Annotated in this window: 48 protein-coding genes, 1 tRNA gene and 1 pseudogene (1 of these 50 cut by a window edge); 35 read left to right on the forward strand and 15 right to left on the reverse strand. The window is 63.1% G+C overall.

Annotated elements, in window-relative coordinates; translation table 11 throughout:
- Window positions 1–1,204 carry the 5' portion of an acyltransferase gene (locus tag QX094_RS25950; protein WP_316188312.1) on the reverse strand. It extends 47 nt beyond the left edge of the window, so only the first 1,204 of its 1,251 coding nucleotides appear in the window; its start codon is at window positions 1,202–1,204; its stop codon lies beyond the left edge, outside the window.
- Window positions 1,205–1,381: 177 nt separating this feature from the next.
- Between QX094_RS25950 and QX094_RS25955 the strand changes: the two genes are divergently transcribed.
- From QX094_RS25955 to QX094_RS26070, 24 genes are all read left to right on the forward strand, one after another.
- On the forward strand, window positions 1,382–1,873 hold the full coding sequence (locus tag QX094_RS25955; protein WP_316188313.1) for a hypothetical protein: 492 nt from the start codon (window positions 1,382–1,384) through the stop codon (window positions 1,871–1,873).
- A gap of 466 nt (window positions 1,874–2,339) precedes the next feature.
- Window positions 2,340–4,055, forward strand: a complete 1,716-nt coding sequence (locus tag QX094_RS25960) for a terminase TerL endonuclease subunit (RefSeq protein WP_316188314.1) — start codon at window positions 2,340–2,342, stop codon at window positions 4,053–4,055.
- Window positions 4,055–5,377, forward strand: coding sequence for a phage portal protein (locus QX094_RS25965; RefSeq protein WP_316188315.1), 1,323 nt, complete (start codon window positions 4,055–4,057; stop codon window positions 5,375–5,377). Before QX094_RS25960 ends, QX094_RS25965 begins: the two co-directional genes overlap by 1 nt.
- Before the next feature lie 5 nt (window positions 5,378–5,382).
- Window positions 5,383–6,240 carry a S49 family peptidase gene (locus QX094_RS25970; RefSeq protein ID WP_316188316.1) on the forward strand — a complete coding sequence of 286 codons (858 nt, stop codon included), beginning with the start codon at window positions 5,383–5,385 and terminating at the stop codon, window positions 6,238–6,240.
- 122 nt (window positions 6,241–6,362) lie between these two features.
- Window positions 6,363–7,673 carry a phage major capsid protein gene (locus tag QX094_RS25975; protein WP_316188317.1) on the forward strand — a complete coding sequence of 437 codons (1,311 nt, stop codon included), beginning with the start codon at window positions 6,363–6,365 and terminating at the stop codon, window positions 7,671–7,673.
- Between the two features lie 81 nt (window positions 7,674–7,754).
- Complete coding sequence (locus QX094_RS25980; RefSeq protein ID WP_316188318.1) at window positions 7,755–8,204, forward strand: hypothetical protein; 450 nt, start codon at window positions 7,755–7,757, stop codon at window positions 8,202–8,204.
- Window positions 8,205–8,268: 64 nt separating this feature from the next.
- Window positions 8,269–8,844: a head-tail connector protein gene (locus QX094_RS25985; protein ID WP_316188319.1), complete on the forward strand. Its 576-nt coding sequence runs from the start codon at window positions 8,269–8,271 to the stop codon at window positions 8,842–8,844.
- 5 nt (window positions 8,845–8,849) lie between these two features.
- The gene (locus QX094_RS25990; RefSeq protein ID WP_316188320.1) at window positions 8,850–9,209 is read left to right on the forward strand and encodes a head-tail adaptor protein; all 360 of its coding nucleotides are present in this window, start codon (window positions 8,850–8,852) and stop codon (window positions 9,207–9,209) included.
- Window positions 9,206–9,610, forward strand: a complete 405-nt coding sequence (locus tag QX094_RS25995; RefSeq protein ID WP_316188321.1) for a DUF3168 domain-containing protein — start codon at window positions 9,206–9,208, stop codon at window positions 9,608–9,610. Before QX094_RS25990 ends, QX094_RS25995 begins: the two co-directional genes overlap by 4 nt.
- A gap of 24 nt (window positions 9,611–9,634) precedes the next feature.
- The gene (locus QX094_RS26000; RefSeq protein WP_316188322.1) at window positions 9,635–10,138 is read left to right on the forward strand and encodes a hypothetical protein; all 504 of its coding nucleotides are present in this window, start codon (window positions 9,635–9,637) and stop codon (window positions 10,136–10,138) included.
- Between the two features lie 52 nt (window positions 10,139–10,190).
- Complete coding sequence (locus tag QX094_RS26005; RefSeq protein ID WP_316188323.1) at window positions 10,191–10,619, forward strand: phage tail tube protein; 429 nt, start codon at window positions 10,191–10,193, stop codon at window positions 10,617–10,619.
- Window positions 10,620–10,724: 105 nt separating this feature from the next.
- On the forward strand, window positions 10,725–11,252 hold the full coding sequence (locus QX094_RS26010) for a hypothetical protein (protein ID WP_316188324.1): 528 nt from the start codon (window positions 10,725–10,727) through the stop codon (window positions 11,250–11,252).
- Window positions 11,249–11,719, forward strand: a complete 471-nt coding sequence (locus tag QX094_RS26015; protein WP_316188325.1) for a gene transfer agent family protein — start codon at window positions 11,249–11,251, stop codon at window positions 11,717–11,719. The genes QX094_RS26010 and QX094_RS26015 overlap by 4 nt, the downstream gene beginning before the upstream one ends.
- 139 nt (window positions 11,720–11,858) lie before the next feature.
- The gene (locus tag QX094_RS26020) at window positions 11,859–13,829 is read left to right on the forward strand and encodes a hypothetical protein (RefSeq protein ID WP_316188326.1); all 1,971 of its coding nucleotides are present in this window, start codon (window positions 11,859–11,861) and stop codon (window positions 13,827–13,829) included.
- On the forward strand, window positions 13,829–14,560 hold the full coding sequence (locus QX094_RS26025; protein WP_316188327.1) for a hypothetical protein: 732 nt from the start codon (window positions 13,829–13,831) through the stop codon (window positions 14,558–14,560). Before QX094_RS26020 ends, QX094_RS26025 begins: the two co-directional genes overlap by 1 nt.
- A complete protein-coding gene (locus tag QX094_RS26030; RefSeq protein WP_316188328.1) occupies window positions 14,544–15,164 on the forward strand; it encodes a hypothetical protein in 621 nt (206 codons plus the stop codon). The genes QX094_RS26025 and QX094_RS26030 overlap by 17 nt, the downstream gene beginning before the upstream one ends.
- The gene (locus tag QX094_RS26035; RefSeq protein ID WP_316188329.1) at window positions 15,161–15,592 is read left to right on the forward strand and encodes a DUF6950 family protein; all 432 of its coding nucleotides are present in this window, start codon (window positions 15,161–15,163) and stop codon (window positions 15,590–15,592) included. The genes QX094_RS26030 and QX094_RS26035 overlap by 4 nt, the downstream gene beginning before the upstream one ends.
- Window positions 15,585–17,216 (forward strand): phage tail protein, encoded by a 1,632-nt coding sequence (locus tag QX094_RS26040; protein ID WP_316188330.1) that lies wholly within the window; start codon window positions 15,585–15,587, stop codon window positions 17,214–17,216. Before QX094_RS26035 ends, QX094_RS26040 begins: the two co-directional genes overlap by 8 nt.
- Window positions 17,213–18,319, forward strand: coding sequence for a hypothetical protein (locus QX094_RS26045; RefSeq protein ID WP_316188331.1), 1,107 nt, complete (start codon window positions 17,213–17,215; stop codon window positions 18,317–18,319). Before QX094_RS26040 ends, QX094_RS26045 begins: the two co-directional genes overlap by 4 nt.
- A 48-nt stretch (window positions 18,320–18,367) precedes the next feature.
- A complete protein-coding gene (locus QX094_RS26050; protein ID WP_316188332.1) occupies window positions 18,368–20,419 on the forward strand; it encodes a hypothetical protein in 2,052 nt (683 codons plus the stop codon).
- A gap of 728 nt (window positions 20,420–21,147) precedes the next feature.
- Entirely contained in the window at window positions 21,148–22,290 is a 1,143-nt protein-coding gene (locus tag QX094_RS26055; RefSeq protein WP_316188333.1) for a TIGR02594 family protein, read from the forward strand.
- A 1-nt stretch (window position 22,291) separates the two neighbouring features.
- Complete coding sequence (locus QX094_RS26060; protein WP_316188334.1) at window positions 22,292–22,606, forward strand: hypothetical protein; 315 nt, start codon at window positions 22,292–22,294, stop codon at window positions 22,604–22,606.
- A gap of 1 nt (window position 22,607) precedes the next feature.
- Window positions 22,608–22,784 (forward strand): hypothetical protein, encoded by a 177-nt coding sequence (locus QX094_RS26065; protein WP_316188335.1) that lies wholly within the window; start codon window positions 22,608–22,610, stop codon window positions 22,782–22,784.
- 120 nt (window positions 22,785–22,904) lie between these two features.
- Window positions 22,905–23,222: a hypothetical protein gene (locus QX094_RS26070; RefSeq protein ID WP_316188336.1), complete on the forward strand. Its 318-nt coding sequence runs from the start codon at window positions 22,905–22,907 to the stop codon at window positions 23,220–23,222.
- Window positions 23,223–23,697: 475 nt separating this feature from the next.
- On the opposite strand, the gene QX094_RS26075 is transcribed toward QX094_RS26070, so the two are convergent.
- The 4 genes from QX094_RS26075 to QX094_RS26090 form a co-directional block, all read right to left on the reverse strand.
- Entirely contained in the window at window positions 23,698–24,804 is a 1,107-nt protein-coding gene (locus tag QX094_RS26075; RefSeq protein WP_316188337.1) for an acyltransferase, read from the reverse strand.
- 256 nt (window positions 24,805–25,060) lie between these two features.
- Window positions 25,061–26,250, reverse strand: a protein-coding gene (locus QX094_RS26080; protein WP_315826682.1) for an IS3 family transposase whose coding sequence is annotated in 2 segments (ribosomal slippage) — window positions 25,061–26,001 and window positions 26,001–26,250 — 1,191 coding nt in all. Because the reading frame shifts where the segments join, the coding sequence is not laid out codon by codon here.
- A gap of 351 nt (window positions 26,251–26,601) precedes the next feature.
- Window positions 26,602–27,726, reverse strand: coding sequence for a hypothetical protein (locus QX094_RS26085; protein ID WP_316188338.1), 1,125 nt, complete (start codon window positions 27,724–27,726; stop codon window positions 26,602–26,604).
- Between the two features lie 163 nt (window positions 27,727–27,889).
- Window positions 27,890–28,363: an acyltransferase family protein gene (locus tag QX094_RS26090; RefSeq protein WP_316188339.1), complete on the reverse strand. Its 474-nt coding sequence runs from the start codon at window positions 28,361–28,363 to the stop codon at window positions 27,890–27,892.
- A gap of 206 nt (window positions 28,364–28,569) precedes the next feature.
- On the opposite strand from QX094_RS26090, the gene QX094_RS26095 reads away from it, so the two are divergent.
- Complete coding sequence (locus QX094_RS26095; RefSeq protein WP_316188340.1) at window positions 28,570–30,345, forward strand: SPASM domain-containing protein; 1,776 nt, start codon at window positions 28,570–28,572, stop codon at window positions 30,343–30,345.
- 125 nt (window positions 30,346–30,470) lie between these two features.
- Here QX094_RS26095 and QX094_RS26100 read toward each other — a convergent pair whose 3' ends face one another.
- The 4 genes and pseudogenes from QX094_RS26100 to QX094_RS26115 form a co-directional block, all read right to left on the reverse strand.
- Complete coding sequence (locus tag QX094_RS26100; RefSeq protein WP_316188341.1) at window positions 30,471–32,294, reverse strand: hypothetical protein; 1,824 nt, start codon at window positions 32,292–32,294, stop codon at window positions 30,471–30,473.
- A 166-nt stretch (window positions 32,295–32,460) separates the two neighbouring features.
- Window positions 32,461–32,752: pseudogene (locus tag QX094_RS26105) on the reverse strand (SOS response-associated peptidase family protein); the annotation flags it as partial.
- A gap of 93 nt (window positions 32,753–32,845) precedes the next feature.
- The gene (locus QX094_RS26110) at window positions 32,846–33,109 is read right to left on the reverse strand and encodes a hypothetical protein (protein WP_316188342.1); all 264 of its coding nucleotides are present in this window, start codon (window positions 33,107–33,109) and stop codon (window positions 32,846–32,848) included.
- A gap of 184 nt (window positions 33,110–33,293) precedes the next feature.
- Window positions 33,294–33,370: transfer RNA gene (locus QX094_RS26115), tRNA-Arg, on the reverse strand.
- A gap of 474 nt (window positions 33,371–33,844) precedes the next feature.
- Between QX094_RS26115 and QX094_RS26120 the strand changes: the two genes are divergently transcribed.
- From QX094_RS26120 to QX094_RS26145, 6 genes are all read left to right on the forward strand, one after another.
- Entirely contained in the window at window positions 33,845–39,061 is a 5,217-nt protein-coding gene (locus QX094_RS26120; protein ID WP_316165426.1) for an alpha-2-macroglobulin, read from the forward strand.
- Window positions 39,058–41,286 carry a penicillin-binding protein 1C gene (gene pbpC, locus QX094_RS26125; RefSeq protein ID WP_316165427.1) on the forward strand — a complete coding sequence of 743 codons (2,229 nt, stop codon included), beginning with the start codon at window positions 39,058–39,060 and terminating at the stop codon, window positions 41,284–41,286. The genes QX094_RS26120 and pbpC overlap by 4 nt, the downstream gene beginning before the upstream one ends.
- Before the next feature lie 51 nt (window positions 41,287–41,337).
- A complete protein-coding gene (locus QX094_RS26130; protein WP_315711840.1) occupies window positions 41,338–43,080 on the forward strand; it encodes a glycosyltransferase family 39 protein in 1,743 nt (580 codons plus the stop codon).
- Window positions 43,081–43,872 carry a phosphatase PAP2 family protein gene (locus QX094_RS26135; protein ID WP_315711842.1) on the forward strand — a complete coding sequence of 264 codons (792 nt, stop codon included), beginning with the start codon at window positions 43,081–43,083 and terminating at the stop codon, window positions 43,870–43,872.
- Window positions 43,873–43,965: 93 nt separating this feature from the next.
- A complete protein-coding gene (locus QX094_RS26140; RefSeq protein ID WP_315711843.1) occupies window positions 43,966–44,703 on the forward strand; it encodes a glycosyltransferase family 2 protein in 738 nt (245 codons plus the stop codon).
- The gene (locus QX094_RS26145) at window positions 44,703–45,041 is read left to right on the forward strand and encodes a lipid-A-disaccharide synthase N-terminal domain-containing protein (protein ID WP_172109779.1); all 339 of its coding nucleotides are present in this window, start codon (window positions 44,703–44,705) and stop codon (window positions 45,039–45,041) included. The genes QX094_RS26140 and QX094_RS26145 overlap by 1 nt, the downstream gene beginning before the upstream one ends.
- Before the next feature lie 65 nt (window positions 45,042–45,106).
- Here the strand turns inward: QX094_RS26145 and QX094_RS26150 are convergent, their stop codons facing one another.
- Together QX094_RS26150 and metC are read right to left on the reverse strand one after the other, a co-directional pair.
- Window positions 45,107–46,810 (reverse strand): Na/Pi cotransporter family protein, encoded by a 1,704-nt coding sequence (locus QX094_RS26150; RefSeq protein ID WP_316165428.1) that lies wholly within the window; start codon window positions 46,808–46,810, stop codon window positions 45,107–45,109.
- Window positions 46,811–46,929: 119 nt separating this feature from the next.
- Window positions 46,930–48,123 (reverse strand): cystathionine beta-lyase, encoded by a 1,194-nt coding sequence (metC, locus tag QX094_RS26155; RefSeq protein WP_315711845.1) that lies wholly within the window; start codon window positions 48,121–48,123, stop codon window positions 46,930–46,932.
- 316 nt (window positions 48,124–48,439) lie between these two features.
- Here metC and QX094_RS26160 point away from each other — a divergent pair, with 316 nt between their 5' ends.
- Genes QX094_RS26160 through QX094_RS26175 form a run of 4 tightly spaced genes read left to right on the forward strand, consistent with a single transcriptional unit; the run spans window position 48,440 to window position 52,973 of the window.
- Entirely contained in the window at window positions 48,440–49,456 is a 1,017-nt protein-coding gene (locus QX094_RS26160; protein WP_315711846.1) for an amino acid ABC transporter substrate-binding protein, read from the forward strand.
- A gap of 28 nt (window positions 49,457–49,484) precedes the next feature.
- The gene (locus QX094_RS26165) at window positions 49,485–50,690 is read left to right on the forward strand and encodes an amino acid ABC transporter permease (protein ID WP_315711847.1); all 1,206 of its coding nucleotides are present in this window, start codon (window positions 49,485–49,487) and stop codon (window positions 50,688–50,690) included.
- Window positions 50,687–52,207, forward strand: a complete 1,521-nt coding sequence (locus QX094_RS26170) for an amino acid ABC transporter permease (RefSeq protein ID WP_315711848.1) — start codon at window positions 50,687–50,689, stop codon at window positions 52,205–52,207. Before QX094_RS26165 ends, QX094_RS26170 begins: the two co-directional genes overlap by 4 nt.
- 22 nt (window positions 52,208–52,229) lie before the next feature.
- On the forward strand, window positions 52,230–52,973 hold the full coding sequence (locus QX094_RS26175; RefSeq protein ID WP_315711850.1) for an amino acid ABC transporter ATP-binding protein: 744 nt from the start codon (window positions 52,230–52,232) through the stop codon (window positions 52,971–52,973).
- Window positions 52,974–53,037: 64 nt separating this feature from the next.
- Here the strand turns inward: QX094_RS26175 and QX094_RS26180 are convergent, their stop codons facing one another.
- The 4 genes from QX094_RS26180 to QX094_RS26195 form a co-directional block, all read right to left on the reverse strand.
- Window positions 53,038–54,072, reverse strand: coding sequence for a cysteine synthase A (locus QX094_RS26180; RefSeq protein WP_315711852.1), 1,035 nt, complete (start codon window positions 54,070–54,072; stop codon window positions 53,038–53,040).
- Window positions 54,073–54,153: 81 nt separating this feature from the next.
- A complete protein-coding gene (locus tag QX094_RS26185) occupies window positions 54,154–55,386 on the reverse strand; it encodes a cyclopropane-fatty-acyl-phospholipid synthase family protein (RefSeq protein ID WP_315712616.1) in 1,233 nt (410 codons plus the stop codon).
- A 108-nt stretch (window positions 55,387–55,494) separates the two neighbouring features.
- Window positions 55,495–56,340, reverse strand: coding sequence for a DUF1365 domain-containing protein (locus QX094_RS26190; RefSeq protein ID WP_315711854.1), 846 nt, complete (start codon window positions 56,338–56,340; stop codon window positions 55,495–55,497).
- A gap of 7 nt (window positions 56,341–56,347) precedes the next feature.
- On the reverse strand, window positions 56,348–57,661 hold the full coding sequence (locus tag QX094_RS26195) for an NAD(P)/FAD-dependent oxidoreductase (protein ID WP_316186149.1): 1,314 nt from the start codon (window positions 57,659–57,661) through the stop codon (window positions 56,348–56,350).
- Window positions 57,662–57,671: the final 10 nt, after the last annotated feature.

A 57,671-nucleotide genomic window follows, 5' to 3' on the forward strand; every position in this document is an offset into this window, starting at 1 on the left:
GTGCCACACGGCCGCGGGAGTTCGAAACGTGGTTCAGCCCGCGATCCCTACTACTCGCATTGTACGGATCATCAAGCATTCGCCTGATGATGCGCCGCGCGGGCATTTCAATCAACCGCCAAGACAGGAGCGAAACTCCCGCGATCGCAGCCAGACAGCCCAACATCTGGATCAGCTCGGCTGCACCATGCTTCTTGAGATGCGGCTGCACGACACCGACGATAATCGGGTGGGTAAGATACATCGAATAGCTCGCCTCTCCGAGCAGAACAATTGGCCGAACTGAAAGTAGCCGGGTAAGGGCGTTTTGATTTTTTGCACAGACGAATATCATAATGGCCACGAACGGCGCGAACCCGAAATTCAGATGAAGTACCAGCAGGGGCCATGGAGATCCGTGCACTTCAAACATCTCCCATTGGAGGGCGATGGTCCCCGCGATTGCAACTACGGACAAGTAAAGTGCTTGCATTTTGGTGATCGGCTTAGGTGTGCGCTGAACAAGAGCAGACACCAGCACGCCCAAGATGAACTCAAGAATGCGAGAGTAGGGTGAAAAGTAGAGGAGCCAGCGGTAGAACCCGGTGAGCCAGACCCCACCGAGATCGCCCCAGGTATCAAGCCCGAAGGTCTCGAGTTGAGCGCGATATAGTCCGGCGATGATCACTGCCGCTAATGCGAGCGCGCAGAACGAGATGATGCTGGGCACAAGTCGCCTTGGTAGGACGAGACACAGCGCCGGGAATGACAAGTAGAAAAACACTTCTGTGCTGATGGACCATGACACACTAGTCATGCTTCCAAACTGAGATGCTAGAGGCTTGCCGAGGATTGGCAAATAAAGCCAAGTCTGGGTCAAGGTCAGGTAGAAGGGAAGCGCAATCAGGTCATCGACTGGTGGGCGCCGAATGACCAACTCCGTAGCGAGTGCCAAAAAGTACAGCGGATAGAGCCTAGCAAAGCGCGCAACGAAGAACTTGCGTAGGCCGGACTTGGTGCCAACGATGTCGGAGTAATTGTGGTGGATCACGAAGCCACTTAGGACGAAGAACAGCGTCATGCCTAAAGCTGAGAGGCTCGAAAAAAACGAGAATATCGGCCCGTGATCATCCGACCGGAAAACCCACAGCAATGAATGGCTAATGATCACCGAGAACGCGGCGACAAACCGCAGTCCCGTCAACGCAGGCAAGAACGATTTCATGGTTCCCCCTTCAAACGAAGGCGAATTTAGTTTCTTAGAGACGGGGCCACAACCAGCTTCGGTGGATCGTAAGTCAGGACAAATGGTGGTTGTGGGATAGGGGTGGGGGGTGGGTCATTCCTCCGGACCCATCGCCGCGCCGACCGGCCGCTCTCTCACGCATAGGTTTTTTTCCTCGTGGCAGATAATTTCGACCTGTTTGGTGATCCCATCCCGGCCAATTATGGTGGCAAGGGGCGGCCGCCTCATATCCCGACGACGGAAAACCGGAATCGGGTCAACATGTTGCTCGCGTGCGGTTGGAGCAATGAACGGATTGCCGGCGCGATGCGCATCACCGAGCCGACGCTGCGGAAGCATTATTTTTCGGAGCTGAAGAGCCGCGATGTCGCGCGCGACCGGTTGAACGCCGCGTTGCTGATGAAGGGCTTCGAGGGTGTGCAGAAGGGCAACGCCACCGCAATCCGGCTCTTCCTGCACCTGGTCGAACGCAACGACCTGATGCAGTTCGGCCAGTCTCTGCGACCCGCGCGCATCGATAGGTCGGAGAAGGCGGCCAAACCAGCCAAACTCGGCAAGAAAGAGGAAGCTCTCTTGGCTGCGCGACAGCCCGACGTCGGCTCGCCCATGGGCGAGCTGATGGCCCGTCGCCAGCAAAGCATGAACTAACTTCGGGAGCGAGGCATGAGGCGCCACATCTCCGCGATGTTTGTCTCGATTGCGCGTTTCTGATCTCGCTCCCTCTCAAGTTTGTTCGTTTCGATAAAGATTGGCGTTACCCTGGTCCTAGCCGCGAGCCGATCTATCTCGCGACGGGTGGCGCCGCCCGGATGGCAAGCAACGATCATCACTCTGAGGCCTGAGTATTTCAGTAGGAAATCTCGGCCTTCTTTGATTTGGCCGGGCGTGTCGCCGCGACTGGACACGCCGACAGCATATTTGCGAATGGGCAAGCGAAAGATGCCCAATACATCCCGGGCCTCCGTCTCTCTTCGGTATTCGAGGTATCGAGCCGTAAACGCTCGGATCGAGCTGCTCTTGCCGGTATTTGCAGGCCCGCAAAGGCAAATGATCGTCATCGCCATGTCGTTTCAATCTCCCTTAATTTAAGCTGCCAGGGTAGCAGAACTCAGACATGTGGGACACCTCCTGCCCGGACTGGGAAGATCGCATCCGCGACGGGCGCTCGTTGGTGCCGGATCTGCCGCTGTTTGCCGACGAGGCGGATATGGGGCTGGCGTTCTTCGACGAGCTGCGGCTGCCGGACGTGAACGGCACGCCGCGGCTCGGAGATGCGGCGGGGCAGTGGTTCCGCGACCTGGTCCGGGCCGTGTTCGGCTCCTGGGACCCGGTCAACCGGGTCCGCATGATCCGCGATTTCTTCGCGCTCGTGCCCAAGGGCTCGTCGAAAACGACCTATTCAGCGGCGCTGATGATCGTCGCGATGCTCATGAACGGCCGGCCGCGCGGCACCGCGCTGTTTCTCGGCGAGACGCAGGCCGTCGCCGATCGCGCCTATGAGCAGGCGGTCGGCATGATCGAGGAGTCGCCGGACCTGCGGCGCCGCTTCAAGCCGCGGGACTACGACAAGACGATCGAGGATCTCGTGACGAAATCCGAGATCATGATCGCGAGCTTCGATCTCAAGATCCTGACCGGCGCGATGGCGCTGATCTTCGTGCTGCTCGACGAGCTGCATCTGCTCGGCAAGCGCGCCCATACCTCGCGCGTGCTGCGCCAGATACGGGGCGGCCTCGACAAGACAGAGGAAGGCGTGCTGGTCATCACCACGACTCAGAGCGACGAGGCGCCAGCCGGCGCGTTCAAGAGCGAGCTGAAATTCGTTCGGAACGTCCGCGACGGTCTTTATCGAGGCAAAATCATCCGTCCGACACTGCCGCTGCTCTACGAGCTGCCCCGCGACATCGCGACATTGACGCGCGAGGAGCGCAAGCACGGTGTCGTGCCGCGCTGGATGGACCCTGCCGTCTGGCCGATGGTCATGCCGAACATCAATCGCCCGATCACGGTCGCTTCGATGATGGCCGATTTCGCCAGCGAGCGCGAAAAGGGCCAGGATGCCGTCAGCGTCTGGGCGTCGCAGCATCTCAACATTGAGATCGGCACCGGCACGAATGACGACGGCTGGAGCGGCGCCGATCTCTGGGACGCGCAGGCTGACGAGACGCTCGACCTCGAGGCGCTGCTCGCCCGCTGCGAGGTGGTCACGATCGGTGTCGACGGCGGTGGCCGCGACGACCTGCTCGGCCTAGCCGTCATGGGCCGCGAGAAGATCACGCGCCGCTGGCTATCATGGTGCTGCGGCTGGGCGGACCCGATCGTGCTCGAGCGGCGCAAGGATATCGCGGCCTTCCTCGACGACTTCGTGAAGGAAGGATCATTCAAGATCCTGGAAGCCGCCGCCGCGCTGGCCGATCTGACCTCGATCGTCGCCCGCATCAATGCGTCGGGCCTGCTGCCGCAGAAGAACGCGGTTGGCATCGACCCGAACCGCGCCGCGGCGCTGTTCGAAGCACTGTTCGCTGGCAACGTCACCGACGACATGATCCGCCGGCTGCTGCAGGGCCCGGCGCTGGCGCCGGCGGTCTATGGCCTCGATCTGAAGCTCGCCGACGCGACCTATGTCCACGCCGACCAGGCGCTCATGACCTGGGTCGTCGGCAACGCCAAGGTCGAGCAGCGCGGCAACGCCGACATGATCACCAAGCAGGTCGCCGGCCGCGCCAAGATTGATCCGCTGATCGCGCTGCTGCAGGCCACGATCCTGATGAGCTGGAATCCTTCGGCTGGTCTGCTGGTGACCGGCTCCGACATCGCGGAGATGGTGTAGTGGGGATTTTGTCCGGACTCGGATGGGCGCTGCGCGGCATGGCCAATGCCGTCGATGGCGCGATGGACCATCGCGACGTCTGGGGTGAGAACGGGTGGGGCGGCGGCTACCCGTCGATTGCCGGTGTCATCGTCAATGACGAGCGCGTGTCGCAGCTCGCGGCCGTGCAATCCGTGAGGCAAGGATTGTCCTCGGCGATGTCATCGCTGCCAGTGTCGGTATTCCGCAAGGGCGCGAATGGCGCGCGCGAGGCACTTCCGCAACATCCGATCTCCAGGCTGCTCGGTTGCCGGCCGAATAGCCGGCAAACTCCGGCCGAATTCATCGGTGAGCTGGCCTGGCATGTGTCCTACTACCGCAACGGCTATTGCCGCATCATTCCCGGCGATCCCGGCGGCGACGACTATGCAGCCGGCGCGCTGGAGATCCTGCATCCGCGCCGTTTTGCCAAACTGGAACGCGGAGCCGATGGGCACCTCTACTACACGTTCAATCCGCCGCGCACCATCGTGCAGGGCGCCCAGCTTGCGACCGAGACCTATCGCGACGACGAGATCTGGCACATCAGAGGCAATCCGCTGCAGGAGGAAGGACTGCTCGGTGAACCGATCTGGGCAACGGCCAGGCAGGTGTTCGCTCGCGCCATCGCGGTGCACGAGTATGGCGACATCTGGTTCGCCAACAATGGTCAGTCGGGCGGGCTGATCAAGCACCCCGGCACCTTCAAGGACAAGGCCGACCGCGACCAGTTCCTCGACAACTGGCGCGCGATGGGCACCGGCCGTAACCGGCATCGCGACCGGCTGCTGACCCATGGCGTCGATTACACGCCGATCAAGGTCACCAATGCCGAGGCGCAGCTGCTCGAGACCGAGAAGGCCAGCGACATCGACGTGTTCGGGCTGTGGTCCTATCCGCCGCATCTTGCCGGCCGCCTCGATCGCGCGACCTTCTCGAACATTGAGCAGCAGTCGCTCAATTTTGTCGTCTATTGCCTGGCACCGCTCGCCATTGCGCTCGAACAGGGTGCCGAGCGCGATTTTCTCGGCGGGCAGGATGCCGAACTGTTCATCGAATTCAACTTCGCCGGACTGCTGCGCGGCGACCTGCTGAATCGCTATCGCGCCTATCTGATCGCCCGTCAGGGCGAATGGTTGTCGGCCAACGACATCAGGCGTTTCGAGAATATGTCGCCGCGTGCCGATGAAGGCGGTGACGACTACACCAATCCGCAGACCAAGAGCGGCGCGGCCGGCGGCAACGACGGGCTCGGCAGCGACGGCGATGGCTCCGACGGCGAGCAGCCCGGAAAGAAGGATTGACCATCATGGCCAAGGACAAGCACTTGCAGAAGGTCATTGCGCAGATCTCGGCGATCGACCCGGTCGTGGCGCTCGACCTGGAGGCGCTCACTGGCTGTCTCGCGCGGGCCATTGCCCGTGAGGAGCAGCGCGCGGCTGCCGCGGCGAGCGTACCGACACAGCCGAGCAAGATCGCGTTGATTTCCATCTCCGGTCCGCTGACCCCGCGCGGCAGCTGGTACGGCTCCTCGCTGGCGCAGATTGCGACGCAGGTCTCGCGCGCCGCCGCCGATTCCGACGTCGCGGGCATTATCCTCGACGTCGACAGCCCGGGCGGCACGGTCGCCGGTACGGCGGAGGCGGCCGCAGCGGTCGCCGAAGCCGCGCAGAAAAAGCCGTGCGTCGCCTGCGTCAACACGCTGGCGGCCTCGGCGGCCTATTGGATCGCCTCGCAAGCCTCCGAGATCGTGATGATGCCTTCGGCCGACGTCGGTTCGATCGGCGCAATGGTGATGCATGTTGACTACTCCAAGGCGCTGGAGGAGGCCGGCATCACGGTGACGATGATCCGGTCGGAGCAATCCCCGAAGAAAAACGAGGCTCATCCGTTCGGACCGTTGTCGGACGAGGCGCGGGCCAATCTGCAGTCACGCGTCAACGATGCCGGCGCCGAGTTTATCCGCGCGGTCGCATCGGGACGCCGGGTGACGCAGGCCAAGGTGAAGGAAGATTTCGGCCAGGGCCGCATGTTCGGCGCGCGCGATGCCGTGGCGCGGGGCATGGCCGATCGTGTCGCCACGCTCGACCAAGTCATCGGCGGCATGGTTGCGCGGATGCCGGCGCGGTCCGCGTCGCGGCGCCGGTCGGCGCTGGCGTTCGATTAGATCAGGTCAAACTTCGCAGATTGCGAACATTTGGTTGCTCCGCCCGCGTCCGCCCGGACAGCGGGACCATGAGCTCTGTCTCTGTCCGGGCGCTCTCACATCCCAACAGGAGTTGCGGTCCCATGAAGGATCTCAAGAAACTGCGCGCGTCGCGTGCCGAGAAGGCAAAGCTCGGTAAAGGCAAGCTCGATCGCCTCAATGTGCTGCTCGACAAGTCGGACCTGACCGAGGCCGAGCAGGCCGAATTGACCAGGCTCGAGGGCGAGGTGGACGCGCTCGAAACCGAGGTCAATCAGCTCGATGCCGAGATTGCGGCCGAGGAAAAGAAGGCGCAGCGCGCGCGCCTGTTCGGTGCCCAGGCGGCCGGCGGACCTGCGCTCGCGACCTTCGTCAACGACAGCGATCCGGCGCGAACCGGTGGGTTCAAGTGCGTGCAGGAGTTCGCCGTTGCCGTGCGTAATTGGCAGGTTTCCGGCATCGCAGATCCACGCCTCACCGGCGCGGCGTCCGGCTATCAGCAGAACCAGGGGTCGTCGGGCGAAGGCATTCTGGTCCCGACCGAATGGCGGGAGCAGATCTGGGCGCTGGTGTTTGCCGACAACGACCTGCTCGGTTTCTGCAATCCGGAGCCGACGCAGGGCAACACGGTCGGCATCGTCAAGGATGAGACCACGCCCTGGGGCGCGGCCGGTGTCCAGGCGGCCTGGCGCTCGGAAGGCACCCAGATGATCGCCAGCAAGGCAGCGCTGACGCCCACCATCCTGCAGCTGCACGAGCTGTATGCGTTCGTGCTCGCGACGAACGAGGTGCTCGACGATGCGCCGCGGTTGCAGAACCGCATCACCGTGCAGGCCGCGCGCGCGATCCGTTGGAAGCTGTTCGAAGCCGTGTGCTTTGGCGACGGCAACGGCAAGCCGCTCGGCTTCATGAAGTCTCCAGCGTTGGTAACGGTGGCTGCCGAGGGTGGGCAGACCGCCGGCACGATCGTGACCCTCAACATCCTCAAGATGATGGCGCGGCTGTTCGAAATGCCCGGCGGCAACCCGATGTGGCTCGCCAACCGCGACACCATTCCGCAGCTCGGCACCATGACGATCGGCAACAATGCGGCCTATCTGCCGATCAACCAGGCGCTGACTGGCTCGCCGTTCAAGAACATCCTGGCCGGCGATCCGCTGATGTTCAACGAGCACTGCCAGACCGTCGGCACGACCGGTGATATCGTGCTGGCTGATCTCTCAGGCTATGCGCTGGCGACCAAGCAGGGCGGCGGCATCGACTTCGCGGCCTCGATCCACCTGTTCTTCGACCAGAACCTGACCGCGTTCCGCTGGATCATCCGCGCCGGCGGCCAACCCTATCTGTCGGCTCCGGTCGGCCCTGCGAAGGGCGCCAATACCAAGTCACACTTTGTGGCACTCGCCAGCCGCTAATTCACGGCCGGCGCTCGGACTGCTGCCGCGCGCCGGCCATCGGCCGAAATTCCCTTTCATCAAAATCAGGAGCATCTCGCAATGTCCGGACCCGCATTGAAGCCGTCGCAGCGCGCCGGCATCGTCGGATTCATTAGCCCGGTGTCGCAAGCCGCGGGCACCGTCACCTCGGCGTGGATGGATGCCACGACCTTCCACAACTACATGGTCATTCTCAAATCCGGCGTGCTTGGTGCCTCGGCGACCGTCGACGCCAAGCTGCAGCAGGCAACCGACAATGCTGGTACCGGCGCCAAGGACATCACCGGCAAGGCGATCACGCAGCTGGTGAAGGCGTCGAACGACAACAATCAGCTGACGATCGACCTGAAGCAGGAAGACACCGACTTCAACAACGGCTTCAAGTGGTTTCGCGTGTCGGTGACGGTCGGCACCGCGGCCTCGCTGGTCGATGCGACCGTGCTCGGCTTCGATCCGCGGTACGGCTTCGGAACGGACAACGATCTGGCGACCGTGGTGCAGAACGTCTGAGATCTGACAGGCTAGCTCGGCGGGTCAGCCCGCCGAGCAAGAGGTTGAAGGGCGCAGAACGCTCATGCTCCGCACCATCGCAGCACCCCAATCCGATCCGGTCACGCTCGAGGAAGCGAAGGCGCATCTGCGCGTCGACTTCGAGGATGACAATGACCTGATCGAGGGCTTCATCGCAGCCGCGACCATGATGGCGCAAGCGGTGGTGCAGCGGCGCTTTGTGATGCAGACGCTGGAATGGCCAGTGCTGTCCTGGCGCCGCCTGGTCGACGGCCTGCCGATCGCGCCGGTTGCCAGGGGCGATGTCATCGGCATCACCTACACCGGCCTCGACAATGTCACGGCGACGCTCGCGACCGATCAGTACGTCGTGCAGACCAAGGGGCCGACGGTCCGGATCATTCCGCCGCTCGGCGTTCTCTGGCCGATTGTCAATCCGCGCGCGGCAGAGCCGATCGTCATCCAGTTCAAGGCCGGCGAGGCCGTCGACAGGGTCGCGGCCAACGTCAAGACCGCCATCAAGATGATCGTTGGCCATCTCTACGAAAACCGCGAAAGCGTCGTCGCCTCCGCCCGTGCAGCCGCAATCGAGCTGCCGCAAGGCGCGCAGGCGCTGCTGTTGAGCGAGACCTGGGAGTAGGGCGGATGTCCGGCGGTGCGCTGCGCTATCTCCTGGCTTTCGACCGCCGCCGCGCCGTCGACGATGGGGCCGGCGCGGTCGAAAGCGAGTTCGTCGAGCAATTCCGGATCCAGGCCGAGCTGCAGCCGCGCTTTGCCGGCGAGGCCGTGCAGCAGGCGCGGCTGCAGGGGCAGTCGACCTTCACCGTGGTGGTGCGCTCCTGCCGCGACACGCGCGCCGTCGGCACCGATTGGCGCGCCCGCGATGTCCGCAGCGCCGCCGATCCCGATGCGCAGACTGTGTTCGCGATCACGTCCGGCCCGATCGATGTCGAGGGCAAGAACCGCTATCTGGAATTCCTGATGCAGACCGGCAAGGCGCCATGACGACGATGGTCGATCCGACGCTCGCGGTCCAGGTGGCCGTCGTGCGTGTGCTGCGCAGCGCTGCGACCGCGGCCGGCAGCCGCATCTTCTGCCCGGTGCCGATGGGGGCGGAGTTTCCCTATGTCTCGATCGGGCAGATCCAGGTCATCAATGAGCGTTTCGAGGGCCTCGAGGGCGCACTGATCCATCTCACGCTGCACGCCTGGTCGCGCAGCGAAAGCCGCGTCGAGGCCCGGACCCTGGCGGCGCAGATCGTCGCCGCGCTCGACGGCGCCGAAGGTGTGCTGACGGGGCCGGATCTCCAGCTCAACAGCTGCATGTTCGAAAACGCGCTCCATCTCGACGATCCCGACGGCAAGACCGCTCATGCGGTCCTGACGTTTCAACTGCTCACCGACTGACTCCAACAGAAGGACTCCTCGATCATGGCGACGACCCAAACCTCCGTCATCAAGGCCTCGATCAGCGTCGTCGCCAAAAAGGCGCTCGACGGCCGCGACGTGGCCGATCGCATTCCGGACATGGCCGACATCGTGCTGTCCTACGGCGCCGGCTATGGCAAGGCGGACATCGCCTTCTCCGACGATCGCGCCCTGTCGGTCTCAACCTCGGAGAACCTCGATCTCTCCGGCGCCCTGGTCGATGCCTTCGGCCAGACGATCAACGCCGGCAAGATCAAGGCGATTATGATCGATAACCAGGAGGCCTCGGGTGGCACGCTGACGGTCGGTGCCGCGGCGTCGAACACCTTCAACGGTCCGTTTTCCGGCGCGACCATGTCGGTCGATATCAAACCCGGCGATCGCGCCGTGTTCGTAAGCCGCGCCGGCTGGCCTGTCACCGCGGCAACCGGCGATATCCTCAAGGTCGCCTGTGGCGCGCAGGGCTCGGCGGTCTACCGCATCACGATCGTCGCGTCGTCGTCCTGATCTGACGCGCCCGTCGTTCTGATCCTCCTTCCACTTTCGGAGTCGTCGTTCCATGGCCAAGGCCCAAACACTCCCATTCTCCAAGTTTCTGGTGTCCCTCGGCGATGGCAACTCGCCGGAGGTGTTCTCGGCGCCGTGCGGGCTGAACTCGCGCAGCTTCAACCGCACGGCTGCCACCAACGAGACCAATGTGCCCGATTGCGACGATCCGGACGCGCCGTCCTGGCTCGATCGCGACATCGTGTCGATGTCGGCTGCGATCTCCGGGGCCGGCGTCGTCGCCGACGAGGACTTCGATACGTGGGAGTCGTGGTTCGACTCGGGAGCGACCAGGAACATCAAGGTGAAGCTCGGCACCCGCGAGTCCATCGGCCCCTACAAGTGCACCAAGCTCAACGTCACCGGACAGCGCGGCAGCCGTGTGACCTTCGACGTCACGCTCGACAGCGACGGCGAGATCGCGCCGCTGGCAACGCCGTAAACGTCTGGCCGTCATGCCCGGGCTTGACCCGGGCATCCATCCTCTTTCGAGAACGATGGATCGCCGGGTCAGGCCCGGCGATGGCGATTTGGGAAAGACGACGTCATGGGCTCCAACAACGCATCGCTGCGTAACTTCAAGGCGGCGAATGCCGACCTGGTCAAGAACGTGCGCAAGAACTTCCATGAGCTGGCGCTCGCGCAGGGCGCGGAGCTCGTCGGCGACATGAAGCGCGCGATTGAGCACAACGTGTCCGGGACGCTGCAGGCCAGTGTCCGGTACGAGGATCGCACCAATGCAGATGGCAGCCGGGTGACGGTGCTGGTGATGGCCGGCGGCCCGACCACGATGAAGGACGGTTTCGACTACGCGCTGGCGGAAGAATTCGGCACTACCAAGCAGGCGCCGAAGCCGTTCTTCTATCACACTGCACGGTTCTATCGGATGGGCGGCCTGCCGCAATATCGCGAGATGCTCGACGAGACGATCAAGGAAAACGAGATCGTGCGGCGGACGATGCAGAACAACAACTATACAATGGCGCAGGGCGGGCATGGTGAGGTCGTCATCTCGGTCGGCCATCGCGGCGCCGCCAAGGTGCAGACGACCTACAAGGGCAAACAGGTCACATGAGCGCGGACGGCGGCATCAGCTTTTTCTGGGGCGACGACGAGCACCGCTTCCGGCTCGCGATCGGTCAGTTTCGCGAGTTGCAGGAATGCGTCAATTTGCGCCGGATCAAGCTCGGGGCCGGCATCGTCGGCCCGATGACGCTGCTCAACGCACTGCGCACCTCCGATGCCTGGCCGGACGATGTCCGCGATATCATCCGGCTCGGCCTGGTCGGCGGCGGCATGGAGCCGAAGGACACGCACCGGCTGCTGCGGACCTATTTCGACGACGTCGACCGCTACCCGCCACTGACGCATATGCGGCCGGCGTTCCTGATCCTCACGGCCGGGTTTACGGGGCCGATCGAGGCCAAGGATGAGACCAAAAGCGATGCCGACGCGCAAAAAAAAAGCGCGGAGGCGATGACGACGTTGACCCCGACGCCGCCATCGACTTCGGACGCATCTACGGCACCGGCGCCGCCCTAGGCTTCGCGCCCGACCAGGTCGACCGCTGCTCGTTCTGGCAGCTCGGCGTCTGTGTCGACGGCTTCAACAAGGCGAATGGCAGCGAGGACAAGATCGAGCCGCCGACCGACGCCGAATTCGATGCTCTCCTGGAAAGCGCATGACCGATCTCGTCGTCCAGCTCGGTGCCAGGCTCGACCAGTTCGCGGCCGACATGTCCAAGGCCGGCGACATGGCTGACGGCGCCATCAGCCGCATCGAAGGCGCGTTCTCGAGCCTCAATCCCGGGCTCGGCGGGCTGGCTTCGTTCGGCACCGTGATTGCCGGCGCAACGGGCTCGCTCGGCGCCATGCTGGCTGGGCTGAAGGCGGTCAATTCCGAGCTCGCCAACATCGGCAAGGAAGCCGACTATGTCGGGCAGACGACCGAGCGTTTCCAGCAGATCAAGTTCGGCGCCACGCAAGGCGGCGTGTCGTCGTCGGATGCGAGCACCGACCTCAAGCACGTCGCCGATCTCTTGGCTGATGCGAAGACCAACGAAAACTCACTGACCAAGATCCTCGACGCCAACAACATCAAGTATCGCGATCGCAACGGCGCGATCATGGATATGAACGGCTTTCTGAAGGCCGCGGGCGAGCTAATCGGCCGCTTCGATTCGATTCCGGAAAAGACCAAGGCAGCTCAGATGCTCGGCCTGTCCGCGGGGTGGGTCGATGCGCTGAAGGGCGGGCCGGCGGCCTTCGAGGCCATCGCGTCGAGCGCCAACGCGGCCGGCGTCGTCATAGACGGCCAGACCATTGCGAAGGCGCGCAATTTCGACGAGGCCTGGAAGAAGTCGGCCGATCAGCTCGGCCTGCAGTTCAAGGCGGCCACGGCCGATGTCGCGTCCTGGCTGGACGATCTCGTCGACCGTTCGGCCAAGCTCATCGACGGTCTCAACCGCGCCAGCAACATCCAGCCGGGGTCGGGGCAGGGCACCTTCGACGCGGTCGCGGATTCCCTCGACATCCTGCGCAAGGATGCCTCGGGCCTGCCGCAGGACTTCGAGCAGCTCAATCGCGTCATTGAGCACTATAAGTCGTTGAGCGCCGAGAAGCAGGATCCCGCTCTGCTCGCCGGCCTCGAGGAGATGCGCGACAAGGCACAACAGGCCGCCAACGCGCTGCGCGGCGTCGAGCTGCTGAAGTCTGCGGCGGCCTTCCCAGAGGGCGTTCCGACGCCCCAGGCACGGCCTGCCGCAGCCAACGAGAAAACGGGGACGGGCGTCATCCCCTCGCGCAAGACCGAAAGCACCGGCCGCGATCAGTTCGAGATCGCGGTCGACCAGATCACCAAGCGGACCGCGACCCTGAAGGCAGATACGGCGGCGGTATTCCAGAACAATTCCGCCCAGGCGCAATTCCGGGCGGAGTTTTCCGAGCTGACCGCGATCATGCGCGACAATGGCGAGGTGACGCAGGAGCAGATCGACAAATATGAGGCGCTTCGGGCTTCGATGTCGGCCGAGCAGGCGCTGACGGCAGCTGGCATCACGCTGACCAAGGAGCATCGCGACGCCTTCCTGTCATCGTCCCAGGCTATCGCCACTGCGACCTCGGCCTATGATCAGGCCGCGGACAAGCTGCAAAAGGTCAACAGTGCCTCGTCGCAGGTCGGGTCGGCATTGGCGTCGAGCTTTTCCGATGCCGTGGTCGAAGGCAAGAAGCTCGACGACGTTTTGTCGAGCCTGCTCAAGACGCTGGCCAAGCAGGGCATCAACTCGCTGTTCGCGTCGTTCTTCAATGTGGGCGCATCGGGCGGCCTGTCGCCGTTCGCCTCGTTGCTCTCCGGCATCATCCCGGGATTCGCCGAAGGCACCGACAATGCGCCTGGCGGCCTCGCATGGGTTGGCGAGAACGGGAAAGAGCTCGTCAATCTTCCACGCGGCGCGCAGGTCTATCCGAGCGACGTCTCGCAACGCATGACCGGCGGCAGCTCGATCACCAACGTCTTCCACGTCGCCGGCGATGTCTCGCCCGGCACCATCGATCGGCTGCAGGCCATGGTCGTATCGGCGCATCGCAAGGTCGACAAGCTGTCGCAGGTGACGGTGTCGACGCAGCGGCTGCAGGCCACGGGAGTCGGCTGATGGCGGTGGTGTTCCCGCGCGCCTTGCTGCGCGAGAAGTCGCACAGCTGGAATCTGGCAAGCACAGCCGCGACACCGGGAGTTGCGCGCACGGTCGCTATGGTCGTGCGCTCGGATGGAGGTGGGTTCTGGACCTGCACGATGTCCGACGTCAGCCTCGGTGCCAGGAGGCATGAGGCCGGCCGCGATCGCCAGCGCAATGCCACGCTGCTGTGGCGTGCGGTACGACAGCTCGCCAATGGCGGCGCAAGCCTGATGGTCGTGCCCCGCAACGATGCGCTGTTCGTTCCCTGGCCGGCCGGGATTGCGCGCGGTGTAATCGCCATACCGCATGGCGACGGCACTGCGTTTGACGATACGACCGAGTATGAGCAGCCGGTCATCGACATCCGCAGCGATGCGGCGAGCCTGCGCGATACCGTGCTGACGCTCACGATCGCGCGGGCTGGGTCTCTGCGTGGGGGTGAGTGCTTCTCGATCCTCCATCCGAGCGCCGGGTGGCGGATGTATGAGATCGGCGCGGTGACCTATGCCAGCCCGACGCGCGCGGCGATCCGCTTCAATCCGCCGCTGCGAGACGACGTCGCGGCCGGCACGGTGCTGGAGTTCGATCGCCCACGCTGCACGATGCGCCTGGCGGCGCCGAACGCGATGGATCTGGCGGTGCAGCCTTGGACCTTCAACGCCGCGTCCGTGCAGTTCGTCGAGGGGTTCGATGATCAGCTTCAATGACGCGGAGCTCGCCGCGCTCGGCTCGGGGATTCACCGGCTGGGCATCTTCTTCCGGCTCGACGTCGACCCCGTGGTGCGGCTGTGGCTCGGCGTCGGCAAGATCCGGCCCGGCGTCAATGTCTATGATCCCGTTGGAGCTGAATACAAGGGACTCGGCCAGATCGCCGATCTTCCGCCCTTCAAGCAGCTGACCAATGGCGCCGCGGAACGCATCACCTTCACTCTGTCGGGCGTCTCGGGCGATGTCCTCAAGATCGCCTCGAGCGGCGATGCGCAGCAGGTCAAGGGCGCGCGCTGTGCGTATGGCTTCGCGCTGATGAGTGAGGCATGGGCGCTGCTCGGCCCGGTGCATTGGTGTGCGAATTTCACGGCCGACTATCTCTCGATCGTCCAGGCGCCGGTCGACGATATCAGCGCGTCGATCGTCCGCACCATCTCACTGTCGTGCGGCACCTTGCTGACGTCGCGTAAGCGCCCCGGCTATTCGTTCTTCTCCAACCCGGATCAGCAGGGGCGTCATCCGGGCGACCGGTTCTGCGAACGGACGTCCGTCTACGCGAACAATTTCAACATGGGCTGGCCAACCTTTCCGAGCACGACATGACCCTACTGCTGGATTATCTCGCCTCGCTGGCGCAGCGGCGATGGGCACCGGGCGTGCTCGACTGCGGCGTGTTCATGGCGGACTGGGTGGTCGCCTGTGGCCGGCCGGATCCGATCGCGGATGTGCGGGGCAGCTACGACAGCGAGCGTGGCTTTCTGCGCATCCTGCGCCGGGAGGGCGGTTTCGAGGCATCCTGTGCCGCGCGCCTGGCCCGTGTGGGTGGGGTGGAGACGGCTGATCCGGCCGCCGGCGATCTCGCCGTCGTGCTGGCGCCCTATGCGATCAGGCGGGGCAAGCTGCAATTGCGGCCGACTGGGGCAATCTGTGTCAACCCGGCGATGCGCGCCGTGATCACCTCGGATCTCGGCCTCGTCATCGCCGGGGATGACGCGCTGCCATTGATGAGAGCGTGGAAGCTCGATGGCTGAGACGATCGGTCTTTTCATTCTGGAATCGATCGGCGCGACGGCCTCGATCACCGGCATCGGTGCGGCGACGGTGACGGTGGCCGGCGTCAGCGCGGCCACGATCGTCGGCACCGCGGCGATCATCGGCGCGTCGATCGGCCTGAACTATGCGCTGGCGTCGTCGGTTCGGCCAGACGTGCCGAAACCCGAGGATGGCTCGCAGTCGATCAAGCAGGCAGTTCCGCCGCGCATAAAGGGCTTCGGCACCAACCGGCTGGCGGGTTATGCGATGCTGTATGAGGCCAGCCCGACACAGCGTCCCGGCAAGGCCTATGTCGTGAACGCGCTGCATTCCGGCGTGGTCGGGGCCTTTCGCGGCTTCTACCTGAACGACGACCTCGTCAACACCATCGGCGACATCACCCATGGCGGGGCCGCCCAGGTCGCGGCGCAGGACGATAAGGGCAAATATGCAGCGATCTATCTCGAGACCCATCTCGGGATCGTGCCGGAGATCCCCAATTCGCTGCTGACCGTCGATCCGCAGATCAACGGCCTCTGGGGCGTCAACCATCGCGGCGATGGGGTGGCGTCGCTGACCATGCTCTGCAACGGCATCTCCAGCCCGCAGAACTTCACCAACGTCTATCCGCACAATCTGCCGTCGCCATCGGCGATCGTGGATTGCTCGCCGGTATGGGATCCGCGCGATCCGGCGCAGAGCAGGAGCAACCCTGCAACATGGACCGTCAACAAGAATCCGGTGCTGCAGCTGATCTTCTATCTGACGGCGGAAGACGGGGGCGTCGGCCTGGACTTCGACGCGGTGATTGGGCCGAACCTCGCGGCCTGGATGGGCGAGGCGGATCTCTGCGACCAGCCGGTGGCGAGATCCGACGGATCGATGGAGCCGCGCTACCGGTCGGACGGCTGGTACACCTATGATAACGCGCCGGCTGACGTCATCGGCTCGATCCTGTCGACCTGCGACGGCTGGCTCGGCGAGGCCGGCGATGGCTCGCTGGTGATCGTCGTTGGCGTCTATCGGCCGCCGGCCGATCCGCCGATCACGGCCGATCACGTTCTCGGGTTCTCGCTCGATTACGGGCAGGCCGACGAGCAGCTGATCAACGTGCTGGACGTGACGTTTACCGACCCGGCGCAGAACTATGTGACGGTGCCGACCGAGCCGTGGCGCGACGAGGCCTCGATCTCGCTGGTGGGTGAGACCAAGTCGAAGCCGCTCGAGCTGAAATGGGTGCAGAGCAGCTCGCAGGCGCGGCGCCTGGCGGACCGCGCCATGCAGCGGCTCAACCCCCAACTCACCGGCTCGTTCACGACGACGCTCTATGGCCTGCGCTATCTCGGCCGCCGCTGGGTACCGATTCAATATCCGTTCGTATCGGGGCTGCAGAACAACGTCGTCGAGATCCAGAACGCCGAGGTCGACCTGATGCGCGGGCGGATCCTCTGGCAGTTCAGCCTGATCGCGACCGATACGATCGAAGCCTACGACCCCGCCACCGATGAGGGCGGCGCGCCGGCATCTCCACCGAGCATCGTGCCGGTGCTGCTCCGGCGCGAGGACGGCAACCCGTATATCCGCGAGGACGGCACGGCTTACATGCGGGAGGCATCGCTGTGACAGGGAAGATCTCCGAAGATCCGGACCTCGTGCTCAACGGCACCGAGAAGTATGCCGCCAGCCGCGGCGGCGCCAATTACGGCGTGATCGGCTCGACACTCGCGGCCTGGATGGCCGCGCTCGCCGAGACATTGACCAACAAGACCATCAATGCCGCCAACAACACGATCTCCAATCTCGGCTTGTCGATGTTCGCGAGCGGTGTCGTCGATACCGATACCACGCTTGCCGCCAACAGCGACGGCCGTGTGGCGACGCAGAAGGCGGTGAAGGCTTATGCCGATGCGCTGATCGCGGCCAACGACGCCATGGTGTTCAAGGGCGTCGTCGACTGCTCTGCAAATCCGAACTACCCCGCGGCCGATCGCGGCTGGACCTATAAGGTCAGCGTTGCCGGCAAGATCGGGGGCGGCAGCGGCATCAATGTCGAAATTGGCGACATGCTGATCTGCATCACTGACGGCACCGCCAGCGGCAACCAGGCAACCGTCGGCGCTGCATGGTCGATCGTGCAGGCCAACGTCGATGGCAGTGTCACTGGGCCTGCATCGTCCACGGACGGCAATTTTGCGTTGTTCAATGGGGCGAGCGGAAAGGTCGTCAAGGATTCCGGCATTGCTCTTGCGAGCGCGGCGGATTTCAAGGCCGGCACCGCGAACAAGCTCCTGGACGCTGCGGTCCGCAGCAACACGCCATGTTTCGTGGCTCACAAGAATGGAACGAATCAGACGGGAGTCGTCAGCGCCACATGGACCCAGCTGACATTCGGCACCGAGGTCTATGATATCGGCAACTACTTCGCGTCCAACGTCTGGACCCCGCCGGCCGGCAAGGTGCATCTCAGCGCATCGTTCTATGCGACTGGAACGATCGCCGGCGGAGCCCTGGTCGGCGTTGCGATTGCCAAAAACGGCGCCAATCTGCGGCATGCATTCGTACCTTCCGGCAGCAACTTCGGTGGTGCATCGATCTCATGCGACGATGTCGCCAACGGTACCGATACCTATAGCGTGTTCATCTACGTCACGACGACATCAGGCACGGCAACGGTCGATGGCGGCAGCCAGAACACGCATTTCAGCGGGCACTGGCTGAGCCCGTAGCAGGTCCCCGTCCGGTCACATTCATTCGACACTGAAAGGCTCTACAGCATGACGCTGACAGCGGCAGAGATTTTTCGCGACTATGAGACTGATGGCGTGCCAGGCAGCGGTCCGCATCGACCGGTCAAGGCAGAGATCCGTGGCTGGGGGGCCTGGCTCGAGCAGCTGCAGACCTCTGGACTGCCTGGATTGGCGTTCTCGACGCTCGCCGCGCTGACCGCGGATCTTGCGCATGCGGACAATACCGAGGCGCTGGTCTATGCCGATCCGGTCAAGGCCAACAACGGGCTTTACGTCAAGAGCGGCGCGAGTGGTGCCGGCGGATGGACCAGGTTCGGCGATCTGCCGGGATCGATCGTGCGGCTCACCGTGACCGGCGGAACGGCGAATGCGATCCAGGCGACCGCGACCGAGACGCCGGTGGCGCCTGGGAACAAGTTGTACCTGCTCACGCCGACAGCCAGCAACACTCTTGCGGTCACGATCGCGGTCGATGGCGCGCCGTCGGTTGCGATCAACAATGCCTTTGGGTCAGCCTTGGCTGCGGGGTCCCTGATCGGCGGCTCGCAGGTGCTGATGGGCTGGTTGACCGACCATTACCAGCTGCTGATTTCGGCCGTCGTGGATGGCAGCGCTATCCTGGCGGATGCCGTGGCGGCCCGGGATGCCTCATCCAGCTATGCCAATGCCTCGGCGGCGTCGGCCACGGCTGCGGCATCCTCGGCGTCGGCGCTCGGCAACCAGGTGCATCAATATGACGCCCGCGCTCTGGCGGCCGCGGCCACGATTCCGGTTGGGGTGCAGGCGATCAAGATCACGCGCTATGCGACCGGCTATCCGCTGGCCTATGCAACCTATATCCCGGGTATATCGACCGGCCCGATGGCCTTTCAGGAAGCGGCGGGTCACTGGTGGCAGCTTGATCTGTCGGCCAAGGAAGCGATCGTCGAGTGGTGGGGCACGAAGGCCGACGGCTCGACCAATGACACCACCGCGTTTCAGCAAGCGATCAACGATTGTAACGCCAATTTCGTGGGAACGCTGAAATGCGTCGGTCAGAACTATTCGGTGATCGGAGGGCTGGTCAATTCGGGGTCGGTGAAAATCGCGGGTTGCGGCTATGGCGCGGCCGCGACTACGATTCAAGCTTGGCACACTGACGTCACAGTCCTCACGATCACAGGGAGCGGCGGCGGCCTCGAAAACCTGTCGATCTTCGCCAAGGGCACCAACAACGATACGGGGACCTTCGGCGCGACGCACAACAGCGTCGTCATTTCCGGAAACGAGAACACCTTCGCCAACCTCTACATCTGGGGTGGTCTCGGCCTGTACTGCATCGGGACGGATAACGTCTTCATGGGCAACATCGACGTGTCCTTGTCCTACGGAGTCGGCAATCTGACCATTGCTGGCGCCGACTGGTACACGCGCGTCAAGATCGATAGCGCGCCGGCCGCGGCCTCGCCGACGGATACGCCTCCCTTCGCAGCGTGGGTCGGCAGCACGCCCTATACGGTCGGCAAGACGCGTGTGATCTCCGGCTATATCTGCGTCTGTACACAGGCGGGTACCTCCGGTGCCTCGGCGCCGACGCTGAAGAATTTCGGCATTGACATTGTCGATGGCACCGCGAAATGGCAGCTGCTCGGCAAGCAGGGCCTGGCCGGGGTCTATATCGGTGGGGCCGCCGGTGAGAATTTGTTCATGGGCTGCGACTTCACCGGCGCGGGCTATGAATACGGCGCCTTCATCGACGCGACGGCGGGCTATGTGACTTTCGACAATTGCGTGGTCGCCGCGCCGATGCAGGTCAACCACGCGTCGGGCTTCGTCGTGAGAGGGTGCCGTCTCGGCGGCAACATCACGGTCAATTCCGGCTATACGGGGATGACGACGATTACCGACAATCAGGCGGTCGGCACCTGGGGGATCACGATCGGCGCCGGTGCCGCGACAAAGATCGCGGACAATATTCTCAACGGCGGCCTGATCCAGATCCTGGGCTCGACGGATTATTATTCAGTGATGGGCAACGTGAAATGCAGCGTGTCGGCCACTGCGACCGGAACCCACTTCTCAGTCGCCAATGACATCTGAGTTGTCCTATGCGGTGACTCATGCCGCATGACGAGATGAGGGACGAACGTCGATGATCGATCTCGCTTCGATCACGACGGGCGACAAGTGGAAGCAAACGAAAGCAAGTTGCGGAGCTCGGCAGATCCGGAACTTCCCAGCGAATTTACCGCCAGCGCTCCTAGAAAGAAGATCAGGCAGCAGGGTTCGATGATCCGGCGCCAAGTTGCAAATTGAGCGAGGACTGCAATGGCGCACGAGATCCATGCAGCCCTCCAGATCGATTGTGTCATGGCGAATACTGCATAGGCGGTGATCACTATGAGCAATAGCGTTTTCAAGAGCCTAGTCGGATGAAGCCGCCGTTCCAGTTCTATCTCGAAATCGGAACACATAGCTAATCTGCCCCAAAAAAAGTTATAGCTAATTTGGTATGGTAGCATTTGAATTGGTCCGCATGTCAAGGTTGAATTCGTGTCTTTGCGCGCCTGCATCCGATTAGTGCGTAGCATTTTAGATCGGCACAAAGCGCCCCCCGTGAAGAATCTAGTTCGATCGAGCTGACGCGCGAGAGTTTGCGCGCGGTGTTTCCGCGCGCGTAGCGTTTCCAACGCGGTATCCACTTTCTACTCCCGAAGTCAGTCATGGCCGACTCCGCTGCCCCTCCGTGGCGCGAGGAATCGGTGCAGCCGCCATGCGCGTCCCCATGCATCACACGGCATCGCCCCCCCCTCGTCCAGATGCGACATATGCCAGATATCCTCCTCAACCTGCTCGGTAAGTCCGATCTCCTGATCGTCTTCGTGGGCATGGCTTATCTGCTCGCGCAGACCAACCGTTCGCTGCATACCGTCCTCTCGGACATGACGCGGCTGCTTGCAGGGCAGCCGCCGGCCACTTTGAAGCCTGCCGCCGTGCTTGCGTCGCAGATTGCACCAGCGCCTGTGTCGCCCCCGCCAGCGGTATTGCCGGCGCCGACGGCGGCCGATCCGGCGCCCTGGATGAAGGGGGCCATGGCTCAAATCGGCTTTCGCGAGACCGGTGACAACCACGGCATCGACCGCTTCATCGCGATGGCCCATTGCGGCGCGAATGGCGATCCATGGTGCGCGATCTTCGCCAACGCCATGCTCGAGCAAGCGGGCGTGCCGGGCACGCGTTCAGCGAGCTCGCAGTCTTTCCGGTCTCATCCGGGGTTCGTCAAGATCGAAGCCCCCTCGCGCGGCGCGATTGCAGTGTTCTGGCGCGGCCAGCAGGGCTCCGGCCTCGGTCATGTCGGGTTCTACTGGGGTGAGGACGATACCCGCGTCTGGACGCTCGGCGGCAACGAGAATGATATGGTCCAGATCGAGGCGTTGCCGAAGGCCTCCGAGCGCTTCGGCCTGATCGGCTATTGGTGGCCGACGGGCGTAGCCGTGCCGACCACAGGCCCGGCGATCATGCCGGCGGGCTCGGCGACCCGCATGCAGTCCGCTCCCGGAAACGCACCAGCACCAGCCGCAGTCCCCGCGCCGCGCGCCCGCCAGACGACGATCGTGGCAACGATGTTCGGGAACGGCGAGCCGTCGGCCTATGGCGGCCAGGTGGACGACGCTAAGCCTGGCGTCGCGCTGCCGTTTCGCTTTGCCGGCGAGCGCCCGCGCGTCCGCGTCATCAAGGGCGCGCGCTTCGTCGACTGCGACATCGTCGATGTCGGTCCTTGGAACACCAACGATCCCTATTGGGAAACAGGCGCCAGGCCACAGGCCGAAACGGGCACCGATGGGCGCGGCCGTCGCACCAACCGTGCCGGCATCGATCTCACCTTTGCGGCAGCCACTGCCGTCCAGCTCGACGGGAAGGGCCTCGTCGACTGGGAGTTTATCGATCAGCCCCAACCGAAGGTCTCCTGACGTGGATATCGCAGCAGCGGCCGCCACGGCCGAGAAGATCGTCGAGGAAGTCGCCAAGGTCGAGCCGACGCTCGCCACCATGGCCGGCATGTTCGTGCCGGGCGCTGCGCCCGTCGTAGCATCCGTGCAGCCAATGGTCGCGTTGGCGATACCGTTCGTCGAGCAGGCGCTGAAGGCCATTGCTGAACAGCGCAACGGCGACGCGCTCGCAGCCTTCGCCGAGCTGATCGGCCATCTCACCAAAGGCATGTCGAATTCGCCGGTGCTCAGCCCGACCGGCGTCACGATCCCTGCTGTTGGGGCTGAAGGAGGTTGAAGTGCAGAACGCGATGAAGAACTGGAAGACGAGTGCGGCCGGCGCGCTCATGGTGCTGAGCGGCATTGGCGCGATGTTTGGCGTCAAGACGGGCATCGATCCGTCGGCCGCCGTGGCGACGATCATGGGCGGTATTGGGCTCATCTTCGCCAAGGACGGTAACGTCAGCGGCACCTGAACGACGACATAGCGCGGCCGGCGGCCCGATGCGGCCGCCGGCCGCGCTCTATTGGTTGTGACATGCATCATCGGAGGCAACGCGCGCCCGGTCGAGCGCGCCACCATGTGGGAATGACAGGTGAACCAATCGGACAGGGGCGCTGACAAGACCGTCAGCGAGAAGCTGGTCGACAGCGTGCTGCTCAAGGCGTGGTCGCGCACCAGCATGATCGTGGCGACCATGGTCCTGCTGCCGATCGTGTTCTCGATCGGCAATCGGGTCCTAGCGTCGATGGACCAGGTCTCCGACAAGCTCGACCAGATGCGGATGGCGCAGATCGAAGCGTCCGCCAAGATCGAGGCTCTTCGCATGCAGCTCACCGTGCAGCAGCAGAGCCTCGCCGACCATGAAGCGCGTGTGCGTCAGCTCGAGCGCAGCCCCGTTCTGCGACAGTAAGTAGCCCTTCCTCGTCATGGCTGGGCTTCCGCGCGGCTGGGATTCCTTGGTTTCACCAGAGCATTTTAGGTGATCCGCGTTGGATCACCGCGCTAGATGACATGCTGAGAACGGTACCGTCAAAGAATGTTAGCTCTACCGCGATATCGCCGACTTTGTTTACGGTAAGAATTCGCCGAGGAGTTCCGCTCTGATCAACAACAACATGGCCAGCTTCCAGATGAGAGACCGCAGCAAAAATTCCAATGCAGTAAGCGTTATGCGTTGCGTTCCGCTCGCTTAAGTTGCGTGATGATCCATAAATGCAATCGTCAATTGATGACAAATCGGCGGCCTCGACAGGTTATCCAACATGATCCGCTCCCACGAAAGCGGGGGCTTCTTAAAAAAGGGTGATGGTGATCTCGGCGTTTTCGGTAGGCTATCATCGCGCCCATTTCGGGCACGACGGTGGTGAGGGCTGGGAATTTCAATGTCAGCTGAGCTTGCGTCTTAGCCAAGTCTGCGCGGGACGTTCGATGAGTTGATAGCTGCCGGCAGCGAAGGCCACGGTCAGCAGGATCGAGAGAGAAAAGCCCAACACCGAATAGCCTTGGTGACCTTGCGTAAGAAAAATGGCGAACCACGACCACATATAGATTGAGTAACTGATCTCGCCCAGGAACACCACGGAAGGACACGACAGAAAGCGACCGGTCGTGGTTTGATATCTGGCAGCCGCCACAAGAAACAGGGCAATTGCCGGCGCAAACACGAAGTTAGGGGTAAGGACCTTGATGTCCCCCTTCGTGAGATTGGCGAAAATAATGATGGATAGGCACCACGCTGCGCAGCACCAAGTTGTTAATTCTGCGACCGCGTTGCGGTGTCGTTTTTGGCCGTACGTCTGCACAACCTTTCCGGCTAAAACACCGGAGATAAATTCCGGCGATCGGGTGTAGGGACTGAAATATGTGACCCAGCCCCAAAAGTCAGCGCTGACCTTTTCATCGTGCCAGAACAATGGCTTTACATTGGCGTCAAGCCATTCGCGGTTGTGAAGGACAAAAGCTAATAGCGCTGGAGCAGTGGCCAATACCAGGCCGAGCGCGATCTCGGGGCGCTTCATTCGGTCGGGCACCGCTAGCGCTAAAGGAACGAACATCAAGTAGAAGAACCACTCTGTGCTGACAGACCAGTCGGGCTGGAAAATCAGACTTTGCATGTTGAACCAGGACTGAGTCAGCGTGAGATAATCAATAAAGGCGCCAGGACGATCCGAAAAAAATGGTCCCGCGTCGCGTTGCAGGGATAGAACAAGCGTCAGCGCATAGAGCGGATAAAGGCGTGAAAGGCGGGCAACGAAGAACTGCCAGCAGGCTCGACGCAAATTGATCGAATTGAAGATGTGCCCGTAATTGGTCTGGATCACGAACCCGCTCAGCACAAAAAATAACGACATTCCGAAATAGGCCAAGCGCGCACCAGCACCTACTATTCCGATTTGATCGGTGCGGGGATCAAACGAAGACGCGTGAGCGTGAGCAATGAGAACGGCGAACGCCGCGACGAACCGAAGTCCGGTGAGTTCAGGAATCCGCATTGCACGCGCCTCTTGGTGTGCTGACGGGACCTCAACATTCAACCTAGGCAATCCGATATCAACTGGTCGTCGTAAATGGGGCAGGCGCTACTGTTTCGACTTGAGCGCGGTCGCAGCGTCGACGCGTAGCGACTTCAGACCGCAAAACTCCAACAGGAAATCTGGCATGATCGAGCTGACGCGCGAGCGCCAGCGCACGGTCTTACCGCGCGCGGCTGAGACAGTGATCGAGGCGTTCTGACCTTGCCCCCAAGTTTTATCCAGGTCTGAGTTCGTTCGGGCGGTTGGATGTGCCCATCCGGGCGGTGGTAGCGGCGGGAGCTGGCGCGGAGCTCTCGGCATAGCGCAACGCCAGATCCCGACGCGGATTGCAGGTGGCGGCGAACTCGGATGGCGTCTTCCATCCGAGCTGGGAGTGCGGCCGAGCGTCGTTATAGTCGGCCTGCCAGCATCGGAGCGCAACGCGGGCCTGGGCGAGCGAGGTGAACAGCGTCTCGTTCAGCAGTTCATCCCGCAGGCGGCCGTTGAAGCTCTCGATGAAGGCGTTCTGCATGGGTTTGCCCGGCGCGATGTAGTGCCAGGCGATGCGGCTCTGATCGGCCCATGTCAGGATGGCATTGCTGGTGAGTTCGCTGCCGTTGTCGCTCACCACCATCTTGGGCTTGCCGCGCTCGGCGACCAGCCGGTCCAGCTCCCGAGCGACCCGGGCGCCCGAGAGCGAGGTGTCGGCCACCAGCGCCAGGCACTCGCGGGTGCAGTCGTCGACCACGGTCAGGACGCGGAAGCGCCGGCCGTCGGTCATCTGATCCGACACGAAGTCGAGCGACCAGCGATCATTCGAGAGCAGCGGCACCGTCATCGGTGCTCGTGTGCCGAGGGCCCGCTTGCGGCCACCTCTGCGGCGCACCGCGAGCCGTTCCTCACGATACAGCCGGAACAGCTTCTTGTGATTGACCAGGTAGCCCTCCCGCTTGAGCAGGACGTGCAAGCGACGATAGCCGAAGCGGCGGCGCTCATGGGCGATCGCCCTCATGCGCTGCCGCAGCCCGGCATCATCGGCCCGGCTCGTCTGATATCTGACCGTCATGCGGCAACATCCGATGGCTTTACACGCCCGCCGTTCGCTCAACCCGTGAACACCCACGAGATGTGCGACAGCTTTCCGCTTCGCAGCGGGCGTCACCACTTCTTTCCCAGCAGATCCTTCAGCGCTGCATTGTCCAGCATGGCCTCCGCCAGCAGCCGCTTGAGCCGCGTGTTCTCGTCCTCCAGCGTCTTCAGCCGCTTGGCCTCCGAGACGTCCATTCCGCCGAACTTGGCCTTCCACTTGTAAATGCTGGCGTCGCTCACGCCATGCTTGCGGCAGAGATCGGCGACCGGAACGCCGGCCTCGTGCTCCTTCAAAATCCCGATGATCTGCTCTTCCGTAAAGCGGCTGCGCTTCATGCTCTGGTCCTCGTTGGGCCAGAACGAACTTCAAACTGGATTAAGCTCCAGGGGCAAGGGCAGTTCGTCGCCAAGGAGGAGATGCTGACCAAAGGTCGGCGCCAGCGCCACCCAGGCGGACGCGGCTGGCGTACTTTCCTGGCTAATCTCCACGAAATGCGCCGGCTTTGCACTCATGGACCTCGAAGAGAGCCTGGCCTATACGCCGCAGCGCATGGCCGAGATGTGGCCGCATCGCCTTGCGGCGGGGCGGCGTAGGTGTGGCGCGGTTCAGCGAAGCGCCGGCTTGGCAGCTGACGGCTTTCGACGAGATCTCCGGCAACCGTATGGGCGACCGGAATAGCCGCAGTTTCACTCAGCAGCTCGACTCGATGCAGCGCAATCAATAATGGCGCGCTTGCCATCGGCCTCAGCCTCTACAATGAGAGAGTTGATTGTGTCTGACCTTGAGCATTTATACGTAACTGAAAATTCCTTCCCGCAGCCACTCGCTGGATCGCCGAGGCGAAATGCTGATATCGAAAATTCACATCGGGTGCGCTGATTGCATGAACGAGCCAGAGGTGCGGTCACGTTGCCGCGTTTGACCGGGATTGATGCTCCTATGGTGCCCTTGCAATTCAACCCGTAGCTTGCGGACAACACCTCGATCTCCGGGCGGTCACCGGACCACAAACGGCCGAGCATCCTCCAAGGTATTTCAGATTTGGCTGCTTGGCCCCCGACGACAACCGCCAGCAATAGCATAGTTACGACCAGGGCCGGCTTAATCGAAATGTGAGGTCCAGAAACGCCCGACGGGCGGGGCGGCAACGCTTGAGTGGCTCCTACTCTTCCAAGACACGCCCGTAGCCAGGATCTGCTGGGACGCTCGATCAATTGATACGTTGCATAAGAGACGACCAGGGTAAATGCGATACCGAACGCAATTCGGCCAACCGTATCCAAAGCAAAGGTCCCGTTCAGCGCAGGTTCCGGCCTGAGGAAAACCCTTAAAGTCCAGGTGTGAACGAGGTAGATTGAGTAACTTGCCTCACCAAGAGCAACCAGGGTCGGGGAGGACAACAATCGTGTAAACCGCGTATCGTAGCGCGCGACGTAAAAGAGGATGTACGCTATCGAAGGGACGCAAACGAAATTGTTCGAAAGGTGCTGTACGTAAGCAGCGACAACGGTCTCGTGACCATAGCCAACCTTCACCAAACCTGCACCGACGAGAAGTAGAAAGGCCGCTGCCAGTCCGACATCCCGAAACCGGGTTTCGGTCGCTGAGCATTGGAGCGGTCTCAGACGTATGATCAAATGCGATACGAGGCAGCCAGCTACAAATTCGAGAATCCGCACATACGGTGAGAAGTAAAAAAGCCAGCGGTAGAACGAACTTGAGAAGCGATCGTTCAAGTCGATGTAGTCGGGTATGGTTTTGCGAGCCAAGCCAAGAAACTCAGCCAGGAAGTAGCGGGAGGCAACGAGCATCAGAATGCTCGCGCAGCAGAAGGTGATGAGAGCCCAGAAGGCGGCGCGGCCACTCCGTAATCGAAAGCTCAGAAACGCAACCCCAATATACGCGAGATAGAAAAACGTCTCGGTCGAAATCGACCAGGAAAGTGGAGACAGCCAGTCTATTATGGACTGCCCTTCATAGATGTTGTACCACGCAGGATTGCGTGAGGCTGAAGTAGTGGGCCAAGATGGCAAGGAGTAGGTCAGTCCTACCATAGGTCTTGGCAAGGAAGTTGTCCGCAAACACCGAAAACAAGAGAAGAACAAGGTAGAGGGGGAATAGCCGTGCGAATCTCGCTGTCGCGAATTCACGCACGGCTTGTGCAGTTCCAACAGTACCAAAAAGTCTCGCGTAGTTGTAGTGGATCACGAAGCCGCTCAAAACAAAGAATAGCGGCATGCCGTACATTGCAACAAACGAAAGCTTATCCCGAATATTGTAATTCTGAAATGTTGCAATCCAGTCTGTCGCATGCGCGAACAGGATGAAAAAGGCAGCAAAGAATCGTAGTCCGGTCAAAGCTGGTAAAGGGGGGAGGCGGTCGATGAGCGGGTCCTCGGTAGTCGTGGGCTGACCTGCAAATCGCTTGTCGACAGCGGGCGCGTTCATCGAGTGCATCTCTCCCCCAAACCAGCTGTGCTACCTATAGGGCGTTGTGCGCGTAGGGTGAAGCATGCCGGCAACATTTCGGCTGGGAAGTGGCAGATCTGTGCCTGCACTGCTTGACGTTGAGCGCTTCGTACGGTTGAATAGTTGAGCATTTTCTAGCCTGAGGGGTGACCTTGGGGGCATTTTTTTGTTCCGGAGATTGTACAGTGAACCTTCTGGCCCGTTTATCCCGCTTTGCGTGGTCTGGCCGAGATGTGCGGCCAGAATCTCGCTCGGGGGACGTCGATCTCGGAACTCGGTTCGATCGAGGGTTCATCGACCAGATAGAGCGAACCGGCTTTCACCCCTTTATTTTGGTCCGCCTGGGGGAGGGCAACGAGGGGTCTGGTGCTTTTCTGACTTGCCCCACTCAGAACGAGGCCGGACAATTTGTGCGGGAGCTGTCAGAGCTTCCGGCGTTTGCGGGATCTCAGTTGCTTCGGGGGGTGGAGCGCGCGCTTCAACTCGACACCTATGAAGCTTGCAGCTGCTTTTACGCTTGGGCAACGGGCGCCAACGAGCTGCAAGAAACGATCCATGTCGGGCGCGCGGGCGAGGTTAATCATCCGTCGTTCTTCGGATATCCAGCGTATGGGCTGGGCGATCTGGCGTCACCATTGTCTGCCGACCAAAAGTCCAGACTGCTCCGTGCCGCCGTAGACGCCTATGAGGCGACTTCTGGAAACGATGCGTTTCGCTGGGCGATTTTCGAGGCGATGACGTTAGCACTATGCAGAATATATGCGAAGGCAAGTAGGTATGAGGAAGCCGCAGATGTCATTCAGCAAGCGATAGTGCGAGCGCCGGGATCTGTTCTGCTCAAGGGAGCGAAGCATGCGTTGGCGCTTAAAGCCGCCGGTGCAGACGTTCACCCCAGGCTCGAGAAATTCCTTGGCGATGACAATGACTATCTTAAGCAGTTCGTTTGTACCTTGCCGTTCGAGCGGTTCGACATCGGGCCAGACGGAACGGTGCTTCTTTGCTGCGGACATTGGATGCCGACGTCAGTTGGGAACTTCATGGACCAGTCCGTGGAGGACGTGCTCAATTCTCGGGTGGCTCTAGACATTCGAAGGTCCGTGACAGACGGAACCTACAAATACTGCAATCACGTTGATTGTGGAGCGATGGTCAGAGATACGCTGACCAGGGTTGAAAATGCGCCTGAAGTGATCCGGACCGCGATGGAGACGAAGGATTTTCGCCTTGATCATCCTTCGGAGGTGATGTTCGCTTTCGACCAGACGTGCAATCTCTCGTGTCCTTCGTGCCGAACGGAGCGGATTGTTGAGAAGCCGTCTCAGTCAACCGCAAAAGCGCGTGCCGTCGAGGATAAGTTTGCACCGCTTCTGGCGAAAGCCAAAATTTTGCACATCAATCCTGCGGGAGAGCTATTCGCGAGCAAGCCGTCTCGCAAAGTATTGGAGATGATCAGCGACGAAGCCGCGCCGGATGTGAAGCTTGCGATTATTTCCAATGGCACGCTGTTCAGCGAGCAGGAATGGAACAAGTATCCGGGGATTCACAATCGAGTCCAGTCAATCCGGATCTCGATCGATGCAGCGACTAAGGTCACGTTCGAGAAATTGCGCCGTTTGGGAAGGTATGAGCCGTTTATCGAGAATATGCGCTTCCTCCGTCATTTGCGTATGACGGTCGTGCCTCAGCTGAAGTTCTCGTTCACATACCAGATCGAAAACTTTCGTGAGATGCCGGCATTCGTCGATTTCTGCGAAGAGATGCATGCTGACTACGCAATTTTCGAGAGGTTGCAGAATATCGCATACACTCCCGCAGACTACCTCGAAAGAGCGGTGCATCGTCCAGAACATCGCCTGTATGGTGAGTTTATTGAGGTGATCAACGCTCCGAAGATGAGCGACGCCCGCTGTTGGCATGATTTCGACTATCCAGGCTACGTCGGCCGCAAGCTTGCAAGTTGACTGCGCTTCCCGACAAATTGCGCGAATTTCAGCCATTGCGGGATGAGGGAAGCGTTTCGGCCTTTTTCCCAATGGTCGCGACGACGACACCGATCCACGCAAACTCGCCTAGATCAGCAGGCGGTCTAACCCTGTGCTGTGTGAGACACTAGATACCAAGCCCATGCGGCATGCATCGCCATTAGCATGACTCCGGCCGCAACGATCTCGACCAGTTGAGGACCACAAACCTCCGGCCGCTGCCAAATTGGTCGAGGAAATAGGCGGACGGAAGTGGCCAGCCGTACGGTGCGCCATCCGGCGATCGCGCCGAAACCTGCCAAGGCAAGCCTTACTGGCAAAATCAAGTGATGGTATCGATAGTCAGGCTCGGAAAAGGCACAGGTGACGAGCGCGTTATAGAGAAAGAATGCCGATAGCCCAATGATGGCTCCGCTGAAGTCGGATGCGCCGAGTGCCTCGGCGAACCGCGCGGCCCATTGGACGCCTAGCCGTCCCGCCAAATGCAGCAGCGCCACACTCCATGCGACAATCATCAGCCAGAATAGGACGGACACGGCTTGATGGTAGTGGGACAGCCACGAGGCGCGCGCCCCTGCATAGAGGTTGCGCATCCACCGCGGTTGGTCTGCCAGGGTGTCGAAGGCGGCCTCTCTCTGAGCGCGATCCAAACTTGGCAGGGCGGAGGAGGCAGCCGAGACAATGTTGCCCCCGATGGACTGTTGCCCGTCTGGGGGAAAGAAGAGGCCGCCCTGGAAAATTGGACTGTCGTTGAAGCGGGTATGAAACCAGCCAGGATTGTAAATGAAATACCAGAGATTTCGCAGGGTGAACTCGGCTGCGTACAGGGGGTGGGCCAAAAAGATTTCCCACGATGCGCCGACGAAGATCGGATCCTTCGCAACCGTCAAGCACATTAACCAGTAATATTCCCAGTTCGGATTCCGGTAGAGTTCATGGCTCAACTCGTCCGGGCTGAAGCGAAAAAAGTGCTTTTCGTAGAAGGGTGTAAGCACCTTGTCGCGAAACTCGGGAGAAGCTGTATTGAATCCGGCGAGCGCGGCAAGCTCGGACGAGTGGCGTGGGTCCGGCTGCATTTTTTCACGAATGATATCAGTTATTGCTCGCATGTTGGGGCCCAACTCAGGTCCCAACGTGATTCTATATTCCGCTGAATTGATATAGAGATTGTAAAAGATCTGCTGGCCGGTGTAGCTCGGTTTGGTAGCTTGCCCCTTCTCGAACATTTCATAGCGCTGGAGGCCGTAGAGCCCGGTGATAGACAGAAAAATGACTATGTTCGCTACGTAGTGCCGAATTGGTACTCTGCGTACGAGGTAGGCAGTGAGGAGCAGGACGGGAAAAAGCAGATTGCCGGCTGGCCGAACCACTGATGCGCCGAGGATCGCAAAGGTCAATGCGTAGAGAGTCGCTGGGTGTCCTCGCACTGCGAAACGAGCGAACAGCCAGATATCGAGCACGCTGACGAATACGTACGCTTGATCATGGTGAACCCACTTCACAAAAAGAACCGGCGTCAGCGTAGCTGCCGCAACCACACCGACTACGTAGGCCCACGTTTCCGAAGCGTCGCGCAGGGTGGCGTAAATCATGACCGGCATGCTGATCGCCATCAAACTCTGAATGATGGTGATACCGATCAGCGATTTGAAATAGAACAATCCACTGCCTATCAGCAGGAGCGGATATCCGATCTCGCGCGATGCCGTGCCCACGTCCGGCCGCGATGTACCTTGCATGAAGGCAATCGCGTATTGGACGAAATCGCCGGCACCGCCAGGAACGCAATACAGCGCCGTCCAAAGGAAAAACGCTTGAACGATGGCTGAGACGAACAGGATCTGGATAGCAGGGTGAACGACTCGAAACCGAAGGTTCGAAGCGCGGCGTGTGGTGCTACTGGCTGCCAGCATTGATTGCTCAGGCACGTCGCGTTCCAAATTCAATTGATATTCAAGAAGATGATCTCTATTGCTAGTAGCTCAAGTTTTCAACAACCATCTAGTGTTGAGCGCGCGGGCACCGGACGAATGTGCCTCGACCGTAGTAAACTTGCGTAGATGCCATTGGACCGGGGAGCGTCCGGCCGGACCATCAGGCCAGCGTCTCATCATTCCGCGCGCCGCGCGCGACAATATAGAGCGCTTCATCAGGCAGGGGCCGCTGCAGGGCTTTTGCCTCGTCCCAAGGCGCGCGCATCCATGCATCGTGCTCCTCGGCCGTCGTGAGGATAACCGGCATGGCCTTGGGATGGATGGCGGCGACGATTGCGTTCGGCTCGGTGGTCAGGAAGCCGTAGACGTCGCAGGTGATCTCGCCTTCCTTTGACCTTGCGGACCGAGGTCCAGCTGGTCCACAGGACGGCAAAGCAGAGCCGGGGATGCGCGGGGACATATCCCATTGATTCCCGAGAACCGCGCGCAAGTGAAGCCGCTAGGTCTGGGGCCTGCCGGCGGGGTGGCCGCAAGCGGGGAACCGATCAAGCGAGCAACGTCTTCCCGGCCTCTGTCAATCGCACATAGGTGCCACTCTCATGCAGCCAAAGCCAGCCACGGGCGACCGCCAAATCGAGGCCGGCCTTGTACTCGGCGGGCGCGGCTTTCAGATCGGCCAGCATGGGCCAGTTGATCTTCTCGATGAAGATGCGGCCGTCCTGCACCGGATCGATGCCAGCAGAGATCCGGACCAGTTCGCGCGCGGCGACTTCGGGATCGGCATAACGGCTGGGCGTGATGAATTTCATCGGTGGATCTCTAAACGGGCATTTGGGGCCAAAGGAGTCCGGGGTTTTGTCCGGGACTTTTCGTCCGTACCAGTCCCGGACTGGCTGCTTTGATCCCTATTTGTTTTACGGCTGAGCACCAAGGACTTTGATCGGGAAAGCTAGGAAAGCGCTTTGATTTAAAGGGATTTTGCACAAGAGGGCGTGGCGATCCCAGCAGGACTCGAACCTGCAACCCGCGGAGTAGAAATCCGCTACTCTATCCAGTTGAGCTATGGGACCGGCGTCGCGAGACGAATATCGCCCGGTGACCATCCCAAGATGAACGTCCGGAGGATGAGCGTCATGGGATAGGTGCCGGGGGCAAAGCCCGGCCGGCGCGCTTTCCATAGCACGGGTCATATGAAAAATCTTCCGTTTCGCCAAGAGCGGCCGAACCCGACGGAGGCCCGGCGAGACCAAGCGGAGGCGGAGGTGGGTCTATCGCCCCATTTGCGCGTCAGCGGCGCCGGATCGACGGCCGCCGCGGCTTGTCTGTATGCCATGTCCTGTGAATTGCCCGTTGATGAACAGATTTTCCTGTCGCATGTGCGTGCCGATGGTCGCGCCTGGGACGGGCCGCTCGCCGGTCCGCTGCAACCTTTGCCATCAGTCCGTCACCATTTCGCGTCCATTCTCGCCACGAATCGGCCAAACACGGACATCTCTCCGCGTGTCCGGAACAGCCGCCCCAATCGCCGTCCAAGGAGCTGCCCCATGATCGGTCTGGTTCGCGCCGCCGTCCTCTGCGCCATCATGGCGCTCGGTCTTGCTTCTGCCCACGCCGCCGACAAGGCGTTCAAGCGCGACGACCTCGCCGATGCCGCGATCAAGCTGGAGGCGCAGATCAAGAGCGAGGCGGGGGCGGTGAACAAGCCGCTGGCGACGCTTCGCACCGATGCCGACGCGGCGCTGCGGCGGAACGACCTACGGACCGGCCTGCAGATCCTCGGGCAGATCGCGACCGCTGCGCCGGATGATTCCGGTAACTGGCTGCGGCTGGCGCACACCGTGCTCAACCAGATCAAGCCGATCAATCCGTCGGAGCAGACCTTCCTCCTGGAGCGGGCCTCGACGGCGGCCTACATCGCCTATCAGCGCGCCGGAAATGCCGGCGAGGAGGCGGATGCGCTGGCCGTGCTCGGCAAGACCATGGCCGAGCGCAAGCTGTGGCGGCCAGCGCTGGATACGCTCAGGATGTCGCTCGAGCTGCGTGAGGTGGCCGATGTCCGTGGGCAGTATGAGCGGATGCGCGACGAGCACGGCTTCAAGCTGCTCGACTACACCGTGGATTCGGACTCGGCGAGCCCGCGCGCCTGCTTCCAGTTCTCCGAGGATCTCGCCAAGCGCACCGACTTCTCGCCGTTCGTGGCCCAGGCCGGCAATGACAAGCCGGCGCTGACCTCGGAGGACAAGCAGCTCTGCGTCGAGGGTCTCAAGCACGGCGAGCGCTACAACATCAATCTGCGCGCCGGGCTGCCGTCGGGCGTCAAGGAGAGCCTGCCGAAATCGGCCGAGTTCAACATCTATGTTCGCGACCGCAAGCCGTTCGTGCGCTTCACCGGCAAGGCCTATGTGCTGCCGCGCATCGGGCAGAAGGGCATTCCGCTGGTCAGCGTCAACACGCCGGCGGTCACCGTCAACGTGTTCCGGATCGGCGACCGCAATTTGATCAACACCGTCATCGACAGCGACTTCCAGCGGCCGCTGTCGAGCTATCAGCTCACCGATCTCGGCAATGAGCGCGGCATGAAGGTGTGGAGCGGCGAGCTGTCGACCGCGATGACCCTGAACCAGGACGTCACCACGGCCTTCCCGGTCGATCAGGCGCTGAGCGACATGCAGCCCGGCGTGTATGTGATGACGGCGGCCCCGAAGGGGCCGACGAGCGGCAATGACGAGGACGGCGGCCAACTCGCGACGCAATGGTTCATCGTCTCCGATCTCGGAGTCGCCGCGTTCTCCGGCAATGACGGCATTCACGTGTTCGTCAATTCGCTGGCCTCGACTGATCCGGTCGCGCGCGCCGAGGTGCGGCTGGTGGCGCGCAACAACGAGATCCTCGCGACGCGCAAGACCGACGACGCCGGCCACGTGCTGTTCGAGACGGGCCTGGCGCGTGGCGAGGGCGGGCTGTCGCCGGCGATGCTGACCGTGTCGGGCGAGAAGACCGACTATGCCTTCCTCAGCCTGAAGACGTCAGCCTTCGACCTGTCCGATCGCGGCGTCGCCGGGCGCGAAGCGCCCACGGGGCCGGACGCTTTCGTCTATTCCGAGCGCGGCGTCTACCGCTCCAACGAGACGGTCTACCTCACCGCGCTGCTGCGCGACGGCAAGGGCAATGCCATGACCGGCACGCCGCTGACGCTGGTCGTCGAGCGTCCCGACGGCGTCGAGTTTCGCCGCGCGGTGCTGCCGGACCAGGGCGCCGGCGGCCGTTCGTTCAGCGTGGCGCTGAACTCGGCGGTGCCGACCGGCACCTACCGCGTGCGCGCCTTCACCGACCCAAAGGGGACGGCGGTCGGCGAGACCACCTTCATGGTCGAGGATTACGTCCCCGAGCGGCTGGAATTCGATTTGAGCTCCAAGGACAAGCAGATCAAGGCTGAGACTCCGGTGGAGGTGAAGGTCGACGGCCATTTCCTCTACGGTGCGCCGGCCTCCGGCCTGCAGCTCGAGGGCGACCTGCTGGTGACGACCGCGCCCGAGCGGCCGGGGTTCCCGGGCTACCAGTTCGGCGTCGCCGACGAGGAGAGCGCCTCCAACGAGCGCTCCCCGATCGAAGGCATGCCGGAAACGGACGAGAAGGGGGCGGCGACGTTCCCGGTGAGCCTGCCCAAGCCGCCGTCCTCCAGCCGGCCGCAGGAGGCGCAGATCTATGTGCGCCTGGCTGAGACCGGCGGCCGCGCCGTCGAGCGCAAGCTGGTGCTCCCCGTGGCGCCCAAGGCGGCGCAGATCGGCATCAAGCCGTCGTTCTCCGGCAAGAGCGTCGGCGAGGGCGACAAGGCCGAGTTCGACGTCGTGTTCGTCTCGCCGGAGGGCAAGACGCTGGCGCGAAGCGGGCTGCGCTATGAGCTGCTGAAGATCGAGTCGCGCTACCAGTGGTACCGGCAGAACTCCTATTGGGAGTATGAGCCGGTGAAATCGACGCGGCGCGTCGGCGACGGCGACGTCACGATATCAGCCAACAAGCCGGCGCGGCTGAGCTTCCAGCCGGAGGCCGGGCGCTATCGCCTCGACGTCAAGTCGGCGGATGCCGACGGCCCGGTGACGTCGCTGCAGTTCGATGTCGGCTGGTACACCGACGGCAGCGCCGACACGCCGGATCTCTTGGAGACCTCGCTCGACAAGCCGCAATACCAGTCCGGCGAGAGCATGATCGTGACGGTCAATGCGCGCACTGCCGGCAAGCTGACGGTCAACGTGCTCGGCGACCGGCTACTGACGACGCAGACCACCGAGGTCAAGGAAGGTACCAACCAAGTCAAGCTTGCGGTCGGCAAGGATTGGGGCACCGGCGCCTACGTCGTCACGACGCTGCGCCGTCCGCTCGATGCGTCCGCGCAGCGCATGCCGGGCCGCGCGCTCGGCGTCGCCTGGTTCGGCATCGACAAATCAGCGCGCACGCTCAACGTGGCTCTGACGCCGCCTGCGCTGGTACGTCCGGGCTCGGCGTTGAAGATTCCGGTCAAGGTCGGTGGGCTCAATCCCGGCGAGGACGCCAAGATCGTGATCGCGGCGGTCGATGTCGGCATTCTCAACCTCACCAACTACAAGCCGCCGGCGCCCGACGATTACTATCTCGGCCAGCGCCAGCTCTCCGCGGAGATCCGCGACCTCTATGGCCAGCTGATCGACGGCATGCAGGGCACGCGCGGCCAGATCCGCTCGGGCGGTGACAGTGGCGGAGCCGAGCTGCAGGGCTCGCCGCCAACGCAGAAGCCGCTGGCGCTGTATTCGGGCATCGTGACCGTCGGGCCCGATGGCACCGCCGAGGTCAGCTTCGATATCCCGGAGTTCGCAGGAACTGCGCGGGTGATGGCGGTCGCATGGAGCGCCACGAAAGTCGGCCGGGCGAATGTCGACGTCACCGTGCGCGATCCGGTGGTGTTGACCGCGACCTTGCCGCGCTTTTTGCTGAGCGGCGACCGCGGCACGCTGTCGTTCGACCTCGATAACGTCGAGGGCGCGCCCGGCGACTATGTCGTCGGCGTCAAGGCCAGCGGCCCGGTCAAGGTCTCCGGCAATGCCAACGTCACGCTGAAGCTCGCCGCCAAGCAGCGGGCGTCGTCGACGCTGCCGCTGGATGCCAGCGGCACCGGTACGGCGCAGCTCGACGTCGATATCAAGGGCCCCAACGGGCTGGCGCTGGCGCGGCACTATCAGCTCGACGTCAAGCCGGCGACCCAGGTGCTGGCGCGGCGCTCGATCCGCACGCTCGCGAAGGGCGAGAGCCTGACGCTGACATCGGACATGTTCAATGATCTCGTGGCGGGCACCGGTACGGTGTCGCTGTCGGCGGGACTGTCGACCGCGCTCGATGCGGCGACCATCCTCAAGGCGCTCGACCGCTATCCGCATGGCTGCTCGGAGCAGATCACCAGCCGCGCGATGCCGCTGCTCTATGTCAACGAGCTCGCAGCCGGCGCGCATCTCGCGATGGACACCGAGGTCGACCAGCGCATCCGCGACTCGATCGACCGCTTGCTGGCGCGTCAGGGCTCCAACGGCTCGTTCGGCCTGTGGTCGGCCGGCGGCGACGATCCCTGGCTCGATGCCTACGTGACGGATTTCCTGACCCGCGCCCGCGAAAAGGGCTTTGCCGTGCCGGACGTGCTGTTCAAGAGCGCGCTCGACCGCGTCAGAAACTCGGTGGTCAATGCCGAGGAGCCGGAGAAGAGCGGCGGCCGCGATCTCGCCTACGGCCTCTACGTGCTCGCGCGCAACGGCGCGGCGCCGATCGGCGACCTGCGCTATCTCGCCGACACCAAGCTCGGCAATCTCGCAACTCCAATTGCCAAGGCGCAGCTCGCCGCGGCGCTCGCGCTGGTCGGCGACCGCGCCCGCGCCGAGCGGGTCTATGCGGCAGCCGCCGACAGCCTCGCGCCGAAGCCGGTGCTGGTGTTCGGCCGCACCGATTACGGCTCCGACCTGCGTGATGCGGCGGCATTGGTGTCACTGGCCGGCGAAGGCAATGCGCCGCGCGCGACGCTGACGCAGGCGGTGACCCGCGTCGAGGCAGCGCGTGGCCTGACGCCGTACACCTCGACGCAGGAGAATGCGTGGATGGTGCTGGCGGCGCGTGCGCTCGCCAAGGAGACGCTGACGCTCGATGTCAACGGGCAGGCGGTGAAGCAGGCGCTGTACCGCAGCTACAAGGCGGCTGAGCTCTCGGGCCAGCCGCTGAAGATCACCAACACCGGTGATGCGCCGGTGCAGGCGGTGGTCTCCGTCTCCGGCTCGCCGCTGACGCCGGAGCCGGCGGCATCGAACGGCTTCAAGATCGAGCGTGGCTACTACACGCTCGACGGCAAGCCGGCCGATATCAGAACCGCGAAGCAGAACGACCGTTTCGCTGTCGTGCTGAAGGTCACCGAGGCCAAGCCGGAATACGGGCACATCATGGTGTCCGACTATCTACCGGCGGGGCTGGAGATCGACAATCCGCATCTGGTGTCGTCGGGCGACAGCGGCACGCTGGACTGGATCGAGGACGGCCAGGAACCGGTCAATACCGAGTTCCGCGACGACCGCTTCACCGCCGCGCTCGACCGCGCCGCGGATTCCAAGTCCGTGTTCACGGTCGCCTATGTGGTGCGGGCGGTGTCGCCGGGCAAATACGTGCTGCCACAGGCCTATGTCGAAGACATGTACAATCCCTCACGCTATGGTCGGACCGGTACGGGCTCCGTGGAGGTCCGCGCGGCGAAATGAGCGAGGGTGGAACGAGTGATCGTGAGTTGGGTGGCCGGACGGTGCCGCACACTCCGTCATGCCCAGGCTTGACCCGGGCATCCATCGCTCGCGGCGACGAAGGCGCGGCTGGCCGGGACAAGCCCGGCCATGACCCGAGGAGATGGCGGAGCGTCAAACGGCCGCTCGCGGGCGCGCTGTTCTTGTTCGTCGCAGTCATCCTTGCCTTCACCGCCTACACCATCTCCCTCGGCCCCCTGCCGCTGCGCGAGGCCAAAGCCGTGTCCACCAACGTCGTCGACCGCCACGGCAAGCTGCTGCGCGCCTATGCGATGGCGGATGGGCGCTGGCGGCTGCCGGTCAGCGCGAAGAAGGACGTCGATCCGACCTATTTGAAACTGCTGTTCGCCTATGAGGACCAGCGCTTCTACGACCATCACGGCGTCGACCCCCGCGCGCTGGCGCGCGCCACGATCCAGCTCGGCGCGCACGGCCACATCGTGTCGGGCGGCTCGACCATCACGATGCAGCTGGCGCGGCTGCTCGAGCCCAGGCGGCAGCGCTCGCTGCACGCCAAGCTCAGGCAGATCGTGCGCGCGCTCGAGCTCGAGCGAGAGCTGAGCAAGGACGAGATCCTCGATCTCTACCTGACGCTCGCGCCCTATGGCGGCAATCTCGAAGGCATCCGTGCCGCCTCGATCGCGTATTTCGGCAAGGAGCCGAAGCGGCTGTCACTGGCGGAAGCGGCACTCTTGGTGGCGCTGCCGCAGTCGCCGGAGACGCGGCGGCTCGACCGGCATCCGGAGGCCGCTCGACGCGGCCGCGACCGCGTTCTCGACCGCATGGTGTCGGAGAACGTGATCTCCGCCGAGGACGCGGCGCAGGCGAAGGCGCAAGCCGTGCCGGCCTTCCGCCAGCCGATGCCGATCCTGGCGCCGCATGCTGCCGACCAGGCCTCGGCGACCGTCAAGGATCAGCCGATCATCCGCCTTACGCTGGATGCCTCGCTGCAGAAGGTGCTGGAGCCGCTGGCGCGCGATCGCGCCATCGCATTGGGACCGAACGTCTCGGTCGGCATCATCGTGGTCGACAATGACAGCGGCGACGTGCTCGCCCATGTCGGATCGGCCGACTATTTCGACGAGAAGCGGGCAGGGCAGGTCGACATGACCCGCGCGGTGCGTTCGCCAGGATCGACCCTGAAGCCGTTCATATATGGGCTCGCCTTCGAGGACGGCTTCGTGCACCCGGAGAGCCTCATCGAGGACCGCCCGGTGCGCTTCGGCTCCTACGCGCCGGAAAATTTCGACATGACGTTCCAGGGCACGGTGCCGGTGCGCAAGGCGCTGCAACTGTCCCTGAACGTTCCCGCCATCGTGCTGCTCGACCGTGTCGGCGCCAGCCGGCTGTCGTCGCGACTGAAACAGGCCGGCGGCAATTTGGTGCTGCCGAAGGACGAAGCCCCAGGCCTTGCCATGGGCCTCGGCGGCGTCGGCGTGACCCTGCAGGACCTCGCCCAGCTCTATGCCGGATTCCCGCGACTGGGCACCACCAGGCCGATGCGTGAGATCATGACCGGGGAGGGCACCGACGATGCCCGCGAGCCGTTGCGGCTGATGGATTCGGCGGCCGCCTGGCAGGTCGGCAACGTGCTGCTGGGGACCCCGCCGCCGGAAAACGCAGCCCGCAACCGGATCGCCTTCAAGACCGGTACCAGCTACGGCTATCGCGACGCCTGGTCGGTCGGTTTCGACGGCCGCGTGACGATCGGCGTCTGGGTCGGCAGGCCCGACGGCGCGCCGGTGCCCGGCCTGATCGGGCGCGTCGCCGCGGCGCCGATCCTGTTCGACGCTTTTGCCCGCAGCGGCAAGCTGCCGGCGACACTGCCAAAGCCGCCCAAGGGTGCGCTTGTCGCCAGCAATTCAAAGTTGCCGCTGCCCCTGCGCCGGTTCCGGCCGGTCGGAGAACTGGTGCGGACCGGCGCGGAGCAGGCGCCGCACATTCAGTTCCCGCTGAACGGCTCCCGCATCGATGTCGACCGGTCCGCCGGTCCCGAGGCGTCGGTGATGCCGGTGAAAGTGTCCGGGGGCGTGCTGCCGCTGACCATGCTGGTCAATGGACTAGCCGTCGGCGAGATCGACAGCCGGCGCCAGCGCCTGATCGATCCGCCCGGGCCCGGCTTTGCCCGCCTCACCGTGATCGATGCCACGGGCGCTGCGGACACAGTTGTGGTCAGAATCCAGTGAGGGTTCGCTAAGCGGTTGTCGACATAGCGGTTTCAGCGTATTCGGAACCCCATGGTCGAGACCTTTGCCCGCCCCCGTTTTGGAGAGCCGCGCGAGCCGAAGAACCTGGTCAATCCAGGCAATCGGCTGGCGCGGATGATCGATGTCGTCACCGTGAGCCACACCAGGGCGGTGACGTTCCTGCTCGTCTGCGGGCTGCTGTTGTTCCTGCCGGGCTTCTTCACCATCCCGCCGATCGATCGCGACGAGGCGCGCTTCGCCCAGGCGACCAAGCAGATGGTCGAGAGCGGCGATTACGTCGATATCCGCTTCCAGGACGACGTGCGCTACAAGAAGCCAGTCGGCATCTACTGGTTGCAATCGGCTGCGGTCGAGACGGCGTCGGCGATCGGTCTGCCGCGTGCGCAGCTGCGCATCTGGGTCTACCGCATTCCCTCGCTGATCGGTGCCATCGGCGCGGTGCTGCTGACCTATTGGACCGCGCTCTCCTTCGTGACACGGCGCGGCGCCGTGTTCGCCGCCCTGCTGATGTGCTGCTCGGTGCTGCTCGGGGCGGAAGCCCGGCTCGCCAAGACCGACGCGATGCTGCTGTTCACCGTGGTGGCTGCGATGGGTGCGCTGGCCCGCGTGTATCTGTCGTGGCAGCGCGGCGAGGATCCGGTGCATCCACCGTGGGGACCGCCTGCGATCTTCTGGACGGCGCTCGCCGGCGGCATCCTGATCAAGGGCCCGCTGATTCTGATGTTCGCAGGACTGACGATCGTGGCGCTGGCGATCATGGATCGTGGTGCCGGCTGGCTATCGCGTCTGCGCCCTCTATGGGGACTGATGTGGATGCTGGTGCTGGTGCTGCCCTGGTTCGTGCTGATCTTCCTGCGCGCCGGCGACACCTTCTTCGCCGATTCCGTCGGCGGCGACATGCTGAGCAAGATCGGCGCCCAGGAGTCGCACGGCGCACCGCCGGGACTTTATCTGCTGCTGTTGTTCATCACCTTCTGGCCCGGCGCGCCGCTGGCCGCTATGGCGGCGCCTGCGGTATGGCGCGCGCGGCGCGAGCCGGGGGCGCAGTTCCTGCTGGCCTGGCTGCTGCCGTCCTGGGTCGTGTTCGAGGCCGTCCTGACCAAGCTGCCGCATTATGTGCTGCCGCTCTATCCGGCAATCGCCATCCTCACCGTGGGCGCGCTGGAGCGGCGGGTGCTGGCGCGCAACTGGCTGCGGCGCGGCGCCGCCTGGTGGTTCGCGATTCCCGCCATCACATCGGTGGTGGCCGTGATCGGCGCCATCATCGTCACGCACCAGCCGGTGTTCCTGGCCTGGCCGTTCGTGGCGGCGTCGCTGATTTTCGGCCTGTTCGCCTGGTGGCTCTATGACGACGGCCGTGCCGAGCGCTCGCTCTTGAATGCCGGCGTGGCGGCGATGTTCCTGGCGTTCGTGGTGTATGGCGCCGTGCTGCCGGCGCTGACACCGCTGTTTCCCAGCGCGGAGATTGCGCGCGCGCTGCGCAACGTGGTCTGCGTCGGGCCGAAGGCGGCAGCGGCAGGTTTCCACGAACCTAGCCTCGTGTTCATGACAGGAACCTCGACGCAGCTCACCGACGGCTCGGGGGCGGCCGACTTCCTCAACCATGGCGCGTGCCGCTTCGCGCTTGTCGAGCAGCGCACCGAACGGGCGTTCGTGCAGCGCGCCGAGGCCATCGGGCTGCGCTACAACGTCGCCAAGCGCATCGACGGCTACAACATCTCGCAAGGCCGCCCGGTCTCGATTGCGATCTATCGTTCGGAAGGCACCGAGTAGATGTCGGCGCCAGACACGCCCTCGCTGTCGTCAGGCTATCTCGCCCAGCTCGCGCTGGTCGGCAAATTCTCGTTCGGCCGGCTGGTTCGGCGGCCGCAGACCGCGCCGGACGCTGCGGGCCGGCAACGCCTGCAACGCGAGCTTCTCCTGCTCGGTGCCATCGGCCTGAGTGTGGTCTCGGTGCTGATGTTCACCTTCGATGCCTACGAAATCGGGCTGATGCCGGCGCGTGGAACACCGAGCCTGTGGCCGGTGCGCATCATCACCGAATTCGGCCAGGACGAATACGTGCTGGGACTGCTGGCAGTGGGGGTCGTCGCGACGATCCTGATCGCGCCGTTGTGGCCTGAGGCTTCGCGCAGCCGCCTTCTGAACTTTGCGACGCATGTTCAGTTTTTCTTCTTCGCGGTTCTGCTCTCCGTGCTATCGGCCCAGGTGTTGAAATATATCATCGGGCGCGGCCGTCCCTTCGTCGGCGGCAAGGCCAACGCGTTCAATTTCGAACCCTTCAACGGCACGCCGGCCTATTTCAGCATGCCGTCGGCGCATGCGGTGACCGCCTTCGCGCTCGCATTCGCCATTGCGGCCGTCTGGTCGCGGCTGCGGATACCAATGTTCATCTATGCCATCGTGATTGCCCTGAGTCGGCTGGTGCTGCTGGCGCATCATCCAAGCGATGTGGTCGCCGGCGCCGTGGTCGGATTGGCCTGCGCCATGCTGGTCCGCTACTGGTTCGCAGCACGACGGCTGGGCTTTCGCCTGGGCAAGGACGGCCAAATCGTACCGCGCTAAAGGGGTTGATAGGCGGCCCCAAGCCCCATAATAAGCCTCCGCCGCATCGCCCGGGGCAGGAACCGGTCCAGTCACGCCATCGCGAGTCTCATCTTGTCGACCGAAACCCCCGTTGCCGTCTCCATCGTCGTTCCCGTGCGCAACGAGGCCGGCAACATCACGCCCCTGATCACCGAGATCGCGGCCGCGCTCGACGGTCTCTGGGCCTATGAGATCATCTACGTCAACGACGGCTCGACCGATGACACCGCGCAACGGCTCGCCGAGGAGATGGCGCGGCGGCCGAACCTGCGCGTGCTGCGCCATGAGAAGTCGTCCGGGCAATCGGCGGCCGTCAGAAGCGGCATCCGCGCGGCCCACGGCGCGATGGTTGCGACGCTGGACGGCGACGGGCAGAACAATCCCGCCTTCCTGCCCGACCTCATCGCTGCGCTCGAAAAGGGCGGGGCGGGTGTCGGCCTCGTCGCAGGCCAGCGCGTCGGTCGCAAGGACACCGGCTTCAAGAAACTGCAATCGCGGCTTGCCAACAAGATCCGCAATGCGGTGCTGCATGACGGCACCCGCGATACCGGCTGCGGCCTCAAGGCGGTCCGCCGCGACGTCTTCCTGATGATGCCGTATTTCGATGGTCTGCACCGCTTCCTTCCCGCCCTGGTGCGGCGTGAGGGCTACGACATCGCCTACATCGACGTGACAGATCGACCCCGGCACTCCGGTGTCTCGAACTACGGGTTCTTCGACCGGCTCTGGATCGGGATCATGGATCTCGCCGGCGTGTGGTGGCTGATCCGCCGCAAGAAGCCGACGCCGGTTGTGATCGAGGTAAAGTAATGCTGATTCAATTCGGGCAGGCGTTCAGCAACTATCTCTACGACATCTTCATCGCCAAATTCGATTTCTGGCTGGTGTTCGGCCTCGCCGCCCAACTGGCCTTCGCCGCGCGCTTCCTTGTGCAGTGGATCGCCAGCGAGCGCGCGGGCAAGAGCGTGGTGCCCCTTGCCTTCTGGTTCTTCTCGATCGGCGGCGGCCTCATGACGCTGATCTATGGTCTCGTCAAACGCGAGCCGGTCATCATCTTCGGCCAGTTGCTGTCGAACATCATCTACGTCCGCAACGTGATGCTGATCTTCAAGAACCGTCAGCGCGAGTCGCAGACGCTGAGCAATTGACCGGAGCGGGCTTCAGGTTCACAGGGCGGATGTGCCGTCGCCCGTTCGTGGGGCCGTCCTGCGCCTCAGCGCGGCAGCGGCCGGGCTGAGGACCGGGGCAGGGGCACGGGCACGGTGGTCGCCACGCTGTCAGCCGCCTCGCCGCGGCGCGTCGCAACTTCGCCGGCGGCATCGAGCACAGGATAGGCGACCGAACAGATGTGTGAGTGGATCCGCCTGAGGTCACGCAGCACGTCGAGATGCAGTGAGGTGGTTTCGAGCGTCTCCGAGCGGCCGTCGCGCAGACGTTCGAGGTGCCGCTCGGTCGCGCCGAGCTCGGCGTTGCGGAGCTCGGCTTTCTGATCGAGCAATTGGTGCGCCTGCTGCGCATCGCCGGACATGAAGATGCCGAACGCGACGCGGAGCGCCTCCATGATCTGGCGGTGAAAGGCCTGCAGCTCGTCGGCCCCCTCCGCGGAGAATTGGAACCTGCGCTTGATCTTCTTGGTTGCGAGCTCGCTCAGGTTCTTGTCGATGATGTCGCCGATGTGTTCGAGGTTGATCGCGAAGGAGATGATCTCCATCGCCCGCTTGCCCTCGCGATCGTCCAGGCTGCCCCGCGTCAGCTTGGTGATGTAAAGCTTGATGGCTTCGTCGAGCCGGTCGACGACATTGTCCGCGCGTGACACCTGATCCACGAGGCCACGGTCGTTGGTCATCATCGCGGTCATGACATTGCGCAACATGGTCTCGACCAGATCGCCCATGCGCAGCGCCTCGCGCGCCGCGTCCGCAAGCGCCAGCGACGGTGTCTCCAGCGCGGTCTCGTCGAGGTAGCGCGGCTTGGCGGGATCGACTTCGGCCGGGCGGTCGGGGAACAGTCTGACGAGCAGCTTCTCGATGCTGCCGAGCAGACCGATGAAGACCAGCGCCGTGCCGAGGTTGAATGCCATGTGAAACTGCGCGGTCAGCTTCGACAGATCCGGCTGCCATTGCTGCAGCTGAGCCGCGAGCGGATGCAGGAAGGGTGCGATCAGCGCGACGCCGATGATGCGGTTGAGGAGATTGCCGACGGGCAGGCGATAGCTCGCGGGATTGTCGCGCCGGGCGCCCTCGAACACCGGGTTGACGGCGCTGCCGAGATTGGCCCCGAGCACCAGTGCCATGGCCGCATCGGCCGTGATGAAATGCGCATAGGCCAGCGACATCACCAGCAGCACGCTCGCGACGCTGGAATGCACGATCCAGGTGACGGCGGCGCCGAAGATGATGCACAGCGTGACGTCGGCGGTGATCGCCTGCATGAACACGCGCATCGCCGGCGCCTCCTCGGCCGGCGCGAGCGTGTCGATCAGGATATGGAGCGACAGCAGCATCAGGCCGAGGCCGATCGACACCCGGCCGAGATCCTTGATGCGCGATCGCGGCCCGCTGCGGAACGCCACCAGGCCGAGCACGAACAGGATCGGCGCGACGGCCGCGACGTTGAACGACAGCACCTGGACGATCAGCGTGGTGCCGATATTGGCGCCCAGCATGATCGCCATCGCGGGGATCAGGCCGACGAGGCCTTCCGCAGCAAAGGAGGTGGTGATGAGCGCCGTTGCCGTGCTGCTCTGGAGAAGCGCGGTGAGGCCGAGTCCGGCCGCGAGGGCGCTGAAACGGTTCCGCAGCGCTCGCGACAGCAGCAGCCTGAGATCCGGGCCGAAGGCGCGCAGGATGCCGCTGTGGACCATGTGAAGGCCCCACAGCAGCAGCGCCACGCCACCCATCAGATCGAGCAGAACCATGATTCCCGTTCGTTCCCGCTTGTCTTCAGACCAAGGCTACGCCCAATCGGCCGGGGATCAACGCCAATTTGGCGGCCCCGGTTGCCCGATCGCGCGGCGCTCCGCCCCTGCAGGCGTGGTCAAGCGGCGTTGAACGCGGCAAAGCCGCGATCGAGATCGGCCTTGAGATCCTCGGTATTCTCGAGACCGATGTGCAGCCGCAATGTCGGACCGCCGGGTGCCCATGTGGTCGCCGTACGGTAGCTTGCGCAGTCGAACGGGATCGCCAGGCTCTCGAAGCCGCCCCAGGAATAGCCCATGCCGAACAGCGTGAGCGTGTCGAGCATGGCGTCGACGGCGGCCTGCGCCTTTGGTTGCAGCACGATGCTGAACAGGCCGGAGGCGCCGGTGAAATCGCGCTTCCAGATCGCGTGCCCCGGATGGCTCTCCAGCGCGGGATGCAGCACCTCGATCACCTCAGGACGCGCGGCGAGCCAGCGCGCCATCTCCAGGCCTGACCGGTGATGCTGCGCCAGGCGCACGCCAAGCGTCCGTACGCCGCGCAAGGCCAGGAACACGTCGTCCGGTCCGGCGCAGACGCCGAGCAGGCGGATGCCCTCGGAGATCAGCGGCCACGCCTTCGCATTGGCCGAAATCGTCCCGAACATGATGTCGGAGTGGCCGCCGATATATTTGGTGGCCGCCTGCATGCTGATGTCGACGCCCTGATCGAGGGAGCGATGGTAGAGCGGCGTCGCCCAGGTGTTGTCGTCGATGACCAGCGCGCCGTGCGCATGCGCAACCGCGGCAATGACGGGGATGTCCGGCATTTCGAAGGACTGCGAGCCCGGCGCCTCGACAACCACCGCGCGTGTATTCGGTTTGAGCAGTTGCTCAATTCCTGCGCCGATCAAGGGGTCGAAATAGGTCGTCTCGACGCCATAGCGTGCCAGCATGCCGTTGCAGAAATTGCGGGTTGGACGATAGATGCTATCGCACACCAGAACGTGGTCGCCGGCCTTGAGCACCGACAGCAGGGTGGTCGAGATGGCGCCGAGGCCTGACGGCGCGATGCCGACGCCGGCGCATTGCGGCCCCTCGAGCGCCATCAGCACTTGCTGCAGCGCCTTCGTGGTCGGGGTGCCGTGGCGGCCGTACTGGAATTCGCCGCGGTGTGCATGCAGATCTTCAGCCGTTGGATACAGGACCGTTGAACCATGAACGACAGGAGGATTCACGAATCCGTGCTGCGCTTTCGTGTCCCGCCCCGCCGTGACCAGCCGTGTCTCGACGTTTTGTCGCACCGCCGCAGCGGGGTCGTTCGATGATGCCATTCGCGTGTCTTTTCTCTTTGAACCTGCCGGGATAGCTGGAAATCAGGCCGCACTGCGGTCGTTAATAACAGAATGCAGAACAGGCCCGTCAACCCCTTGACCCGGACCGCCAGTCGTTCTGTGATGCCGGCGCAATTCGATCGCTGCACGTTGAGGGGCTTGCCGCGATTTCCGCTTCATCTCGCATGCACGGCTCCGTCGTGCATGGCGCGCGCCATATTCTTGGTATGGCGTTTGCAGAGGCGGATTCAGGTCGGCCCCTCCTACGCGCTGAGATTCATCGCTCCCCAAGGACGACCCGCGAAAGGCTGTATTTATGAAACGCGTCACTCTGGCTCTTACTCTTGCTCTCGCCCCGGTGCTGGCGAGCGTCGGCGCCCAGGCCGAAACGCTCAAGACCGTCAAGGATCGCGGCATGCTCGCCTGCGGCGTCAGCCAGGGCCTTCCTGGCTTCTCGGCGCCCGACGACAAGGGCAACTGGACCGGGCTCGACGTCGACGTTTGCCGCGCCATTGCCGCCGCGATCTTCAACGATCCGACCAAGGTCAAGTTCGTTCCACTGTCCGCCAAGGATCGCTTTACTGCACTGCAGTCGGGCGAGATCGACGTGCTGTCGCGCAACACCACCTGGACCCTGTCGCGTGACACCTCGCTGGGCGCCAATTTCGCCGGCGTGACCTATTACGACGGCCAGGGCTTCATGGTGAAGAAGGCCCTGAAGGTCAATTCGGCGCTCGAGCTCAACAGCGCCTCGATCTGCGTGCAGACCGGCACGACGACTGAGCAGAACCTCGCCGACTACTTCAAGGCCAACAAGATGAAGTACGAGGTGATCGCATTCGCCGGCCAAGACGAGACCATCAAGGCGTACGAATCTGGCCGTTGCGACGTCTTCACGACCGACGTTTCCGGCCTCTACGCCGAGCGGCTGAAGCTCGCCAATCCGGCCGATCACGTGGTGCTGCCGGAAGTGATCTCGAAGGAGCCGTTGGGCCCGATGGTCCGCCATGGCGACGACCAGTGGTTCGACATCGTCAAGTGGACCTTGTTCGGGCTGGTGACGGCCGAGGAGCTCGGCGTGACGCAGGCGAACGTCGATGAAATGGCCAAGTCGGACAAGCCGGAGTTCAAGCGCGCCTTCGGCACCGACGGCAATCTCGGCGAGCAGCTCGGCCTCACCAAGGACTGGTTCTACCGGATCGTGAAAGCGGTCGGAAACTACGGCGAGATGTATGATCGCAACGTCGGCGCCGGCTCCAAGCTGCAGATCGCGCGCGGTCTGAACCAGCTCTGGAACAAGGGCGGCCTGCAATACGCGCCGCCGATCCGCTGATCACTGCACGATAGCGGGGCTGCGGCGAATGAGCATCGAAGCAAGGTTACCGCCTACGCAATATGGGCTTCGGCTGAAGCGCATGCTGGGTGGCAAGGCAGGATGGAACGGCATCATCCTCCAGATCCTGTTCGTCGCAGTGCTGGTGTGGGTTGGCTACGAGATCGTGGCCAACGCACGCAGCAACCTCGCCACCCAGCGGATCACGTCGGGCTTCGGCTTCCTCAACAATACGGCCGGCTTCGACGTCAACCAGACCCTGATCAGCTACTCCGGCTCCGACAGCTACAGCCGCGTGCTGATCGTCGGCGTGCTAAACACGCTGCTGGTCTCCGTCATCGGTATCGTGCTGGCGACCATCCTTGGCTTTCTGGTTGCGCTTGGCCGCTTGTCACCCAACGTATTGCTCTCGCGGGTCTCCGGCGCCTATGTCGAGCTGATCCGGAACCTGCCGCTCCTGTTCCAGATCCTGTTCTGGTATCTCGCGGTGTTGGCGGCTCTGCCCGGACCGCGGCAGAGCATCTCTCTTTTCTCGACCTTCTTTCTCAACAACCGCGGCTTCATCGTTCCGCGCCCGATCGAGGAGCCCGGCTTCACGCCGTTCGCGATCGTGCTCGGTGTGGCGATCGTGGTCTCGATCGGTCTGCACTATTACGCGCGGCGTGAGCTGTTCCTGCGCGGCCATGTGATCCGGATTTGGCCCTACCTGCTGGGGCTGCTGATCGGCCTGCCGCTAATTGCAATGCTCGTGTTCGGCGTGCCGATTTCGTTCGAGGTGCCGGCGCTCAAGGGATTCAACTTCGCCGGCGGCTCCCGCATCATTCCAGAGCTCGTTGCGCTGACCCTGGCGCTCACCATGTACACGGCGTCGTTCATCGCCGAGGTGGTACGGGCGGGAATCCTCTCGGTCCACAAGGGACAGATGGAAGCGGGGCTCTCGCTTGGACTGAGCCGCGGCACCGTGCTGCGCCTGATCGTCGTGCCACAGGCGCTCCGCGTCATCCTGCCGCCGCTGACGAACCAGTATTTGAACCTGACCAAGAATTCCTCGCTCGCGGTCGCTATCGGTTATCCCGATCTCGTGTCGGTGTTCGCGGGCACGACGATGAGCCAGACGGGGCAGGCCATCGAGATCATCGGAATCACGATGGGCGTCTATCTGGCGCTGTCGCTGATTACGAGCGCGATGATGAGCTTCTATAGCTGGCGGCTTGGGAAGAGACTTGGCGCATGACCGACATCACGGCCTCAACCTTCATCCGTCAGGACATGGCTGGAGAACGCCCGGCGCCCATCAAGACGACCGGTTTCGTCGGCTTCGTCCGCACGAGGCTGTTGAACTCGCCGACCAATATCCTGCTCACCCTGGTGAGCGCACTGTTGATCTGGTTCACCGTGATTCCGGCGGTCAAGTTCCTGCTGGTCGACGCGGTGTGGGTCGGCAAGGACCGCGATGCATGCCTGGCGCAGAACGCCGGCCATCCGGTCGGCGCCTGTTGGCCCTACATTTCGGCGAAGTTCAGCCAGTTCATGTACGGCTTCTACCCGGAGGCCGACCGCTGGCGCGTCAATCTGACCTATGTGCTGGCGGTGGTGCTGCTCGTGCCGCTGCTGATTCCGCGCCTGCCGGCCAAAGGCCTTAATGCGGGTCTGTTCTTCTTCGCGCTGCCGATGGTCGCGTTCTTCCTGCTCTATGGCGGTGGGCTGGAGGGCTTCGGCGTGAGCTGGGCCACAGGCACCCTCCAGCTGTTCGTCGAGAGCATCGATACGGCCGGCAACGCGCTGGTGCGCGCCGGCGATAACGTGCCGGTGGTCGGCATGCTGCTGTGGCTGCTCGGCAAGCTGGTCGTGCTGATCGGAACGCTCGCATCGCTCGTGATCTGGCCGCTGGTCTGGATCCGCAATGAACTGCAGCAATCTCACCAGCCCGTGTGGAATGATCTCGCGCTCTCCGCGATCATTGTCACCGCGCTGGTGTTCATCATCGGCGGCGGGAGCAGGGCGCTGCGCAGCGTCATCGCCACGGCCGCGACCTTCGCCGGCATCGCCATCGTCATTGCGATCATGGGCCTCGATCGCGGCGGCCTTCCCATCGTCGACACAAGGCTGTGGGGCGGCATGCTGGTGACGCTGGTCGTCTCGGTGATCGGCATCGTCGCGTCGATGCCGATCGGCATTGCGCTTGCACTCGGCCGCCGCTCGACCATTCCACTGATCCGCGTCTTTTCGATCGCCTTCATCGAGCTGGTGCGCGGCGTGCCGCTGATCACCGTGCTGTTCTTCGCCACCTACATGCTGCCGCTGTTCCTGCCTGGCAATGTCAGGGTCGACGGCCTGGTACGGGCGCTGATCGGCGTTGCGCTGTTCTCCGGCGCCTACATGGCCGAGGTGATCCGCGGCGGCCTGCAGGCCATTCCGCGCGGCCAGGCGGAGGCGTCGAGCGCGCTCGGCCTGTCCTGGTGGAAGACGACGAGCTTCATCGTGCTGCCGCAGGCGCTGCGCCACGTCATCCCCGGTATCGTCAACAGCTTCATCTCGCTGTTCAAGGATACCTCGCTGGTCTCGATCGTGGCGCTGTTCGACTTGCTCGGCAGCCTCAAGGCTTCGTTGGCCGATCCGGTCTGGGCGACACCGACCACGGCTTTCACCGGCTTTGCCTTCACAGGAATGATCTACTTCGCCTTCTGTTTCGGCATGTCACGCTACTCCATGCTGGTCGAGCGCCGCCTCAACGCGCACCGGCGCCATTGACCCAGAGATCGTCGAGAGATCCATGACTGCAAATTCGATCGTCAGCATTTCCGCCCTCAACAAATGGTACGGCGAATTCCACGTCCTGCGCGACATCAACCTCTCCGTCGGAAAGGGTGAGCGCATCGTGATCTGCGGGCCCTCGGGCTCGGGCAAGTCGACCCTGATCCGCTGCATCAACGCGCTGGAGGAATTCCAGGAGGGCGAGATCAATGTCGACGGCATCGATCTGGGTCCGAATCTCAAGCGGGTGGACGAAGTCCGCCGTGAGGTCGGCATGGTGTTCCAGAGCTTCAACCTGTTTCCGCATCTGACCGTGCTGGAGAACTGCACCTTGGCTCCGATCTGGGTGCGCAACATCCCGCAGAAGGAAGCCGAGGCGACTGCGATGAAGTTCCTGGAGCGGGTCAAGATCCCGCATCAGGCGCAGAAATATCCGGGCCAGATGTCGGGCGGTCAGCAGCAGCGCGTTGCCATCGCGCGCGCGCTGGCGATGAACCCGAAGGTCATGCTGTTCGACGAGCCGACCTCGGCGCTCGATCCCGAGATGGTCAAGGAGGTGCTCGACACCATGGTCGATCTCGCCAAGGAGGGCATGACCATGCTGGTCGTGACCCACGAGATGGGTTTTGCACGCGAGGTCGCCAACCGCGTCGTGTTCATGGACGCCGGCCAGATCATCGAATCGAACACGCCGCAGGAATTCTTCGCCAACCCGCAGCATGCGCGCAGCAAGCTGTTCCTGAGCCAGATTCTGCGGCATTGATGAGGAAGCGAATCGGGACTTGCGAATAGGGCGAGAAATTCTACTCGCTACTCGCTACTCGCCCTCAAACGAAAGGCGGCTTGATCCCGCTGCGCCGCTCCAGCCAGGCCGGCACCGGCAGGTTCTTCGAACGCATGAACTCCGGATTGTACAGCTTCGACTGATAGCGCGCACCGGAGTCGCACAGGATGGTCACGATGGTGTGGCCGGGGCCGAGCTTCCTGGCGAGTTGCACCGCGCCAGCGACGTTGACGCCGGTCGAGCCGCCCAGGCACAGGCCTTCATGCTGCACGAGGTCGTAGATGGTGTTGACGGCGTCCTCGTCGGACACCAGGAACGCGTCGTCGACCTTGGCGGTCTCGATCACGGGCGTCACACGACCGATGCCGATGCCTTCGGTGATGGAATCGCCGGGCGTCGATTTGACGACCCCGTTCTTGAACCATTCGTACATCGCGAAGCCGTGCGGGTCGGCACAGGCGGTGACAATGTCCTTGTTCCTGTCCTTCAAATAGCGGCTCGTGCCGGCGATCGTGCCGCCGGTGCCGACCGCGCAGATGAAGCCGTCGACCTTGCCGTCGGTCTGCTCCCAGATCTCGGGTCCCGTGGACTCATAATGCGCCTTGGCGTTGTCGAGGTTGTTCCACTGGTCGGCGAACAGCACGCCGTTGGGCTCGGTCTTGCGCAGTTCGTCGGCGAGCCTGCGGCCGACATGCTGATAGTTGTTGGGATTGCTGAACGGCAACGCCGGCACCTCGACCAGCTCCGCGCCGCACAGCCGCAGCATGTCCTTCTTTTCCTGGCTCTGCGTCTCCGGAATCACGATCAGTGTGCGATAGCCACGCGCGCTGGCGACCACGGCCAGACCGATGCCGGTGTTGCCGGCAGTGGCCTCCACCACGAGGCCGCCGGGCTTGAGATCGCCACGCCTCTCGGCCTCCAGGATCATCCACTTGCCGGCGCGGTCCTTGACCGACTGGCCCGGGTTCATGAACTCGGCCTTGCCGAGAATGGTGCAGCCCGTCGCCTCCGAGGCGCGCTTGAGCTTGATCAGCGGTGTGTTGCCGATCGCCGCGACGACGTCGTTATGAATGGTCATTTTGCAGATACCGTAGGAGTTTCCTCGAGCACACTTAAGAGGACCCTAGCCTGATATCCAGGGGAGCGTAAGCCGGCTGGATCAGCCCCCCGATTTCGCAAAGACGACCTGGCGAACATCGATATTCCCGGAGAGGAAACCCGCTTCGCAGTAGGACAGATAATATTCCCAGAGCCGCCTGAAGCGCTCGTCGAATCCGGCGGGCGTGAGGTCCGGCCAAGCCTCTCGGAAGTTATTTCGCCAGATCGCAAGCGTCCTGGCATAATCTTCCCCGAAGATCCGCTCGCGGATGACGGGTATGCCAAAGCGGTCGCCGAGCGACTTCAGAATCTGCGGTGTCGGCAACATGCCGCCGGGAAAGACGTAGCGCTGGATGAAGTCGACCTCGCGGCGGTAGTGCTGGAACAGGCTGTCCTGGATGGTGATTGCCTGGACACCGGCCAGTCCGCCCGGCAGCAGGCGGTCTCGCAGTTGCGAGAAATATTTCGGCCAGAACTGTTCGCCGACCGCCTCGATCATCTCGATCGAGGCGATGCGATCGTAGTGGTCACGCTCGTCCCGGTAATCCTGCAGGCGGATTTCGACCTTCTCGGCGAGCCCGGCCTCCTGGATGCGGCGCTGCGCGAAGTCGCGCTGCTGTTGACTGATCGTCAACCCAACGACCTTGGCGCCGAACGTCTTGGCGGCATATTCGGCAAAGCCGCCCCAGCCGCAGCCGATCTCGAGCAGCTTCTGCCCGGGCTTGAGATCGATCGCCTCGGCCAGCCGCTTGTACTTGTTGGTCTGCGCGGCAGTGAGGTCGGTGGTGTGCTCCTCGAACAAGGCCGAGGAATAGGTCATGCTCGGATCCAGCCATGCCGAGTAGAACGAATTCCCGATGTCGTAATGGGCATAGATGTTGCGCTTCGCCTGACGCTTGGTGTTGCGGTTGAACCAGTGCCGGACCAGCTGGGCAAACCGGATCAGCGGCTTGTCTTCCAGCATCGACTGCAGCAGGTGCTGGTTGACGCAGAACAGATAGAGAAACTGCGTCAGGTCCGGCGTATCCCAGTCGCCGTTCAGATAGGCCTCGGCGATGCCGATGTCGCCGCCATTGAGAAGACGCGATGCGAAGCCGTAATTGGCCAGGATCATTGCGGCGGCCGGCCCGGGCTCAACGCCGCCGAGCCGGATCACCCGTCCGTCCGGCAGGGTGACGTCGAGCGTGCCTTTTCGCAACCGCGAGCCGAAGCCGAGGGCAAGGCGGGGCAGGCGGGGAAGATCGGCAAGCACCTTGTCGATGGTATCAGGGGTGACTGGGATGACGTCCGGCATGGCAGGTCCACTCACGCAAACGGCTCCAGCCCACGTCCCCGTCGGCTGGCCGGTGCGGCACCTGTGCGGGCAGGGATCACGGACGCAGAGCGAGCCGGCCGTTTCCGGTCAGCGTCGTGACATATAAGCGTGGCTGCCGTTCCCCGCCAAGCCGGTATTGGTTCCAGGGCTTGCACTGATTTCGCCACGCGGGACGAGGCGGACGCCTTTGGCCCACAGCCGCAGTGCCTCCCAATGGATCGCGGCGAAGATTTTGACAGTCACCAGCGGGAGTGAGACGAAGGCTGCGAGCAGGGAGCCAGACGTCAGCCCGCGACGGCGGCCAGAGAAGGTTGCAGCGAGCAGGGGCCCGTCGGGGCCAGTTTCCAGAATCCGCAACTTGACCTTGTCGCCCGGCGGCACGACCCGGAAATGGTAGCGCATCGCCATGTCGATGAACGGCGAGACGTAGAAGGTCTTGTCCTGCGTCTGGCGCAGCCCTGCCGCGGACAGCTCATTGGATCTGACCGGCAGCACATAGGGCTTGATCTCGCCGTAGGTGTTGCGGACCTCGTAGATCATCAGCGCCAGGGTGCTGTCGCTGCGATAGCAGAAATAGACCGACAGCGGATTGAACACGTAGCCGAGCAGCCGCGGATAGCACAGCAGCAGCACGCGGCCGCCGCCGAGATCGATCCCCTGATCCGCCGCACAGGTCTGCGCATAGGCCAGCAGCGACGAGCCGTCGCGCGGACCGTGGTCGGCCTCGTGGAAGCTGTAGAGCGCGCGCCGATTGACCCCGAACAGCGAGGCCTGCCGGTCCGCCTGGTCGAGCCGGCCGAGATCGATCAGCAGGCTCATCACGCGATACCGGAAGCGATGCGTGGTCGGCCGCATGCGGGCATGCATGACCTCTCCGACATAGAGCGCGGCCGCTTCCGTTCGGTCATCCTGTCCCGAGTGATCCATGTCCATATCGCGCCTATTCCGCAGCCTCGGCGAGCTCGGCGGGAAACCCGCGCCATGGCACGCTCGCGCCGAGCGCCTCCGCCACGGCGAGACCCGAGCGCAGCCCGTCCTCATGGAAGCCGTAGCCGGTCCAGGCCCCGCAGAACCAAGTATGGCGCTGCCCCTGAATCGCTGCCAGGCGCTTCTGCGCCGCAAAGGCCGCAGCCGTATATTGTGGGTGCTCACAGATGTATTTGCCAAAGGTCAGCTCCGGGGCCGGAGCGAAGGGTGGGTTGAGGCTGACGAACAGCGGCTTGGCGTCGTCGATGTCCTGCAGGTTGTTCATCCAATAGGTGACGGCGACGTCGTTCATGGGAACGCCCTCACGCTGCCAGCGCAGGAAATTCCACGAGGCCCAGGCGCGGCGGCGCTTCGGCATCAGCCTGCTGTCACGGTGCAGATAGATCGTGTTGGGCGAATATTTGATCGCACCGAGGATGCCGCGCTCCCGCTCGTCCGCGTCGGTGAGCATCGACAAGGCCTGGTCGCTGTGTGCGGCAATCACCACGTGATCATAGGTGTCCCGACGCCCGCTGCTGTCTTGAACGACGACGCCGTGGGCGGTGCGTTCGATGCTGGTCACGGCGCTGCCGAGCCTGATCTGGTTGCGGAAGCTCGACGTCAGTTTCTCCACATAGCGCCGGCTGCCGCCCTTGACGGTGCGCCAGACCGGACGGTCATATTGCAGCAACCTGTGGTTGCTGAAGAACGCAACGAAGTTCTCGGCCGGAAAGTCCAGCATCTCGGACGCCGGGGCTGACCAGATCGCGGCCCCCATCGGCGCCAGATAGTCGGTGAGCAGTCGCGGAGCGAAATGGTTGCGCCGGAAATAATCCCCGAGCGTAAGGCCATGCAGGCGGCCGGCCTTGAAGTCGGCTGTACTCTGCTCGTTGAAGGTCAGGATGTCCCTGAGCATCCAGAGATAGGATGTCGACAGCAGGTTGCTCGGCTGCGCGAACAGCCCCTTGGCGGTGTCGAGCCAGGTGTTTCCGCCACCTTTCCATTCGAAGCGGCCGGCATCCGCGGTGACGGCAAAGCTCATGCTGCTGTCGACCGTCTCGACCCCCAGATGGTCGAACAAGGCGGTGAGCTCAGGATAGTTCAGCTCGTTGTAGACGATGAAGCCGATGTCGACCGAGACCGGAGCGCCGTCATAGTCGATCGTCACGGTATGGCTGTGGCCGCCCGGACGGAGATCGCGCTCGTAGACGGTGATCGGATAACGTTTCGCCAAGGACCAAGCCGCGGCGTTACCCGCAATACCCGTTCCGACCACCGCAACTCGCATGAATGCCCCC

The sequence above is a fragment of the Bradyrhizobium sp. SZCCHNS1050 genome (assembly GCF_032484785.1).
Lineage (GTDB): Bacteria > Pseudomonadota > Alphaproteobacteria > Rhizobiales > Xanthobacteraceae > Bradyrhizobium.

Excerpts from the sequence above, each read along its gene's own strand:
- QX094_RS26130 (WP_315711840.1), top strand. The coding sequence starts at position 41,338 with ATGGTCGAGACCTTTGCCCGCCCCCGTTTTGGAGAGCCGCGCGAGCCG.
- QX094_RS26010 (WP_316188324.1), top strand. The coding sequence starts at position 10,725 with ATGGGCTCCAACAACGCATCGCTGCGTAACTTCAAGGCGGCGAATGCC.
- QX094_RS26180 (WP_315711852.1), bottom strand. The coding sequence starts at position 54,072 with ATGACCATTCATAACGACGTCGTCGCGGCGATCGGCAACACACCGCTG.
- QX094_RS26035 (WP_316188329.1), top strand. The coding sequence starts at position 15,161 with ATGACCCTACTGCTGGATTATCTCGCCTCGCTGGCGCAGCGGCGATGG.
- QX094_RS25990 (WP_316188320.1), top strand. The coding sequence starts at position 8,850 with ATGTCCGGCGGTGCGCTGCGCTATCTCCTGGCTTTCGACCGCCGCCGC.
- QX094_RS26135 (WP_315711842.1), top strand. The coding sequence starts at position 43,081 with ATGTCGGCGCCAGACACGCCCTCGCTGTCGTCAGGCTATCTCGCCCAG.
- QX094_RS25960 (WP_316188314.1), top strand. The coding sequence starts at position 2,340 with ATGTGGGACACCTCCTGCCCGGACTGGGAAGATCGCATCCGCGACGGG.
- QX094_RS25995 (WP_316188321.1), top strand. The coding sequence starts at position 9,206 with ATGACGACGATGGTCGATCCGACGCTCGCGGTCCAGGTGGCCGTCGTG.
- QX094_RS26075 (WP_316188337.1), bottom strand. The coding sequence starts at position 24,804 with ATGCGGATTCCTGAACTCACCGGACTTCGGTTCGTCGCGGCGTTCGCC.
- QX094_RS26145 (WP_172109779.1), top strand. The coding sequence starts at position 44,703 with ATGCTGATTCAATTCGGGCAGGCGTTCAGCAACTATCTCTACGACATC.
- QX094_RS26090 (WP_316188339.1), bottom strand. The coding sequence starts at position 28,363 with ATGAACGCGCCCGCTGTCGACAAGCGATTTGCAGGTCAGCCCACGACT.
- QX094_RS25975 (WP_316188317.1), top strand. The coding sequence starts at position 6,363 with ATGAAGGATCTCAAGAAACTGCGCGCGTCGCGTGCCGAGAAGGCAAAG.
- QX094_RS25980 (WP_316188318.1), top strand. The coding sequence starts at position 7,755 with ATGTCCGGACCCGCATTGAAGCCGTCGCAGCGCGCCGGCATCGTCGGA.
- QX094_RS26185 (WP_315712616.1), bottom strand. The coding sequence starts at position 55,386 with ATGCCGGACGTCATCCCAGTCACCCCTGATACCATCGACAAGGTGCTT.
- QX094_RS25985 (WP_316188319.1), top strand. The coding sequence starts at position 8,269 with ATGCTCCGCACCATCGCAGCACCCCAATCCGATCCGGTCACGCTCGAG.
- metC (WP_315711845.1), bottom strand. The coding sequence starts at position 48,123 with ATGGCATCATCGAACGACCCCGCTGCGGCGGTGCGACAAAACGTCGAG.
- QX094_RS25970 (WP_316188316.1), top strand. The coding sequence starts at position 5,383 with ATGGCCAAGGACAAGCACTTGCAGAAGGTCATTGCGCAGATCTCGGCG.
- QX094_RS26055 (WP_316188333.1), top strand. The coding sequence starts at position 21,148 with ATGCCAGATATCCTCCTCAACCTGCTCGGTAAGTCCGATCTCCTGATC.
- QX094_RS26030 (WP_316188328.1), top strand. The coding sequence starts at position 14,544 with ATGATCAGCTTCAATGACGCGGAGCTCGCCGCGCTCGGCTCGGGGATT.
- QX094_RS26165 (WP_315711847.1), top strand. The coding sequence starts at position 49,485 with ATGAGCATCGAAGCAAGGTTACCGCCTACGCAATATGGGCTTCGGCTG.
- QX094_RS26160 (WP_315711846.1), top strand. The coding sequence starts at position 48,440 with ATGAAACGCGTCACTCTGGCTCTTACTCTTGCTCTCGCCCCGGTGCTG.
- QX094_RS26190 (WP_315711854.1), bottom strand. The coding sequence starts at position 56,340 with ATGGACATGGATCACTCGGGACAGGATGACCGAACGGAAGCGGCCGCG.
- QX094_RS26015 (WP_316188325.1), top strand. The coding sequence starts at position 11,249 with ATGAGCGCGGACGGCGGCATCAGCTTTTTCTGGGGCGACGACGAGCAC.
- QX094_RS26195 (WP_316186149.1), bottom strand. The coding sequence starts at position 57,661 with ATGCGAGTTGCGGTGGTCGGAACGGGTATTGCGGGTAACGCCGCGGCT.
- pbpC (WP_316165427.1), top strand. The coding sequence starts at position 39,058 with ATGAGCGAGGGTGGAACGAGTGATCGTGAGTTGGGTGGCCGGACGGTG.
- QX094_RS26150 (WP_316165428.1), bottom strand. The coding sequence starts at position 46,810 with ATGGTTCTGCTCGATCTGATGGGTGGCGTGGCGCTGCTGCTGTGGGGC.
- QX094_RS26110 (WP_316188342.1), bottom strand. The coding sequence starts at position 33,109 with ATGAAATTCATCACGCCCAGCCGTTATGCCGATCCCGAAGTCGCCGCG.
- QX094_RS26170 (WP_315711848.1), top strand. The coding sequence starts at position 50,687 with ATGACCGACATCACGGCCTCAACCTTCATCCGTCAGGACATGGCTGGA.
- QX094_RS26120 (WP_316165426.1), top strand. The coding sequence starts at position 33,845 with ATGATCGGTCTGGTTCGCGCCGCCGTCCTCTGCGCCATCATGGCGCTC.
- QX094_RS26050 (WP_316188332.1), top strand. The coding sequence starts at position 18,368 with ATGACGCTGACAGCGGCAGAGATTTTTCGCGACTATGAGACTGATGGC.
- QX094_RS26020 (WP_316188326.1), top strand. The coding sequence starts at position 11,859 with ATGACCGATCTCGTCGTCCAGCTCGGTGCCAGGCTCGACCAGTTCGCG.
- QX094_RS26175 (WP_315711850.1), top strand. The coding sequence starts at position 52,230 with ATGACTGCAAATTCGATCGTCAGCATTTCCGCCCTCAACAAATGGTAC.
- QX094_RS26040 (WP_316188330.1), top strand. The coding sequence starts at position 15,585 with ATGGCTGAGACGATCGGTCTTTTCATTCTGGAATCGATCGGCGCGACG.
- QX094_RS26005 (WP_316188323.1), top strand. The coding sequence starts at position 10,191 with ATGGCCAAGGCCCAAACACTCCCATTCTCCAAGTTTCTGGTGTCCCTC.
- QX094_RS26025 (WP_316188327.1), top strand. The coding sequence starts at position 13,829 with ATGGCGGTGGTGTTCCCGCGCGCCTTGCTGCGCGAGAAGTCGCACAGC.
- QX094_RS26000 (WP_316188322.1), top strand. The coding sequence starts at position 9,635 with ATGGCGACGACCCAAACCTCCGTCATCAAGGCCTCGATCAGCGTCGTC.
- QX094_RS26085 (WP_316188338.1), bottom strand. The coding sequence starts at position 27,726 with ATGCTCGTTGCCTCCCGCTACTTCCTGGCTGAGTTTCTTGGCTTGGCT.